The sequence below is a fragment of the Candidatus Merdisoma sp. JLR.KK006 genome, assembly GCF_036941035.1.
Classification (GTDB): Bacteria; Bacillota; Clostridia; order Lachnospirales; family Lachnospiraceae; genus Laedolimicola.
In genome coordinates this window covers 115,344-173,014 of record NZ_JAYMNS010000006.1, presented here as the reverse complement: position 1 = coordinate 173,014, position 57,671 = coordinate 115,344, and the positions used below count along the sequence as shown (strand labels likewise).

Sequence of the window (57,671 nt, the reverse complement as noted above, 5' to 3'; positions counted from 1 at the left end):
GGATTAAAAACAAAAATATATAGGCAATATTTGATAATAGCCTGTGAAAACTCTCACTGCTGTTTGATTGCCCCAATATGACAATGAATAAGTCTTTTATTATTACATAGCAGAAAAGCAAAAGAAAATCCCTATTTTGCTTATTTGCAATGAACCTAAAGCCTTGATTCCTCAAAAGAAAAAGAGAGGCAAAAATCATAATTATCAGATCTAAGCCAATCCCTTTAAAGGAATATCCGTAAAGCATAGGGAAAAAAGCAAATATATATTCGAACATACTAATTTACCCCCTTCCCTTTCATCAAAGCCTTCACATCATCAAGGGCCATTGATGACTTCTGTTTCATTCCAATTATCAATGCATTTTGGTATTTTTCTCCCATTTTAATATTTGTAAACTTCAATGCACGTTTTTTTATAGCTTCTTTATTCCAATCAAAAATAACGCTTTGTTCCATCCCTTCAGCGAGACACTCATCATCTCTTTTATTTACAACAACTGTCGAATCCGCAAAAGAAATATCCTCTATGGCATCCAAGTCACTATAGATAACGGAGGGAACCCCATAAGAATAACCTTCAATCACCGGCAAACCAAAACCTTCATCCACACTGGCCACAATTGTACAGTTTGAAATGCTATAATAATATGACATCATACTATGTTCAATATTTCCAAGAAGAACAACCTTATCCGCCAAACCATGATTCTGTACATAATCATTCAACTCATCAACTTGTGGTCCGTCACCTGCAAAAAGCAATTTAATGTTTTCAATTTTATTAATAAGCAAACGGAAAGCTCTGGCAACCTGAAGCTGGTTTTTCCTGTTTGATATTGAACCAACACATATAAACACGAAATCAGCTTGTTTTATGTTGAGTTTTTTTCTCAACCCATTAGTTTTCTTTTCATCAATATCATTAGCAGCCGGTATAACTCCATTGGGAACTACAATAATATTGTCTCCCTTTATGTTGTAATGATTTACTATTCTTCTCTTAATCCCACTGCTTACTGTTGTCACAATCGTATGATTCTTTGTTGCTGCCTTAAAAAAATAACCCTCCATTTTTTTTAATCTAGGTTCAACTTCAGATAAAAATGTTGCTAAGCCATGATTCGAAACGATAAACGGAATCCCCGACTTACTTGCAGCCATCATAAATGGAACCGTATAATCCCCGATAGATTGTATCTGGATAATATCTGGGTTTATCAAACTTATTATTTTCTCTGTATATCCCCGATTTACGTAGTAATAAATCGTCTTCAACTTTTCTACAAAAGTACCGGATAATCCGTGCGCTGCAATTATTCCATAAACAAAATCTCTTAGCCGCAAATGAAGAATTATATCAATCCATCTCTTCTTTATAATTACCGTATTGTTACATTGGAATCCATTTGTAATCCCAGATTGAGTTAGGAGATAAACTTCATTTCCACACATAGCCAATGACTCACATATATCGGAAACGGCATAAGCAAAGCCACTTGTATTCTTTTCAAAGCCCTTGTGATCTTTATAATATGCGTATGCTGCCAACTCTAGTATTTTCACTGCTATTCCTCATTCATAATGCTAATCTATACATCCATAGCATTCTCTAAGCCCTAAATGTCTATGAATACTAAATCCGTTCTTGTTGACTCCATCAACATCATGATACTTTCCAACATAAATCCTATCTCCATTATGGTCTGTATCACTGCACCACACAAAATCATGGTGCCAAATCTTTACTCCAAGAGCCAGCCATACTAAGAAAAACGCATATGTGCATCTGACTGCAGACGGAAATGTATACTGTTTCATTAAATCTGTTGGCTGTACGGCTCTGCTATTTTCATATACTGTCTTTCTGATAAGAAACCATTCATTCTTCATCGGCAGATCGATAAAAGATTCCTTGTCATACCAATCCTGATTATAAAAACAAGGCTCTTTTTGGTTCGGATCCATACCAAAAATCTCTTTTAAATGTCGAATTGTAACTGCCTTTCCATTAGCAAATTTGGATACTCCGAGAATCAGAAAATAATCATTCTTTTTAGTTTCCAGATCATCTACGAAATATGGTATTTCAGGATGATCGTTAACCTCAAACAACCCTACCCTTTTCAATTCATAAGATCCAATCAAATTGTCTCCCATGATCACCTTTGCTTTTTCAAGTGTTGCTTTTTCCATCATCTAATAAGGATTCCTTCCACTTTTGGTATTCAATGACCTCTCCCGCATTCGCAAGATGCCCTATAGCAGAATACTTTTCTATACGCTCAAATTCAGCAGAAAGTCTATCAAATCGAGTTCCCCAGCCACTATCAATAAACCAATTGAGATTACGCACTGGGGCATTATAGAGTATTATTCCGCTATCTGTATCCAAAACAACTCTAAGAAATGTAAGATAGGCTCTGTATTGATGCTCGTGTGAAGCTACCAGCGCCAGCTTTTTCCAGCCACTCTTCATAGCAATTTTAACAACTTCAACTGCTTGCTGCTGAGTATTTAAAGATTTGTCTTCATGTATTAAATCTTCTTCCGGAATGTCGTGTTGGAGAATGAATGGCCTGACTTCTTCAAATGGATAACTCCCATATTCTTTCTTCACTGTGTTGCCACTAAAAACTATCTTTCTCACTACACCATGCCGGTATAACTCTACTGCTTTTTGTAATCGAAAAAAACCGTCTCCTTCCAGCAATATTGCCACGTCCGACTTTGATAGGCAATCATTATCCACAATTGCCATGATGGTTTCCCTTTCCGTAATCATCTTTATCACCCACAATTATAATCTCTGTGTACCCCAATATGCTTTTTCAAGATTTTTTGTAGAGTCGTAGAAATATACTGCTTTACGCTCATCGCAGATCTTCCCAAAAAATTGGATCTCTTGCTGTAATATCCCTGTTCACAACCTTACCAACAATTGTGCCCTTATACTTCGGAGGAATTCCGAGCGCAGGACGAAGTACATCAATATCTGCTTCTGTAATAATTTGGCCAGTCTTCAAGCTCCTCTTAGCATACAGACAGCGGCGCTGTACAATTACAGTTTCTCCTTCTTCTGCCACCAACTCTTTTCTAGTGCTTCCCAATGCACGTTCAACCTCACGGATAGAATCGACCATGAACTTGAATTCATCAGGTTCCATAGAGTGCGGATGATCCGGTCCTTTATCTTCTTTGTTCAAAGTAAAGTGCTTCTCAATTACACGTCCTCCAAGAACAACAGAAGCGAGAGCGACAACATGCCCGGGAGAATGATCAGAATAACCGGTCAGACAATCAAAAGCACTCTGATATGTCTTAAGCACATTAACATTTGCACTATCAATCTTGGAAGGATAGTTTGTAATACACTGCATAAGAACGAGATCTTTGTTGCCGGTCTTTTCAATCACACGTACAGCCTCATCAATCTCAGACATCGTCGCATCACCTGTAGCAAGCATGATAGGCAATCCCTTACGAGCAATGTAATCCAGCATTTCCAACCAAGTAATCTCCCCTGAACCAATTTTGATAAAAGGAAGATTCATATCAGCGCAAAGATCAACAGCTTCCTTGAAATACGGAGATGTGGAGAAATCAATTCCTACACTTTTGCAGTAATCCGCTATTTCATAATGCCATTCCATCGGAAACTCGGCATCCTTGAATACTTCAGAAACGGTCCTTCCCCAAGAGCCATGTACGCCGTGGAGTTCCATCTTAGAAAATCCACCCTCCGATACAATAGTTTCCGCAGTGAACGTCTGGAACTTTGCACAGTCCGCCCCGGCTTCTTTCGCTGCATCGATTAATTTCTTCGCCTTATCCATACTTCCATCAAAATTTCCGCCAATATCCGCAATAAAGTATGTTGGATAATCCTCTCCAATTATACGATTGCCAATTTTGATATTTTTGTTGAAAGCTAACATCTCTTTATCCTCCTCGTTTTATTTTGTTTCCTGATACTCTTTTATTGTCTTCTTAAGAATATCTGCCTGTTTCCTTGCTTCATCAATGTTCCAATAATTTGTCTTTAACTGAATCATACGTTTCTGTAAATATTCAGCGTTTGGACAACAAGTTTCATCATATTTCTGCCAAACACCAATCATAGGCTGAAGAATATCCTGATAAGCAGGCTCATTGTAAGAAAGTTTCCATGCGGCATAGTATCCGTCACCACCATTCTTCTGGAACATGTCACGGAAACGATACCAGTCCGCATCAGGGTTATCTGTATCAAGGACTAAGCAATAAGTCCAATATGAATTCTTATATCCTTCTGGCTCTACTTGTTTCTTAACTACATTCTGGTTCTTAATCGCCTCATCAAACAATGCAGCTACGTCGATTCTCCTCTGTACCAGTTCTTCTGCCCTCTCTAACTGCCCCAATGCACAAGCAGCCTGCAGTTCAGACATACGATAATTGTATCCAAAAGAAACATGACGACTATAATTTGGAGCCTGAATGTCATTGCGTGTGATTTTTCCCTGTTTTGCACTTACGCCAGCATAGCCGAGGCAATTCAGTCTGCGCGCTTTATCAGCAAGCTCCTCATTATTTGTAATTAGCATGCCTCCTTCCCCAGCAGTTAAATGCTTACTCGCTTGAAAACTGAAGCTCGCAAAATCGCCAAATTCACCCACAAGCCTTCCTTTATATTCTCCAAGAAAACTTTCCGCATTATCCTCGATAAGCACTAGGTTATACTTCTTGCAGAGTGCAGTAATCCTGTCATAATCTGGAGCCAAACCGTATAGGGACACGGTAATAATTGCCTTTGTCTTTTCCGTGATGCACTTCTCAACACTATCAGCAGAGATTTCAAATGTGTCAATATCGCTGTCCGCAAAGACGGGGATTGCTCCGCAGAGCACTACAGGAATAGAAGTAGATGACATTGTTAAAGCAGGCACGATAACCTCATCTCCTGGACCTATTCCACAAGCCATCAAAGCTACATGCAGAGTCGCTGTACCATTACAATGTCCTATCGCATACTTTGAATGGAATTTATCTGCAAAAGACAACTCCAACCTGTTGTTGAAAATAGAATTCTTGGATGTTGCAAACTCATTCCCCAACGCTTCCAACACATATCTTTTTTCAAGTTCAGATATTCTGTTCATAATATCAATTCCTCCAATTTATTCTTGATACATTGTGCTACGCTTGACATGTGAATTGATCTGGGCTATCTCGGGATTCGCTTTAAGTATTTCTAGGATTTCATCCATCAGCAGCAATCCCTTTGACTCATGACTTCTCGCAGCATAAATAGCCTTGACCATATCATAATCTTCTTGATTGTCAATAGTCCATCTATATGTAGAAAGTTGCTGCTCAGCAACAACATTTCCTATTTTGAACTTGTCTGGATTGTGGTAGATATACTGAGTGACATGCTCACGCTCAAATGTATCATGTGCGCTTTTCTCCATAGTCTCAAGAACCTTGAAGGTGAATGCCTCGCAATCAAGCCCTTCCGGGTATGAAGGCGGGAAATTGTTTGTCACTAAATCCATATCTTCCTCACACAGCTTCTGTATGACTAGGTCTATAACAGAAGGTTCCTTGAATGGATCATCTGCCGTGACTCGCACAATGATGTCTGATGGAAATGTGACGGAAGCGCTATAATATCGATTCAAAACATCATCTTCACTGCCTCGAAAGCACTTAATCTTTTCCTTTTGACACCATTCCTCAATCTCACCGTCTCTTAAATTTTTTGTTGTGGCTACAATGATATCATCTATCCTCTTTGCAAGCTTCAGCCTATCAACCACATGCCACAGAAGAGGTTTCCCATCTATTTCAGCAAATACTTTAGCAGGAAATCTAGTAGAGCCACATCTGGCTTGAATTATTGCATTGACACTCATGAATGCTCCTTTCTGCTGGTAGTGCTTTTAATGTTCAATTCATATATTAAAATTCAAATTTCTTTTAACTCTTCCGGTGTAATATAATCCGTATAAAACCCAGTTACACCAAGCTTTCCCAACTTCTCTACGAGTTCCTTGTTATTAACTGTGTGAACATACACTTTAATTCCATATTGCTTTGCTATCTCCATAACTTCTGATGTCGCCAGATAATCCCACATTGTAATAAATTTGATATCATTATAAATGCAAAATCTACATATATCCGGAAAGCTTTCTATATTCCCATTCCTATACTCATATAATGTAAAAATGAAACATGGAAACTCATAAACATTACATATCTTCTCGTACATCTCTTTATTGTAAATTTGTACTGCTATTCTCTCCAACACAGGCTCCAGTCCCAATTCTCTAGCTGCATCTACAATATCGGAAAACTCCAATTTAACTAAGCTTTCTGCACTTTGTTTAGAATCAGTAATAATCCATACATCTTCATGCTCTGACATAAAGGTTAAAAGTTCTTGTATGGATATAGGTGTATATTTTTCATAAATGCAACTGCTCTCAAATTCCTCTTTAGAAAGGACCTTCGCTTCCTCCCGACCCTATATATGCCACATGTTCCCAATCATGTGCACAAACTAACTTTTCATCCGATGTAATGGAAAAATCCACTTCAAAAGCTCGATGCCCCAAATTATAATTGTATAACAATGCTTCCTTACTGTTTGTATATGCTTTATCATCAATACCTCCAAGTACATGTGCTACCAAAATACTTTCAAATTGTTTCCCGCATGTTCTTATTTACTAAAATATCTCTCATGGGTATAGAGCCCAAAAACATAAAAAAACTTACACATATTAATAATACAAAATGAAATCCATTTTTTGCATCTAGCAGAAAAAGACGCAGAGAACTTTCTTTAACACAATATAAAAATATCCCTGTCAATCCAATCCATATAGTCCACAAAAGTACTATTTTTCATGACTGCCCCATTTTAAATATTACATGTCAGCAATGAAATGCTGAAAATAATAATTAGAATAATAACCAAGTTCAATATTAAATTCATCAATACCCATTTCTTCCGGAATCGTTCTTTTATTTGAAAATAAATTTACGCCAAGGCCCAACCTTTGTCCTTCCATTTTTATTCGCTGCCAAGATACTAGGAAACAAAACCAGAGTTGTAAAAGTTCTGTTTGTTGTCCTTTCCGGAAGCACCCCTTCTGGAAGATTAATAAAGCAATTATAAATTTTCCTTTCCTATTCTCCAATATCATCCCAAAAATCCGCTTTCATACTCAGGTGATCCCCTGTAATAACAATTGTAATATTTTCATACCACTCCTGTCCTTGTATCCATTTTATAAAGTCAAACACTTGGTTGCTTGAACAAGAAAGAACATTCGCATATTGTTCCTCATACTGTTCACCGCAAAAATCACATATATAACCATCCTGATGATGTGTATCTCCTAAAGTGATAATACCAAGCAAAAACTTTTCATACTTGTCAGCTGTATTTTCTTTGATACTAAGCTTATATGGAACACCGGCAGAGCTTGCCAACAGCGCTGCCATGGTCCATCCTGTCCCATTTGCAACACTTGCACCACCCAAATTTTCGTCATTTGAAAAAGACACATTATCAGATGCCAATTTTACCAATTCAGGAATATAGTCTTCTGGCTTTCCGCCCCCTTCAATGGAGAAAAAATCTGGTATACAATAGTTGAAAAAGCAATACTAGAATCCCATGTCTCTAGAAACCATTTTTCCGAAAGAAATATAAGATATAGAATTAATACCGCTAGCACAATTAATATGTTTCTAATCCTTTTGATCATTTTCATATAGTTCCTCTGATCTAGATTCCACCCGAAAACTAATATGGATATGTTTGCCCATCATTTCCACCGTGATGGTAATCACTCATGATAATCAAGATCTGTCAGCAACTTTGCCTTAATATCTTCAATGCTTAACCATTCCTTGTTAGTCCCTGAACTATAAATAAATCCGGGTTCTACCAGCTTTCCTCCTGGGATTATGTTTTCATCATGCCACCAATCGTAATTTGGATAGATAATATAGTTCTTTTCATATTCATATGCATGTGCCGAATCTTCTGCAGGAACCATCACTTCATGGAGTTTTTCTCCTTCACGGATTCCTACTTCGGGCATCTCACATCCAGGAAGCATAGCCTGCGCAAGATCCGTAATTTTAAAACTCGGAATTTTGGATATAAAGGTCTCTCCTCCATGGCTATCCTCCAGTGCCTTGATTACTAGCTTGACTCCCTCTTCCAGACTGATCCAAAATCGAGTCATTCGATAATCGGTGATAGGAAGCTTTGTTTCACCCCGGCCGATAATATTTTGAAAAAACGGTATGACTGAGCCACGACTTCCAGCCACATTGCCGTAACGAACTACTGTAAACTTAGTGCCGTCAACTCCTGAATAAGAATTCGCAGCTGCAAAGAGCTTGTCGGATACCATCTTAGTAGAACCATACAAATTAATTGGCGAAACGGACTTGTCCGTAGACAAAGCCACAACCTTCTCCACTCCCCTATCTAAGCACGTATCAATGACATTAATAGCGCCATTTACATTGGTCTTAATTGCTTCAATGGGATTATACTCACAAGCCGGAACCTGCTTTAACGCAGCAGCATGAATAACATAGTCTACCCCGTTCAATGCACGAGCAAGTCTTTCCTTGTCGCGTACATCGCCGATAAAAAAACGAAGTACATCAAGATACTCCTTGTAATCGTTTTGCATATTAAACTGTTTAAATTCATCTCGAGAATAGATAATTATCTTCTTGGGCCGGTAGCGCTGCAACACATAATCCACAAAATGATGTCCGAAAGAGCCTGTCCCACCAGTTACAAGAATCGTTTTGTTGTTAAGCATTAATTTTCTTCCTCCTGCTGCCTATATTATTTTATATAATAATTTGTTTGTTTTTTATCTGATGGATAAGCATCAATCAAACTTCCCTCTGTGGCATTTTCTATACGTATGCCACGTTTTCTTGCATAATTAAATAGTTGATAATGGGTATCTGCACAAAAAGAGTAACAAAACAATTCATACGATAATGAAAGCGTTTTGTCAGAATCATCTTGATAGCAATGCAATTCTTTTCTAGAAGTGAACGAATTAAAATCACATCCAAGTAATATAATTCGTTTATATCCCATAAACATTGCCAGATATATGGCATAACAAACGATATTTCCCATTATTGGAGCTATTCTACATATATCAATTTGCTTATCCGATTTAAAATAACCGCCCCATGCAAATAAGTATCCAGACTTAACTTTACATTGAATTTTTTTTTCTGCTTCTTTCTTATATTTTCCATTCAATACAAAAAAAGCATCTGGATACATCCGTGTTGCATCTTTAATGATTGTGCTGTCATCTGACAAATAATCAATATCATCCATTATGCAATAAACCTTGGGTTTGATTATGTCCTGTTTTATCCTGCAAAAGGAATTGACGGTAATAACATCACCATCGATTTTTCGTAAATCGACATTCTTCAAAGAAGGACCAAGTCCTAAAATATAACATGTACTACTAGTCTTCTCTTTTTTTATCTCTATGTTCCGTTTAATTACATCCTTATTTAAAATATAGTATGGCAGCCTTTTTACTTGTATGGCTAGCCCGGCCAGATCAAATAGTTTTGTGTCTAACCAAAACAATTTATCAAACTTTCCCATACTATTTCACCCACTCTCTTCTCCGTCAATTTTTATAAGCAGTAAACTTGGAGTATTAAAATTATCAGCAATCACAGCAATATCTTCTTTAGATAATTTCCACCACTTCATTTCTAGTAATTTTGATATTGTCTCATCATCAAAACGTTTCCGAATAAAATGGGCTGGATTTCCCGCCCAAATTTCATATGCCCCCACATCTTTTAGCAATACGGATCCCATTCCTATGACTGCGCCATCACCAATGGTTACACCACCTTTAATACAACATTTTGCTCCTATCCAAACATCATTACCAATGAATGTTTCTTTGTATGGCTTATAAGGTATATTTGCAAAATGGGTTTTTAGTGCATTCCGACCCTCTAAAAAAACAGGAGATGTTGAAACGTATTCGATTGGATGGGACGCACCGCCTATCAAACAGTAAGACGCTATGGAACAAAACTTCCCGATTTTCGCATAATATATGTTTGTGTGGTCACTAACATATGTGTAATCATCAATTTCTGAATCAATAATCAGGCAATCGTTCCACACTGCAGACTTATTGCTTATTTTTGAAGAGCGTACTATCGGTTGTGATAACACCTTTTGAAAAGCTTTTTGAATATAATACTTTATGTCCATTTACTATCTACTCTCAACTCATAATTGCTTTAGCGACCTCAATGCCTACGCATTCTATAAGATACAAAGGGCTGTATCCATTAACCCTATAACTCATGTAGCGATCCTGAATTCGTTTTAGGCTCTTCTTGAAACTTTTACTGTTACTCGTTCCGCCAGTCGTGAAGTTTGCAAGAACTACATTTTTGATTACTATACTCTTTCCGACTTTTTTCACACGCAATAAAAACTCAAAGTCATCGTGAATACCCACACATCGGAACAATCCCAGCTCATCATAGGCCTTTTGGGTAACAAAACTCGTCGGATGATTCCAGTGTCTACTTGTGACAATCTTGTCTGGTCTTGAATGTTTGACTATGATGTTTCCATCCCTCTTAATAAGATTTATGTCTGCATAGAACATATCGAAAGGAGTTGCTTTATAGGTTTCAGCAACCGTACTCAATGCTATTGGCTCATACCAATCACCAGAATTGATAATACCCACAATATCTCCTGTAGATTTTCCGATTCCCTTGTTCATCGCATCATAGATGCCTTTGTCTGGTTCCGATAAGATAATGTATTCATATCCTTTTGACTTAAACTTTCCCATATACCCCTTAGCTATCTCTACTGTCCTATCTTTTGACGCTCCATCAATAATCAGGTATTCAACATCACCCATGTAATCTTGCTCTAAGACGGATTCTATTGTTTTCCTGATTACAGCTTCTGAATTAAAGCATACAGTGATTATCGAAAACTTCATCTATCTTTCCGTCCTCTTAATGGATGTCCTTAAATCAGCAACACAATACTCAAACGAATATTTACTGATGTTCTGATCATATGTGAGGTTTCCAAAAGCCTTATTCGCTAATCCTCTCAGTTTTCCCGGAAACAAGAATGCCAAACTAACCATCCAGTTCCACACCTTAGATACAGCTATCTTATGACCACTTACTTCAGCAATTATCTTGACCATTTCTGATGTTCTTGTGTAGGTCTCATTCTGTGGCCAATACACGCCACCTTCTTCTCTGAGCATCACCTGGCATAAAAATTCACAGAGATTTTCTATATAAAGCATTGATCTTTCATTTTCCACATCTGGAAAGATCGGAAACTTTTTTGCCATTCTTGCCAAGGTAGGATAATTTCCCTTACTGTTCTTCCCATATATCATCGGAGGGCGAAGAACCGTCACGATAAAATCCCCCTCTGCCAATTCCCTGACACCCTTATCCGCCTGCCATTTACTGTCACCATAAAAATTCGCAGGCTGTGGTTCAGTTTCCGCAGTAATCCTTTTCGTCTTTCCATATGGTGCCGAATCACCATATACAATTGCTGAAGACATGAATATGAACTGTCTAACCCCTTCTTCTTTTGCTTTTTTTGCTGTCTCTATGGCAAGATCTGTATTGATAGCGTAATACTTTGCCTTTACCTCATCGCTAACATTTCCAACATCTGCATGGGCAATGCCCGCAACATGATAAAGAACATCATATATAGAAAAATCCTTTTTTCTCCAACTGCCATCTATCATATCTACAGTTTCAATCGACAACTCCGAGCCATAATGCTCTTTAGCATAATTATCAAAAGATAAACCTATATAGCTATTAGCTCCGGTAATCAGAACTCTCTTCACTGGTTACGCTCCTTCTTGTGTATCTCCCCGGTTCCACCTTCTACAACTCCATCCCTTTTTACAACCGAGAAGATGGTACAAATAAAACACTTCGCATCAAGCAAAAAACTAATCTTCCTAACATAATCCCCATCCAACTTAGCTTTCTCGGATATTTCAAGCTCGTCTCTCCCATTAATCTGCGCCCACCCGGTAAGTCCCGGCAAAATATCATTGGCCCCATATTTATCACGTTCTGCAATCAAATCATATTGATTCCAAAGCGCTGGTCTGGGGCCAATAATACTCATATCTCCCTTTAAAATGTTGATAATTTGCGGCAGCTCATCCAGAGAGGTCTTTCTCAGGAATCTTCCCACTTTTGTAATGTATTGCTCAGGATTTGCCAGTAAATGTGTAGGTGTATCCTTGGGTGTATCCATACGCATGGTTCGAAATTTTAGAATATTAAAATATTTTTTATGAATCCCAATCCGCTTTTGCTGAAAAAATACAGGGCCGGGAGAATCCACCTTAATCGCCAAAATTAATATTATAAATACAGGAAACATAACTACCAAACCGGAAAATGATAAAATCATATCTAATATTCTTTTCCATTGTTGATAGTTTTTTTTAAACATTATGATTACCCCTTTTCCATATACACAAAAGTCTTATATTACCCTAAATTTTGATCCCTATCCAACCGTATTCCCAACAAAATCTCCCGTTCCCTTCCAAACAAATGCACCCGAATCATCACATACCGCAGCCTTATCCGCTTCTTTACCACATACCCCAAATAATACCGCAAGGGTCCGTCGCAATCTATAATCGTACCGTCCTTGTCCACTTTCACGGTAGAAAGCCGCACAATATTTTCCCGGTCCTTATTTAACAGCCTTTTCAGAAAAATCTCTTCTTCCTTGGAGACCGGATAAAATCCCCCATCTTCTTTTCCAAGAAACCTGGTATATTGAGGAACTGTCTTCAGCTGACTATAAAATTTCTCCGGATACTGGGTCTGGACAAACAAATATCCCGGAAAAAGATTCTCTGTGTGGATCCGGCAGGCTCCCTGAATTCGCCAGACAGCTTCTCTTTTTAATAGGAAACAACGCTCACAGACATGACTCTCTACGACCTTCTCAATCTCGTCCATGGCTTTCTCTTCCTTTCCGGTAATTGTCTGAACGGCATACCACATATACGCTTTCCTTTCCCCTTACTCTTCCTGCTTCCTTATTAATCAGCTATCATTTATCTTGAAAATGGGCATGCTTCGCCATTTTGCAGCATATGCCCCAAATTTTTACTTCCGTATGTGGTACTCCTGTCTGCCCCGCAGTCTATACTGTAGAGTGTCCATCATACTTTGTCATAAATCTCCAATCCTACATTCACACCTCGGGAGCTTCCTGGCATCTCTAGCCTTGCCAGTCTCTTGTGCCTGTCAATCTTCCGGATCAGTCTTTCTTTTCCCTGTAAAGGTCCTTCTGTTACATAAGTGTGTCCATCCCGAATATACCCTCTGGACATTCCGGAATGATGAGTTCCACCGCAAAGTCCCAGAAGGAATTGCTCCTCATCCCTATGCACAGGGGTCAATACATCCCCTCCGCCCAGAACCGTGAGAACCTTCCGATACTGCTCTAACTCTTTTGCCAGTCTCTCCCCGTCCTCACTTTCCAGAAATACATAGTCCGGAAACATGGACTGCCGCTCCACATGCCAGCTTCCCTCATACCGCCGCATCCGGTCATAAGTAAAGCAGAATGCATCCGTCAGAGCCTTATCCGTCAAATGCTGCCTGCAGGAGCGTATAATATCCTGCTCTTTCTGATTCGGACAATAAAGTACATACCAGATAGCAAGTCCCCCTTTCCGCTTGGAGCAGTCTTACCTGCATCACCAGGCATTTTAAACAATGATTTTTCGTAGAGCATGTTACTCTACGAAAAATCAACCCCGATTTTGTTTTATTAGGGGAAAAATAAGTGAATATTTATGAGAATAAATAGACAAAATTAAAATAAAAACAGAAAAAATCTCTTGAAAAATGTACAAAAAACGAGAAACAAAGAAAAAATATTTACGTTTTCATGGATCTGTGCTATGATATTCAAGAAAAAAGCAGGAGATCTGCTCTCCTGCCATCGTAGAGTAACATGCTCTACGAATAAAATATATTATGCATTTCTAGTTTATTCCAATTTCAGGATATTTATTGGATTTCCCCTTTATCATCCTCCCCTTCAATCAAAATCTCTCTTCCGCAAAAGCCAAATCCATATTTTCGCATTCACTCCCTGGGAATCCCTTTCACAACGAAATCAACAAAAGGCCGCCTCCTTCTCGCTCCGAAAAGGAAACAGCCTTTTTCTATACACGAATCAAATTTTTAAACCTATCGCCTACTCACACTTACACCGGAATGTAGCGCACTCCGTATCCCGGCACTCACAGGCGCCGCCGCCGGCGATTCCGATATGCTTTGCATGGCACATGCAGTCCTCGTTAAAGGTACATTCCTCAGCCTTGCAGGATACTCTGGTTTCTTTGGTGGGATAATCCACGGAGCTCTGATAGTTGCCCTCGCCTCTCTCCCGGAAGCTGCTGCAGCAGGTATCTCGAGAATGCTTTGCATTATTTCCTTCCACCTGAATATTATCCTTACAGCAGCTCTTTTCCTTGTTATACATACAGCTTGTTACGGTACAGTCCAATCTTGTCATATTCTTCTACCTCCATAAAAATATAGAAGTAGTATGTGTATTTTTCACCTGCTTATACTTCATAAATCCGAAATTTCCAAGTCCTCAGCTTCCTTAACAAGCTGTTAAAACTGCCGGAATGTTGTAAAAGGCCAGGATAAATCGCTTATGGAAATATTTGCAAATTTTATTTAAAATATTCCACACCCGACTCAAAGATCTTCATATCCTGCTCCCCATAAATGTTCATAGCCACAGCTTCATCTCTCCGCTCTGAATGAGCCATCTTGCCCAGCACTCTTCCGTCCGGGCTGGTGATTCCCTCAATAGCCCCATAGGAGCCATTCACATTCCAGTACTCGTCCATGGTAGGCTCACCCTCCAGATTCACATACTGCGTTGCCACCTGGCCGTTTGCAAAGAGCCTGTCGATCCATTCCCTGCCAGCCACAAAACGCCCCTCTCCATGGGAGGCCGGATTTACATAAGTCTTCCCAACCTCCGCCAGCTTAAGCCAGGGGGACTTATTGGAAGCTACCCGTGTGTAAACCATCTTTGACACATGGCGGTTAATGGTATTGAAGGTCAAGGTAGGCGAATCTGCCGTCTGCCCTACAATCTCCCCATGAGGCACCAGTCCCAGCTTAATTAAGGCCTGAAAACCGTTGCAGATACCCAAGGCCAGACCGTCCCGCTCATAGAGAAGCTTCATCACAGCTTCCTTAAGCTTCTCATTCTGGAAGGCTGTAGCAAAAAACTTGGCCGATCCGTCCGGCTCATCTCCTGCGGAAAAGCCGCCCGGGAACATAATAATCTGTGCCTGATTAATGGCCTGCTCAAAGATCTCCACCGACTCCCGAATATCCGCCGCCGTCAGATTCCGGAACACGCATGTTTCTACATCCGCTCCTGCCCGTTCAAAGGCTTTGGCGCTGTCATACTCACAGTTCGTTCCCGGGAATACCGGAATAAATACCGTGGGCTTTGCTACCCTATGCTTACATACGTACACCTGCTCTGTCCGATATAAGGGCGTTTCTACCTTCTCTTTTCCGGGAACCGCAACGGTGGGGAACACCTTTTCCAGGGGAGCCGTCCAGGTGCCAAGGGCCTCCTCCGTATCAATATACATATCGCCGTAAGCCAGACCGCCTGCTGTTACCTCTCCGACTACCGTATAAGTAACCGCAAGCTCGCCTACACGTCCCTCCAAAACCTCTGCAACAATATTTCCGAAGCCTGCCGTAAACAGATCTCTCTTATCCACATTGTGCTCAATCTTAACTCCCAGCTTATTGCCGAATGCCATCTTGCTGACGGCCGCCGCCAGACCTTTTCCGTCCAGAGCATAGGCCGAAACGATTCTGCCTGCCTTAACATCCTGGAGGAACCGTCCGTACAAATCCTTAATCTGCTCATAATCCGGCAGATCATAGGAATCCCGATCTATGGAAATGAGCACCAGCTTGTTCCCGGCTTTCTTAAGTTCCGGTGTAATGATATCCTTATGGCTTGCAATATCCACCGCAAAGGATACCAGTGTAGGCGGAACATCAATATCATTGAAAGAACCCGACATACTGTCCTTGCCGCCAATCGAAGGCAGCCCAAAGCCAACCTGAGCGCTGTAGGCGCCCAAAAGAGCCGCAAAGGGTTGGCTCCAGCGGTGGGGATCCTCTGTCATCCGGCGGAAATACTCCTGGAAGGTAAAACGAATCTTACGGAAATCGCCGCCGGAGGCCACGATCCTTGCCACAGACTCCAGCACTGCATAAACCGCCCCGTGATAAGGACTCCAGCTGGAGAGATAGGGATCAAAGCCATAGCTCATCATAGTTACCGTATCCGTCTTTCCCTTTCGTACAGGAAGCCTGGCAATCATAGTCTGCGTCTCGGTAAGCTGATATTTGCCGCCGTAAGGCATCAATACGCTGCCTGCCCCGATGGAGCCGTCAAACATCTCCACCAGTCCCTTCTGAGAGCAGACATTCAGATCGCTCAGCGTATCCAGCCACTTGGCCCTTACATCCTCCACTTCATTTCTTACAAAATACTTCTGTCCCTCATCCGGCATATCCACAGCCACCGCTGTTTCCTGGTGAGCTCCGTTTGTATCCAGAAAGGCTCTGGAGATATTCACAATCTCTTTTCCTCTCCAAAGAAGAACCAGCCTGGGATCCTCGGTCACCGCCGCCACAGTGACAGCCTCCAGATTTTCCTCCTTCGCAAAGGAGAGAAATGCTTCCTCGTCCTTTTTGTCTATCACAACCGCCATACGCTCCTGAGATTCGGATATGGCAATCTCCGTTCCGTCAAGGCCGGCATACTTCTTCGGCACCAGATCCAGATTGACACGCAGTCCGGCCGCCAGCTCTCCGATGGCCACAGACACGCCCCCCGCTCCGAAATCGTTGCATTTCTTAATGAGCTGCGTTACCTCTGGCCTGCGGAACAATCTTTGAATCTTCCGCTCCGTCGGAGCATTTCCCTTCTGAACCTCTGCGCCGCAGGTCTTAATGGAAGCCTCTGTATGCACCTTGGAAGAGCCGGTAGCTCCGCCGCATCCGTCACGGCCTGTCCGGCCGCCCAGCAGTACAATCAAGTCTCCCGGGTCCGAAGTCTCTCTGATAACATCCCTGCGGGGAGCCGCCCCCATAACCGCACCGATCTCCATACGCTTCGCCACATAAGCCGGATGGTAGATCTCCTTTACATATCCGGTAGCCAGCCCAATCTGGTTTCCGTAGGAGCTGTAGCCGCTGGCCGCTCCCCGCACCAGCTTCTTCTGAGGCAGCTTCCCCTTTAAGGTATCCTTTACGGACACGGTAGGATCCGCCGCTCCGGTCACACGCATAGCCTGATATACATAGGTACGCCCGGATAAGGGATCACGTATGGCGCCGCCCAGACAGGTTGCAGCGCCGCCGAAGGGCTCAATCTCCGTGGGGTGGTTGTGGGTTTCATTCTTAAAGTTCACCAGCCATTCCTCGATCTCGCCGTCCACCTCTACCGGAACCACAATAGAGCAGGCATTGATCTCCTCGGATTCCTCCTGATCCTCCAAATTTCCCTCTGCCTTCAGCTTCCGCATAGCCATAAGCGCCAAATCCATGAGACACACAAACTTATCCCTGCGTCCCTTAAAAATCTCTTCCCTGTCAGAAAGATATTGCCGATAGGTATCCTCTATAGGCTTTCGGTAATAGCCCTCCCCAAATGTCACATCCTTAAGCTCTGTAGAAAATGTGGTATGGCGGCAATGATCCGACCAATAGGTGTCCAGCACCCGAATCTCAGTCATTGAGGGATCGCGCTTTTCCTCTTCCCTGAAATATTTTTGTATATGCAGAAAATCCTTGAATGTCATAGCCAGTCCAAAAGAAGCATAGAGTTCTCTAAAGGCAGCTTCCTCCATTTGGCAGAAGCCCTCCAGAATCTTCACGTCCGCAGGTTCCTCAAAGTCCGTCACCAGAGTTTCCGGCTTTACCATCCCAGTCTCTCTGGAATCCACCGGATTAATACAGAAGCTCTTGATAGAGGCAAATTCCTCATCGGAAATATCTCCGGTAATCACATAGGTAGTTGCCGTCTGAATCTCCGGTTCTTCATCCTCCTTTAAAAACTTCACGCACTGTACCGCAGAATCCGCTCTCTGATCAAACTGTCCCGGAAGATATTCCACACTGAAAATGCGGGAATTCTCTGCCGTATCAAACTGCTCTTCATAGAGCATATCCACCGGAGGCTCGGAAAACACAGTCCTGCAGGCTGCCTTGAATATCTCATCCGAAATATTCTCCACATCATAGCGAATCAGCACCCGTACCTCTGATACACCGTCAATTCCCAGATAGCTTTTAATCTCCTCCAGCAGCTCCTTTGCCCTTACTGCAAAAGGCTTCTTCTTTTCCACAAAGATTCTTCTTACATTGCTCATACATGACCTCCTTGTTTTTTCCTGCTTTGCCATGGCTATGCTCCCGGCATAATCCGTATCTTAGATATGAACCATCATAACATAAATTCTATAATAAGTATAATTAATAGATTTAATTTTATTTATTAATTTGCCTAATAGCATTTCTCCTATATCTATGGTATAATCCTGAAAAAGACTATATTGTGCCGAAAAGGAAGCTTTTATGGACATTAATTATGAATTATACAAGGTATTTTATCATGTAGCTGTTTCCTTAAGCTTTTCCGAAGCCTCCAAGCAGCTCTTTATCTCCCAGTCCGCCGTAAGCCAGTCTATTAAGGTACTGGAAAAGAAATTAAATCAAAACCTCTTTATCCGAAGTACCAAGCGTGTCCAGTTGACTCCGGAAGGCGAGATTCTTCTGCGCCATATTGAGCCTGCCATCCATCTGATCCGCCGGGGGGAAAGTCAGATTTTGGAGACTCATTCCTTAAACGGCGGCCAACTCCGCATCGGCGCCAGCGATACTATCTGCCGCTATGTACTGCTTCCCTATTTAAGCCGGTTCCACAAGGCCTTTCCCGGTGTCCACATCAAAGTCACCAACCGTACTTCCATCGGCTGTGTGGATCTGCTGGAAAACGGACAGGTAGATTTGATTTTCATCAATTACCCCAATTCCCGTCTGGAGCATTCCGGTCATTTAAAAAGGGTCCTGGAATTTCAGGACGTCTTTCTGGCCAACCGCAACTGCTTTCATCTGGAGAACCGGCAGCTTTCCTTCCAGGATCTGTTGGACTATCCGATTCTGATGCTTGCCCGCAAAAGCACTACCAGTGAATTTCTTCACAATCTCTTTCAGCAGCATCAGCTGGATCTCGTTCCTGAGATTGAACTAAGCAGCAATGATCTGCTTCTAGATATGGCAGCTATCGGTCTGGGGATCGCCTTTGTACCGGACTATTGCCAAAAAAGCGCCCATCCGGATCTGTTTCCTCTGACCTTGACGGAGGCGCTCCCCCGCCGGCAAATTGTACTCATCCACAATGAACAGCTTCCCTTAAGCCCTGCGGCCATGGAATTCGTACATCTCTTTTCCCCGTATACCAAGAACTAGTACAACGAAAATTAAGTTTTGGATAGTTTGACGCAGAATATTTTTCTGAGAGTGCTGCTTCTCAAACGCAGTCGTAGCGGTGGCTACGGCGAGGCTTGGGGAGTAGTGCTATCAGGAAAATAGGCAAGTCAAACTGCCAATAACTTAATATTCGTTGTACTAGTAGTCTGTACCGGAAATATAGACAAGCGAAAGGGGCAATTATTTAGTTTATGATGTACTGCTCTGGCAGCTCCAAAATTCTTCCATAGCACTCTCTGCCTGCTCCAGGGTACATATCTGAAGCCCTTCCCATTCTAAGGGAAACAGCCTTCTATATTCATTATTTAAAAACCGCTGATCCAAAAGCAGCACAATTCCCCGATCCTCGTCAGTGCGAATCACACGTCCTGCTGCCTGCAGGACCTTATTCATACCCGGGTAACGATAAGCATAGGCAAAGCCGTCCATCCCTCTCTCATCATAATATCCCTTTAAAATCTCACGTTCATTGCAAACCAGCGGCAGTCCTGTACCCACCACTGCCGCCCCGATCAGGTTATCTCCCCTTAAATCGATTCCTTCCGAAAAAATTCCTCCCAGCACACAGAATCCCAGACAGCTTTTCTCCCCGCCTGCCTCCTGAAAATGTCCCAAAAATTCTTCCCGCATCTCTTCATTCATTCCGGGGCTTTGAAGCAAACATTCAACTGCCTCTGCCCCATACAGCTCCTGAAACACCTCATGTACATCCGACAGCATTTTATAGGAAGGAAAAAACAGCATATAGTTTCCCGGCCTCCCCTTTGCCAATGCAGCCAGATAACCGGCAATCCGTTCATATTCTCTGCGGGAACGTCTGGAATACCGGCTGCTTACATCGCATCCAATCAGCAACAGTCTCTGCTCCCGGCCAAAGGGAGAATGCGCATAGACCGCATAATCCTCCTCCGCCCCGAGCAAATGCTTATAATAGGACATAGGAAGCAGTGTTGCAGAAAAGAACACCGTGCTGTTTCCTTTATTCAGACATTCTCTTAGGTTTACCGCCGTCTCTACACAGTATAGCTTCAACTGAAAATGTCCGTTTTCCATAAGCTCGCTGTAAATCACATAGTTCTCATCCAGCCTCTCAAAAATACCCAGAAAATCACGAAGCCCAAACCAGAATTCCTGTACCTCTTTCTGAAGATCCGGCTCCATCCCTTCCTCAAGCATTGCTTCCAGCTCCCCCATCAGGGACATTACCATCAAAGAGAACGCCCCCACATCCTCGTGAAGCTGATAGGTAACGCACTCCCGTTTCAATTCCAGCAGATAGCGGTTGCACCGTTCCAGTCCCCGCTCCGCCTTTCGGTAACGCCCCTTTACCTTCCGCTTTAATTCCAGGAAATCCTCTTTGCAGAGAGAAGCGCTGAACATTTCCCTTCCGCGCTCCACCAGGTTGTGGGCCTCATCAATGAGAAAAAGATATCCTCCCTTTACACCTTCGGAAAAAAAGCGCTTCAGGCGCACATTAGGATCGAATACATAATTATAATCACAGATCACTGCATCCGTCCATGTAGATGCATCCAGGCTCATTTCAAAGGGACATACCCTGTGCTTATGGGCCTGGCTAAGCAATACCTCCCGGTTCAGATCATCCGGCCCTTCTGTCAGCAGCTCATAGACCGCATCGTTCACCCTGTCATAATGCCCTGCCGCATAGGGGCAGTTTTCCGGATTGCAGTCGGTCTCCTGACAGATACAGAGCTTCTCCTTCGCAGTCAAAGTAACACTCTTTAAGCGCAGTCCGTTCTCCCGGAGAATATGAAATGCATCCTCAGCCACTGTTCTTGTAATCGTCTTTGCCGTAAGGTAAAAAATCTTATCTCCCAATCCCTCACCTACAGCCTTTACCGCCGGAAACACAGCGGACATGGTTTTTCCCACCCCTGTAGGAGCCTGAATAAAGAGACGCTTTTTCCGGGCAATGGTCCGGTAAACCCCATGGGCCAGCTCCTGCTGTCCCTCCCTATATGGAAACGGAAATTCCAACGGTTGAATACTGTCCTTACAGATTTTCCGCCAATCAGCCTGAAACCGGGCCCATTTCTCATACTCCTTCATCAGCTTCCCAAACCAGCGCTCTAAGTCTGTTCTTTCATAAGAAAAATGGAAATACTTAAGCTCCTCTGTCTCCAGATTGCAGTAGGTCATCCGTACCCGAATCTGCAAAAGCTCCTGCTGAACCGCATAGATAAAAGCATAGCACATAGCCTGTGCAAGATGGACGCCTGCCGGTTCTTCAATTAGCGTCACATCCCGGCAGACTCCCTTAATCTCATCCACCGTCACAAGACCGTCCTCTGTAAGGATCCCATCTGCCCGTCCCTCAATCACACAGTCAAAACCATCCATAGGCATCCGATACTTTAAGGAAACCTCCGCCTGATACCCTGCACCCATACGCCTCTGGAGCTTCCGATGGAGTCTGCTGCCTGCCTGCATAGCCTCACGCTCAGCCCTCTTGCCTCTTCGATTATCCAAATCTCCGCTGCGCAAAATAAATTCCACCAGATTGCGCACGGATATCCTGATCTCTGTTTTGTTTTTCTCCATAAAAATATTCTATCAAAACCCCAGGCATGCCGCAAGCCTTATCTAAATTCAAAAGGAACTGTGACAGGGCAAATCCACAGACTCACCTTATCACAGTTCCTTTCCTTTTCCATTCTTTTTCTCACTTAAGCCGCAGCAAACTTTGCCAAAACCTGATTAAAGCTTCCGTTCTCTCCATGACACCGAACAGTCAGTACCCGGCTCAAATCCAAACTTAAAACTCCCAATATCGACTTAGCATCAATCAGAACCCGGTTATAGGAAACATCCACGTCAAAGTCGCATTGGCTTGCTCCGTTTACAAACTCTTTTACATCCTCAGTTGCATTCAACCTAATCTTCTTTTCATGCATTTTTTCATCACTCCTCAAATTCAAAACTAAACAATAGTTTCAATGGAGGTATTATGACAGCCAAAACTTCATTTGTCAATCCTGCCCGTCCTTCACTCCTCTTACCCCTATTTTCTCCCTTTTTATGAAAATTATACAATTACCTCCGTTTTTATGGAACATCTTTTGCAAATTCAAAAAAGTTCTGCTTTTTCCTTTTTTACCCGCCTCAAAATATTTTTAAAAATTCCAAAAGGCATCTCCCTATTTTCTACCATAAAAACCAGATTTTTTCTCAATCCAGCGACTCAATCAGGACTAATATCCCTGATTTCATATGAATTACAGCTTCTTCCTCCATAACTTCATTGCTGACCCCCAATCCTGCACTTCCTGTACTGGTAAAGGTATGATTATGCAACGGATACTTAAATCCAATCAGATCTACCCCCTCCACAGTGGATGTCAAAGGAATCAGGGATACAAAGCGTCCATACTGCTGATTCTTTTTTATAATCGTATCCTCTGAAATCAGGCGGATTCGATTGTACTCATCCAACAGGATGCAGTCAACTCCCGCATCCCTGGCCAGCATCATGCTCTGAATATTGCCCAGCACATGATCAAGACGGCTTCCTGTTCCTCCTAAGATTACAATGGAAGCGCTGTTAAGCTCTAATGCCAATTCAATGGCTATCTGAGTGTCCGTAGAATCCTTTACCGGATTAAACCAACGGACTTCTATCTCTTTTTGTTTCCGATAATATGACTCAAGCTTCGGATCTGCCGAATCAAAATCCCCCACAACATAAGTAGGCAGAATATTATTTTCATAAAGAAACTCAAGTCCTCTGTCCACTCCTATAATCTGATCAAATCTCTCATTTCTGCAATAAGAAAGAGCAAAATCCGAATTGATCCTGCCCCCGCTTACAATCAAAGTTTTCATGCATTCAAAACCTCTAAAAAGTCCTTTACATTCTGCTCCACATCTCCGCCAAAGACAGCTGAACCTGCCACAATCACATTGGCTCCGGCATCCAACACCTTCTGAACATTGTTTAGCTTAATTCCGCCGTCTACCTCAATATCAATATCCAGTCCTCTTTCTGTAATCATTTTACGCAGATCCTGAATCTTCCTGGTACAGCTCTCAATATACTTCTGTCCTCCAAATCCAGGATTCACGGTCATGAGCAGCACCATGTCCAAATCCTCCAGAATATACTCCAGTTCTGTCAGTGGTGTGGCCGGATTCAGAACCACGCCTGCCTTAACCCCCTGCTCCTTAATCGCTGCAATGGTGCGATTAAGATGAGGACAAGCCTCTGCATGGACAGTAATGATGTCTGCTCCGGCTGCAGCAAATTCTGCAATGTAGCGATCCGGATCACAGATCATCAGATGCACATCAAAGACCATATCCGTCAGCTTCCGGATAGATTGAATCACCGGAAAGCCCAGAGACAGACTGGGCACAAAGGCTCCATCCATCACATCAATATGCAGATACTGGGCACCTGCCTGTTCTGCTTTTTTCACGTCCTCTCCCAGAGCTGCAAAGTCTGCCGAGAGAATTGACGGTGCCAGCTTGTTCATAACTAATACCTCCTTTTATCCTTTAGTTCCTGATACAGGCACTTATAATTATCGTACCGTATCTGACTGATTTTTTTCTGTGCAAGTGCTTCTTTTACTCTGCAATCCGGCTCATGGATATGTACACAGCCCTGAAACCGGCAATAGGGTTCATAATCCAGGAATTCCGGAAAGTATTCCCTCAAATCTTCTTTTTCAAAATCCGGCAGATAAACGGAACTGAATCCGGGAGTATCGCAGATATAACTGTCTTTGTCCAGGGCAAACAGTTCCGAGTGGCGGGTCGTATGCTTTCCCCGCTGGATTTTTCGGCTGATATCTCCTGTTTCCATAGCTGCCTCTGGCTGGAGAAGATTAATAAGAGAAGATTTACCTACCCCAGAAGGTCCTGCCACTGCTGTGGTCTTTCCTTTCAATAGCGCACGAAGCTCCTCTACTCCCTTCTGCTCCAACGCACTGGCAAAAAAAATCTGATACCCGCCCCCAGCATAGGTTTCTTTCAAAAGCCTTAGCTCCTCCTGAGATACCATATCCTGTTTGTTAAAGCAGATAATCACAGATACGCCCTGATATTTCATAAGAATCAGAAACCGATCCAGAAGATTAAAATTGGGTTTGGGCTTTGCCGCCGCAAAAATCACCAGCGCCTGATCCATATTAGCCACTGTCGGCCGTGTAAGAGCATTCTTTCTGGGCAGAAGTTCTTCTATATTTCCTGTCTTCTCTTCTTCACTGAGAACCGTCAGACGGACATTATCCCCCACCAGGGGCTTAATCTTCTGATTTCGAAAAATTCCCTTTGCTTTACATTCGTAAGTGCCGGATTCTGCTGTGTGAACATAGTAGAATCCGGCGATTCCTTTTATGATTTTTCCCTTCATAGATCTTTTAGGTTATTGTCAAGTCCCATCAGGGGTTGTCGAAGGATCCGGAGTTGTCGGCTGCGGATCTGCCGGAGGATTTACAATCGGCGGTGTCAAGCCTGTTTTCCCGCAAGTTGTACATTTCCCGCTTGCATCTACATTGGAATGAGCACAAGGGCCGTTGCTAAGCACTACATTTATTGTAGTTCCCACATTTTGTATTCCGGAAGGACTGCAGGAAATAATTTTTCCCTGTGCAATAGCATCACTATACTCATAAGTTCTGCTCCCTACAACAAATCCCCTGGCAGTTATCTCATTTAAATCTGATCCGGCTCCCGGAACTGTTGCTGTCTTCACCGGTTCCGGCCCAAGGCTGACAACAACCTTTACTGTACTTCCGGGGCTAACGAGACTGCCATTTCCAGGTGAATAGGAAATCACATTTCCTTTGGGAACACTGTCGCTGTATTGTTCCTCTCTTGACACCTGTAACCCCAGCCCTGTCAGATATGCCGTCACAGCACTTTCACTGCTGCCTTTCTTCTCCGCATTTCCGATATAAACTTCCTTAACCTCTTTTCCTTTGCTTACCTCATAGCTTACAGCCGTATCTTTAGGCACCTTTGTGCCTGAATTGATGCTCTGGGAAATAATGCGGCCTTCCTCTACTGTATCACTGTAGGATGAGCGTGCTGTACCGGACTTAAGCCCTGCATTCGTAAGCATTGACTTTGCTTCCGCCTCTGTACGGCCTTTAATGTCAGGAACCGAAACCTCTTCCTCCTTCTTTTCTTTTCCCTTGCTCACAACCAACCGTACCACACTGCCCCGTGTTCCTTTACTCTCTGCTGACGGCGTAGTGGAAATAACATTTCCTGCTGCTTCATTTTCATCATAAGCCTCTGCCACATCCACGGTAAAACCCATATCCTCCAGCGTTTTCACTGCCCGTTCCCGGGTCTGACCAATGACATTCGGAACAATAATCTCTTCTCCGTCTCCACAGATATCTACAATGATGGTCGTATTTGCCTCTACCTTTGTTCCGGCCTCTATACTCTGCTCAATAATCTGGCCCGGCTCATAGTCAGAAGAAGCTCTTGTCTCACCTAACCGAATTCCAAGTCCCAGAGTATTCAATGCTTCCTTTGCCTCGGAATAGCTTTTGCCCAGAAGATTCGGAACCTCTGGTTCTTCCTCTTCTCCATCCAGCACATCCTCAATCTGAGGCTCATTGTCCTCCTTGGGTTTCCTTCCTGTTTTTCCAAAAATAAAAATCTTTCCTATAATAAAGAAAATAATAATAACAATAATGACTGCTGCCGCAATGCCGCCGATGGTCATTATCTTTTCCAGTTTTGGATCTAAGATACCGTCGTCGTCATCCTCATCATCTTCATAATCTTCATTGTCATAATCGTCATCTTCATAATCTTCATTGTCATAATCGTCGTCATCGTAATCTTCATCATCATAATCTTCATCAAAGATATCTTCATCATCCTCCCCAAAATTCTCCGGGTAAGCCTGCCGTGAGTTCCGTCCCAACGGAATCCTTCCAGTCTCCTGCTTAATTTTGGAGATATCGTCCTTGGTAATCGCAACGGTTTTGGCGCCGTCCGGAAGAATCTCTTTTACAAAATTCACATCCGGCGTAACCAGGGACTGCTTCAGATCTGCCGTTAACTCTGCCACGCTGGCATACCGCCGATCCGGGCTCTTTTCTGTACATTTTAAAATAATATGTTCTAAGCTCACAGGGATATCAGATGCATAGACTCTGGGGGACACAATGTCCTCCTGGAGATGCTTCACTGCAACCACCACTGTAGTCTCACCGTCAAATGGCACACGTCCAGTCACCATCTCATACATTACAATGCCCAGGGAATAGATGTCACTCTTGGCATCACTGTAGCCGCCTCTGGCCTGCTCCGGAGATGTATAGTGCACAGATCCCATAGCATCTGAGGTATTGGTATTGGAAGAAACAGACTTTGCAATGCCGAAATCCGTTACCTTCACCTTGCCTTCCCTGGAAATAATGATGTTCTGGGGCTTAATGTCCCGATGTACAATCTGGTTGTTATGTGCAAGCTCCAAACCGGCTCCCATCTGAATGGCAATACTGGTTGCCTCCTTCACCGTCAGCCTGCCTTTTTTCTCAATGTAGGTCTTTAGCGTAATACCTTCTACCAGCTCCATAACAATATACTTGACATTCTGCTCATCACCTACATCATAAACATTTACAATATTGGGATGTGCCAGTCCTGCCGCTGCCTGAGCTTCCTCCTTGAACTTGCGGACAAAATTCTTGTCTTCCACAAATTCATCCTTCAGAACCTTCACTGCCACAAAACGGTTCAGCTTATGATCCTTGCCTTTAAAGACCTCTGCCATGCCGCCGGAACCGACTTTCTCCAGAATCTCATAACGGTCTCCCAAAAACATACCTAATCTAATCATCTTATCACCTCATCCCGTTCTACCAGCACGACTGCAATATTATCTCTTCCGCCGTTTTGGTTGGCTGTGTACACCAGCTCCTGCACGCCAGACTGAAGATCTCTTCTTCTTTTGAGAATCTCCAGAATCTGAGCATCTTCTATCATATTACTCAAACCGTCAGAGCACAGAAGCAGACACTCTCCCGGCCCCAGATACGTATCAAAATAATCCGGTTCTACCTGCCCCGATACGCCAATGGCTCTTGTTATAATATTCTTTTCCGGATGATTTCTGGCCTGTTCCCTTGAAATCTCTCCCATGCGCACCATCTCTTCTACCAGAGAGTGGTCCGTTGTTATCTGTTCAATGTTATCTCCCAACTTGTAAAGCCGGCTGTCACCCACATTGGCAACATAAACCCGATTCTCTATAACCGTAGCCGCAACCAAAGTAGTCCCCATACCCTCATAAGCTCTGGATTCCCGGGCTTTTTCCAGCAATCTTTGGTTAGCATACTGAAATGCACTTTTAAAAATCTGTAGAGGGATATTCCGCATACTTTTTTCGACTGCCTCCCGAACCCGGGAGACTGTATACTCGGAGGCCAGATCGCCTGCTTTATGACCGCCCATTCCATCTGCCACAAGGAAGAGATTGGGTAAATTACCGACCGGTTTTTCTGAAATAAAAATGTAATCCTGATTAACATCCCGACATCGGCCGACATCCTTCATTCCATATGCTCTAAGCATATCATTCTCCTCCTTTCTATTTAAAATTCCGCAGGATACACACTACGCATCTTCATGCATCCACCTGCTGTTTTATTTAGGTTCCGCAGGATTTCTCAGATATTTTCTGCGGAGCTGTCCGCAGGCGCCGTCTATATCACGGCCCATCTCTCTCCTAAGTGTAGCATTAATCCCGTATTTTTCAAGATTTTTTTTAAAATTGTCTATAATTTTTTCCCCAGGCTGCACAAAATTCCGCTCTGTTACGGGGTTTACCGGTATCAGATTTACATGTGCATGGAGCGGACCTGCAAGGGCCGCAAGGGCCTTCGCATCCTCTCTGCTGTCGTTGACTCCTGCCACCAGACTGTATTCAAAAGTCAACCTTCTGCCTGTCTTATGGAAATAATAACCACAGGCATCCAAAACTTCCCCCAACTCATAGCGGTTGGCTATGGGCATCAATTCCCTGCGCTTCTCCTGAGAGACTGCATGAAGAGACAAAGCCAGGGTAACGGCAAGTTCCTCATCTGCCAGCTTTCGTATCCCCGGAACAATGCCGCAGGTAGATACGGTAATGCTTCGCTGACTGATATGAAGCCCTTTTTCATTGGACAGCAGCCGAATAAAACGTACCAGATTGTCATAATTATCCAGCGGCTCACCGGTTCCCATCACTACCACATTGGACACCCGTTCCCCGGAATCACACTGGATTCGATAAATCTGCTCCAGCATTTCCGAGGGTTTCAGATTCCGTTCCAGGCCGCCGATTGTAGAGGCACAGAAGCGGCAGCCCATCCGGCAGCCAGCTTGTGAGGAAATGCACACGGAATTTCCGTGATGATACCGCATAAGTACACTCTCAATCACATGGCCGTCCGGCAGACGAAAAAGGTACTTGCAGGTTCCGTCCAATTTCGATCTCTGTACTTCTACGATCTCCAAAGCAATGTATTCATATTCCTTTTCCAGCCATTCCCGAAAAGCTTTTGGCAGATTGGTCATTGAGAAAACATTTTCCGCCAGCTTTTTATGCATCCACTGATAGAGCTGGTCTGCACGGAAGGCTTTTTCACCCTGGCTTATGAGTTCGGCTCTAAGCTCCGCAAGAGTCATAGACTTTATGTCTGTCTGTTCCATTATGATTCTATGTTCCTTCTGAATTTTGCAATAAAAAATCCGTCACAGCCATGAATGCCGGGCAAGAGCTGAATCCGTCCTTTAAGAGCTTCCTCATTGATCACTTCTTTTGGAAGGCAGTCTTTTAGCGGCACTGCTTCAAAGGGAAAATGCTTCAAAAACCAATCTGCATTTTCTTCATTCTCTTGCGGATTGATGGTACAGGTACTATATATCAGGGTTCCGCCGGGCTTTACATAAGCCTGAACGACGCCAAGAATCTGTCTTTGAAGCAAAGCCAGTTCTTCCTGCTGCTCTCTGGTCATCCGATACTTCAAGTCTGTCTTCTTTCCCAGGACCCCAAGACCGGAACAGGGCAGATCTGCTAATACCACATCTGCCGCCCCCAGGGATTCCTCATGACAGATGCAGGCATCCCACTGGCGGATCCAAAGATTCTTCACGCCGGAACGCTCTCCATTCTTCCGAATCAAGTCTGCCTTATATTCAGTCAGGTCTCTTGCCTCCACCCTGCCTGTGCCGTGAAGCTTTTCCGCCAGATGAAGGCTCTTCCCTCCGGGAGCCGCACACACATCGATGCATACATCTCCCTCCTTAGGAGCTGCCGCTTCTACTGCAAGCATAGAACTTACATCCTGTACCTGAAACAGGCCCATCCGAAATTCAGGAATAGCTCCCAGATAATTGTAATGTTCGATTCGCAGAGCATAATCCGGCCAGAGAGCTTTTGAAGCCTTAATGCCCTGCTGTTCCAAGCGGCTCTGCAATTCTTCCGGACTTATTTTCTCCAGATTGGGCCGGATGGATAAGGGCTCCTTTTCCAGAAATGCCCTCAGCACCCGCTCTGTAGTTTCTGCCCCATATACAGTCAGCCAATCTTCCACAATCCATTCCGGCATGGAATACATCACAGAAAGATAAGAAGATGTATCTGTCTGATTCGGATAAGAAATCTGCGGCAGGTTCCTCGCAATATTGCGGAGAACACCGTTCACAAACCCCTTAAGATTTTTGAACCCCTTCCTGCCTGCCAGCTTTACCGCCTCATTACAGACTGCAGAGGCCGGCACACTGTCCATAAACTTTAATTGATATACGGACATTCGCAGAAGATTGCGGATCACTGGCTTCATTTTATTTATTTTTACACCGGAAAACTGATTGATGATATAATCCAGATGAATCATCCATTCCAGAGTCCCCTCTGTAAGACGTGTCAGAAAGGCCCTCTCCTGTTTTCCCAGATACTGATATTTCTCCAACACATTGCGAATGGCAATGTGGCTGTATTCCTCCTGTCTGGTTACTTCCATCAGAATACCAAGGGCAAGCTCCCGACAGTCCGGCGCCTCAGTCACGGTTTCTTCCTCCAAACAGAATCAGAAGCCTAAGAAGGGACAGTATGGAAGCCGCTGCTGCTGCCACATAGGTCATAGCCGCTGCGCTTAACACCTTTCTGGTCTGCCTTACTTCCTCGTCATACAAAATCCCCGAGTCCCCCAGAATCCGGATCGCCCGTGCCGAAGCATCAAACTCTACCGGCAGAGTCACAATCTGAAACAGCACGCCCAGAGAAAACAGCAGAATTCCCAGATTTACTAAAAAGTACGAACTTCCAAAAACAATTCCTATCAAAATAATAGGCCAAGCTGCCTGTGTTCCGATATTCGCAGCAGGAACCAGGGCATTGCGGATGCGCAGGGGGGCATAAGACCGATTATCCTGAATGGCGTGGCCGCACTCATGGGCCGCTACTCCGATAGCTGCCACAGAAGCGGATCCATAGACGGAATCCGACAGGCGGAGAACCTTTGTTCTCGGATCATAATGATCTGTCAGGCTGCCGCTGATATGCTCAATCCGCACCTCGTACAAGCCTGCAGACTGCAGAATCCGTTGTGCCGCCTGTGCACCTGTCATGCCGGAACGACTGCGCACCTTGCTGTACTTAGCATAAGTACCCTTTACCTTTGCAGATGCAATAAGAGAAATAACTACTCCAATCAGCACCAATATATACGTTGGGTCAAAATAGTATCCATATCCATAATAAGGCATATTGTATCTCCTTTCTGTTACCGCCTGCTCTGCCGACCATAATATGCAGCAGACATTTAAGATTTTGCAGCATCAGGGCTTCAGCCAAGGATGCTTCCTTTCTCCAAATGATATCCCCTTAAAAAAGCTGCTGTATCCATACGCTTCTTTCCCTGCAATTGAAGCTCATTTATCTTCAGGAGCCCCTGACCGCAGGCCACATAGACAGCATCCTTTGTCACTCTCACAATCTCCCCGCAGGCTCTTTTGGCCTGTTCCTCCTCACATACATCTGCATCCCAGATCTTCAATGTCTTGCCGGAAAGCTGCGTATAGGCACTTGGCCACGGATTCAGGCCCCGTATGAGCCGTTCCAGCTCTATAGCCGGCCTGGACCAATCAATCTCTCCCATGTCCTTTGTCAGCATCCTGGCATAGGCAGTGGGGGATTCTCCCTGCTTTTGTGGTATCAAGGTTCCGGCCTCCAATTTTTCCAGCGCCTCCACACAGAGAGAGGCCCCCCGTGCGCTCAGCTTTTCAAAGAGACTTCCTCCGGTCTCTTTGGGCTCTAAGGGAACCGCCGCTTTAAGCAGCATATCACCTGTGTCCAGCCCTGCGTCCATCTGCATGATGGTTATACCACTCTCTGGCTCTCCGTCAATAACTGCCCACTGGATGGGAGCCGCTCCCCGATACTTGGGAAGAAGAGAGCCATGGACATTGATACAGCCATAAGATTTCATATTTAAAATAGACTGAGAAATCAACTGGCCGAAAGCAACTACTACAATTACATCCGCCTCTGTATTCCGGATCACTTCCTCTGCGGCTTCTTCCCGAAGCTTCACTGGCTGATAAACCTGCAGATTATGCGATAATGCCGCCGCCTTCACCGGTGTGGGAACCAGTTCATGGCCCCGGCCCTTTGGCTTGTCTGGCTGGGAAACTACAAGAGTAATCTCATGGCCTGCTTCAATCAGCGCTTCCAGAGTTCCAACTGCAAAATCCGGTGTCCCCATAAAAATAATTTTCATACGGCTTACTCCTCTTAGTCTTCATCCTCCGGTTCCACATCATAGAGTTCACCGTCTACCTTATCCACATACACAATGCCCTCCAGGTGATCCACTTCATGGCAAATAGCTCTTGCCAGATACCCATCCGCCTCCACTACATAATGCTCCATGTTCTCATCCCAAGCTTCTGCCTTCACAAAGGCCGGACGTATCACGACCCCAGCTTTTCCCGGAACGCTTAAGCACCCTTCGCTTCCGTCCTGCGTATCCTTGGATACCTCCAGAATTTTAGGGTTTACCATGGTATAGGGGGTCCCGTCCACATCAATCACAACAATCCGTTTCAGGATTCCCACCTGGGGAGCTGCAAGACCCACACCCTCTGCCTCATACATGGTTTCATACATGTCCTCCACAAGCTCTTTCAGCTTCGGTGTCATCTCCGGGACCTCCCGGCATTTCTTCCGCAGAATACCGTCTCCCAACTGTCTGATTTTCCTAATCGCCATTCCCTCAATCCTCCATCTTAATTCCGAAATATTCGGTAATGTTTAAAACCCGTTCATGGGGTTCATGTCGAACTGTATGTTCAACTGCTGCAATTCCATGTTTTCCTGCCAGAAAAACTCTATCTGTTCTTTAAGCTCTATCAGCTGCTCTGTCTTTCTTCCTTTCAGATAGACCAGCTTCCGATAGATGTCATTTACCTTTGCCACATAAGCATCTGCAGGGCCGATAATCTGAACCTTCCGGCTGCCAATCTTTGCAAAAAGCATTTCCTTTAACTTTCCGGCTCCTTCCTCCAGCTTTTCTTTCTCTTTGCCTGAAAGATAAATGGCCAGAAGATAGGAGGCCGGCGGATACTCCATCAATTGGCGGTACGCCAGTTCTTTCTGAAAAAACATGTCATAATCCTGAGCTGCTGCCGCCTCAATACTATAATGCTCCGGACTATAAGTCTGAATTACTGCGATTCCCTCTTCCCTGCCCCGTCCGGCCCGGCCTGCTGCCTGAGTCAAAAGCTGAAAGGTCCGCTCGGATGCCCGATAGTCATTGGTATAGAGAGACAGATCTGCTGCCAGAACTCCCACTAAAGTCACTGCCGGAAAATCATGGCCTTTTACAATCATCTGAGTTCCCACCAGAATATCTGCCCTGCCTTCAGAAAATGCTTCCAGGATCTTTTCGTGCCCATCCTTATTCTTAGTTGTGTCCATATCCATCCGCAAAACTCTTGCTTTCGGAAACTCTCGCTGTACAATCTCTGCCACCTGCTGAGTTCCTGCACGAAAAGCTCCAATATAAGGAGAGCCGCAGGAAGGACACTCCTTCTTTGCCTGCTCCTCATAACCGCAGTAATGGCAGACCATGCGCCCTCCTGTATGGAGGGACAAAGATACATCACAATGGGGACATTTTAACACATGTCCGCAGGCTCTGCAAGAAACAAAACCTGCATAGCCTCTCCGATTTAAAAACAGCATCATTTGCTGTCTCTTATTTAAGCGGTCTTCCATCAATTCCCTAAGCCTTCGGCTTAAAATGGAACGATTGCCTGCCTTCAATTCCTGACGCAGATCCACGACCTCCGCCGCAGGCAAGCTCTGTCCAAAAATCCGCTGTTCCAATCTATATAAACAGTATGTTCCGTTATTAGCATTTTCATAAGACTCTACCGACGGCGTGGCCGATCCTAAAACTACAAATGCATCTGTCATCCGGGCTCGTTCAATAGCCGTCTCCCTGGCATGATACCGGGGCGCAGTCTCACTCTTATAGCTGGCCTCATGTTCCTCGTCGATTACAATAATTCCCAGATTCTGAAATGGCGTAAACAGAGCGGATCGAGGCCCAATCATCACCCTTACCTCTCCCCTTTTTGCCCGTTCAAACTGATCATAGCGCTCCCCCTGAGACAATCTGGAATTGATAATAGACACCCTATCTCCGAATCGCTTGTAAAAGCGAAGGGCCGTCTGAAAAGTCAGAGCAATCTCCGGAATCAAAACAATGGCATCCTTTCCCTGTTCCAACACATTTTCTATCAATTCAAGATAAATGGCTGTCTTTCCGCTTCCCGTAATACCATAGATCAGGGAAGGCCGTCTGTCCCCTGCCCTTGTGCGCCTTCGGATATCATCCACAATCTCCTGCTGCCGTACAGTTAAGTCAAAGGAATGGGGCTCCAGCTCATAAGTTCGAACCGGATTGCGCAGCAGCGTCGCTGTCTCTACTTTCAGGATTCCCATTTCCTCCAGCTTTTTTACTGTGGAGGCTGTCAGGTGAAGCTGCTCCGATACCAATCGGCAGTCCACCTCCGGCGTGTCCATCAATGCCGTCAGCAGACGAAGCCTGGCGGTTTGATGCTTTCGTTCAAACATCTCCAAATAGTCTTTTGCCTGCTCCAGAGAAATGGTTCGCACCAGCTTCTTTCTCGTCTTTTCCTGAACCTTTTTCCGGACTGGGAGCACTGTTTTCAATGCCTGATTCATGGTTGCCCCATAAGTGAGGCGCATCCACTGGGCCAGAGAAATCAATTGCCCCTCCAAAGGAATCCCTTTTTCCGCAATCTTTTGAATCTCTTTCATCCGAGAAGGGTCAAACTCACAGGTATCTGTCAGTTCTACCACATAACCTGTCAGAGTACGTGTGCCATTTCCAAAGGGAACCACTACCTGCATCCCCACTGTCAGGGCGTCCTTTAACTCCTCCGGAATCCGGTATTGAAAGGTTTTATCCAGTTTTTCCATAGAAATATCTACAATTATGTTGGCATACCGGGCCACAATCCACCTCTTTCTGCCATATGGCAAGTGCATTTCGCAGGCCGCCTGCCAGACCTATTTTCCCTGCCGCTCCTTCAGGACTTCCTGAATCAGCACCCGTTCATCCATGGGATACTTCACACCCCGGATTTCCTGATAGTCTTCATGGCCTTTTCCGGCCAGCACGATCACGTCTCCCGGCTGCCCATGCTCAATCACGTAGCGGATGGCTTCCTTCCGATCAATAATTTCAACATAGGCTCCGTCAGTTTTTTTCATTCCAACCTTTATATCATCAATAATTGCCTGCGGCTCCTCAAATCTGGGATTATCCGAAGTGATCACGGTCAAATCTGCCAGATGTCCGGATACCTCTCCCATCTCAAAGCGCCGCAGCTTGGAACGGTTGCCGCCGCAGCCGAACAGACATACCAGACGCTTTGGATGATATTCTCTTAATGTTGTAAGAAGACTTTCCAAACTCATGGCATTGTGAGCATAGTCAATCATCAGAGTAAACTCATCGGATACTTTGATTTTCTCAATTCTTCCCTTTGTTTTTGCTGCCTTAAGTGCTTCCAGCATATCCTCTTTTGAAATATCAAAATGCCGGCAGACCGCAATGGCAACCAGGGAATTGTACACACTGAATTTGCCGGGAAGATCAATTTCCACCGGGAAATTCACCAGACCTGACGCCTGATAAGCCACCCCCAAATATCCCGGACGGCTAATCAGCTCCATCTTCGAAGCTCTCAAATCCGCATCCCCGGAAAATCCATATGTCTCCAGTTCACAGGTATGACCATCCAGAATCTTTCTGCAATACTCATCATCAATATTTGCAATTCCTACCTTGCACTGTCGGAACAGGCGGCTTTTGCATTCCAGATATTCCTCAAAGTTCTCATGCTCTCCAGGCCCAATGTGATCCGGTGCAAGATTGGTAAAAATACCTATGTCAAACAGGATCCCGGCTGTTCGATGAAGTTTGAGTCCCTGGGAGGAAACCTCCATCACCACTACTTTGCAGCCTGCCGCTGCCATCTGAGCAAAATCTTCCTGAATGGCATAGGATTCCGGTGTGGTATTGTCCGCAGGAATATGACGCTCTCCAATGATGGTTTCTATGGTGCCGATAAGACCTGTAGATATTCCTGCATGCTCTAAAATGGAACGGATCATAAAAGCTGTGGTTGTCTTTCCCTTAGTACCCGTAATTCCTATGACCTTCAGCTTTTTCGCCGGGTAATCAAAATATGCCGCTGAAATAAGCGCCAGAGCATACCGGGTGTCTTTTACCAAAACCACCGTAATTCCCTCCGGCACCTCTACCGGACGCTCTGCCACAATGACGATTGCGCCATCCTTGGCCGCCTTGGCCGCTGCATCATGACTGTCAAAGGCCATACCCTTGATGCATACAAACAAACATTCCTTTGTGACTTTTGCCGTATTGTAGACAAGCTCATTTACATTGATGTCCACACTCCCGCTTAAAACCTCATATTCCAGCTCCTTCAGCAGTTCCCTTGCTGCACGCATATAGCTCCTCCTATTCCAGTTGTGCAGAACTTCTCACCGCACAATACTCAAATGCTTTTGCTTTCTGTGCATAAATATTCCTATGTACTGCCTACTCTCCTATGAGCAGATCATAGGCTGTCCGAAAGCTTTCCCCCGGTTCTAAGCTCTGCACATCAAATTTATCCTTCAGTTCTCCTGTAAAACCGCTGTTATCGCATCTCCCAATCCATGGCTCCAGACAGATAAAGGGTGCCTGCTTTCCTACAGGAGACCAGATTCCTACACTCAAAGCATCGGGGCAGCGCAGTGTCACAAGACGGGTGCCGTCTGCTTTTTCCAAGCTTACCTGCTTCACCTGTCCATGGTCAAAGATCAGCGCATCCTTATCAAAGGTATCCGGCTCTACCTGATATACTCCCTGTTGTAACGCAATAACCTCCGGATGTTCCACATCAACCCCTTCCGTTTTGGGGTCAATGGCTACTCTGCTCAAGGTCTCCTGCTCTTCAAAGACCAGGCGGCTTCCCGCATTCTCATCTACGCAAAATCCCGGGTGTCCGCCGATGGAGAAATACATTTTCTTTTTTCCCGGATTGAATACCTTCCATTCTACTGTTACACAATTTCCTTTCAATTTATGCACAATTTCCAATTCAAAATCAAAGGGATACACTTTGCGGCTCTCTTCGTCCGCTGCCAGACGATGCCGAATGAATGTGTCGCCGGAATCTACGAAAAGGAACTCCCTGTCTCTTGCAAAGCCATGCTGTCCCATGGGATACTTCTGACCTTCATAAGTGTAGCACCCGCCTGTTACCTTTCCCACAAAGGGAAACAGTACCGGCGCATGGCGGTTCCAGTAGGCCGGGTCTGCTGTCCAGATTACTTCACGCTCTGTCTTCTTATTATAAATACTGCAAAGCTCTGCGCCATGATCGCTGACGCAAACCTTTAATTGCTCATTTTCTATTGTGCGCATATGTACCATCTTCTTTATCCTCCCTCTGTTTATCCCTGTAAATAATGAGCCAAACAAGGGGACTGCCCACACGTCTGACTCGCCCTCTGTCAGTATACCACACTATACCCTTTTTTTCCAATCCTTCTGCCGGATTTTCGTTTCTCTTAAGTACTTTTTAATTTTTGTGCAATATTTTTAGCTTTCTTTTAGAAAATGGACATACTTTGAACACATTTGGATATTATAATAATCACAGATAGTTGATTTGAATATCACTATCTCCCCCCTCATAAGAAAGAAAAAGACGCCCGGTCCCCCCGGGCGTCTTTTTCTTTGTTTTCTTTTTTGATTTTTAGGCTTGATTTCTGGATTTCTTATGCTATAATAAGAACATGTGCAGATATAGTTCATTGGTAGAACACCAGCTTCCCAAGCTGGGGAGGCGGGTTCGATTCCCGTTATCTGCTTAAAAGAAGCCATGAGATGCTTATTCATTGCATTTCATGGCTTTTTGGTTACTGAATTCAGCAAAATTGATGCGGCGTAATCTTCCCCATATTCTTCCGTTTCTGCTCCATGGAAGAATGCACATACCGGTTTAATGTAATGTTTACATTGGAATGGCCTAATATTTCACTTAATGATTTTGCATCAAAGCCCTCCTCCATACACCTGGTTGCAAATGTATGACGGAGGGCATGATAGTTTATATATTCCATTCTGCAGTCCTGCAGGTAACGCTTTAAGGTATATTCCAAGGTCCGGGGCTCAATAAAGCGGTCCGTTCTCCCCGTCAAAAGATACGCATCCTCCGGCAGCCGCCGAAAATCCTCCATCCTCTCCATCAAAAACGAGGGGATCGGAATATCCCGCACAGAGCTGCTGCTCTTCGGATCTGTAACAATCACCTTTGTTTTCCTCTTCCCCTCTCCATCCACGTTTTGAATTCTCTGCATAGTGCTGCGTATGCACAGAATTTCTTCCTTATATAATATATGCTGCCGTTTTAGGGCGCACACCTCCCCTAATCGGAGACCCATATACAGACTCAAAAGAATCCCCGTCTTTCTCGGGTGATTATCACGCAGCAAAAAACGTACCAGCTCCATATAATTCTGACCGTTCAGGACCTGCACCTCTAAGTCCCTGCGCCTGATTTTGATCAGTTCAAACCGACAGGGCACCTCCATATCCAGGCCTACTGCATAGAGGCATATTTCTTTTAGAATCGCAAGAATATCCTTCACGGTTTTTTCTGACAGGCCGCCGTTTCCATCCCGTTTTCCGCAGGTAAGCTTTTTCTGTACAAATCTCTCTACCGCTTCTGTGGTCAGCTGCTCCATCTGCCAGGAACCCATATCCGGCAGTATATGGTTCTGTACCATATTATAATACTTTACGTACGAGGACTCCTTGATTCTCAGTTTTACGTTTTTCAGCCATTGAGCGGAGAGAGTGTCAAAGCTGACCGCCATTTTGTGTTTTGTGGCCCTAAACATCTTAGAAGCGGGGAATTGCTGTGCTGCATTTGAGTTTCTTTTTTCTTTTGTTTCCATGTATAATCTCCTTTGTTTTCTTTGATTATATAGGAAAACGATATTGTAACCTTCAATAATGCTCGTTCCTTTCGCCCCATCCGCTTTCTTTGTTTTTGATGGATAAACGTCCTCAGCTTAAGTGCAACAAAAAAGAACCGACTTCAAAGCAGTTTTATCTTTTGTATAGAGTGATTCTCTTTTTCTGCTTTGAACCCGATTCTCTTTTAATGGATTATATCATACTATTTTACTAATTTGAGCACTTATTCCTTAATTGTTTATATTTGACCGTAAATTAACTCGTTGTGCTACTTATATAATTAATAACACATACTTTGCTTAAACACTGAAAAAGCGCAAAAAGTCCCTATGATTTTTCGAAATATTTTTTTAGAATATCAGTTGTTTGATTTTTCCTATGTTACAGGAGTCCAGGAATATGCTGTTGAATGCCATGCACAGGTTATGTCCTAAGACTTTGTTCTGGAGCCGGGTACATAATCCCCGGAAACTTTTTGCCAGCACTCTTTCGGCATTCAGTTGTTCGCTAAGCTGTGAGAATACCGTTTCTACTCTCCTCCTGAAGCGGAAAATCAACCGCCGTATTTCTGTGGGCCAGTTCTTTTTATAATTGGAAGGCTTTAAGGACATTAAGCAGATCCCTTTGTTTTGCATGTCGGCAGACAAGGCTTCTCCCGTGTATCCTTTATCCCCAAGGATTACCAGATTAAGGTGATTCTCCGCAAAGTCCCGGAGGCCTTCCCTGTCATCCACGGATGCCGGAGTGATCTCAAATGCTGAAATATAACCCCCCAGCGTAATCAAGGCATGGACTTTGAAACCAAAATATGTTTCCTTTTTGGAAGGACACCTTCCATAATTAGCGCTTTCTGTACGGAAAGACCAGCAGTAACGTGCACGCCCGAACTTACAGACCGGGAGAGGAAAGCTGTCAATCACGAAATAACGGCTGGCTGGTATGGGAAAGGACTGTATTAGCTGCTGGCGAAGCAATTCTGTTGCCTGCAAAAGAGCCCTCCTGGTTCGGTTGAAGCGGGTACGGCTGCAAAGTCTGGGGAACAGATGCCGGTAATTGTGTTTCACAAAAGAATACCATGCTTTTTCAGAATCTGTGCCAGTCAGTTCACCGCAGATATTTAAGGTAATAATTTCGGAATCAGACATTTTAGCCGTGTTCACGTTCCGCCTTTGTGAAACAGACACTGGAACAACCTGTCGGTATAAATCATCAACAATTGTATAAACAAGTAAAATAAAATCTTCAAAAGTTGCTATGAGAGTGGTATAATCATCTTGAAACTTCAGCATCATGTGCCTCCTTTCATAGTCTGTAGTCGTGTACAACTATAGGATAGCATATGGTGTTGAAGTTTTTCTATATCAACAATCAACTAGCACAACAAGTTAAGTTAATGTGTTTGGTCATACATTAATTTTACACCAACTGCCGAATTCTTTCGAGGTCTGGCAGTTATTTTTTGCATAGAAAAGGAGCTGCGCACTAATTACTTAGTGTGACAACCCCTTTTTCCATAAAAAATGGTACAATGGAAACAGACGAAGGGGGATTAAACATGCTAAAAGATAATTCGCAGATGTGCCTGTCGCTATCACCATATCAGGGGCTTTATGATGCCATTATTCCTCAAAAGCATCTCCTAAGGAGAATCAAAGAAAATATAGATTTCAGTTTTGTAAACCCCATGCTGCACAAACAGTATTGTGAACATTTCGGACGCCCTGCAAAAGAACCTGAAATGATGTTCAAACTCATGTTTTTAAAAAAACTTTATGATCATTCCGATGAGCGTCTGATCAGCAGTGCCCAGACAGATATGGCATACAAATATTTTCTGGATCTTGAGCCCGAATCTCCCATGGTTGACCCAAGCCTGCTGACGAAGTTCAGAAAAACTCGTATTACAGAGGACATTCTGGAAGAGATGCTGAAAGAAACCATTCGGCAGGCCCTGGATAAAGGGCTGATTAAATCGGGGACAATCATTGTTGATTCTACCCATACCAATGCGACTGTCCGCACAAAATCCCCAACACAGATCCTGCGGCATTTGAGCAAACAATTACGAAAGGAAATCTATAAAAGCGCATATGACCTGTCTGAAAGCTTTCCGGAGAAGCCATCCCTGGAAGCTGGCCTGGATGATGAGATTGCCGCCTGCGGGAACAAAAAGATACAGGACTTGGCGGAAGGATACGGGGATTATTAGATACAGATAAGATCCGGGAAATCAGGTCAAAAGATGACGAAGATGCCCGGTTTGGACACAAGACACCGACGAGTACATTTTATGGGTACAAGAACCATCTGGCAATGACGGAGGAAGGGCTGATCGCGGGGATAAACGTAACGCCAGGAGGGGAACCTGGCGGCCGGCAGTTATCCGGATTAATTGAAAAGGCCCAGAAAAACGGGATTGAAGTAACGGAAGTGATCGGGGACATGGCGTACATCAGCGAGGACAACGTGGATGCCTGCGGGGAAAGAATCCGTTTAACAGCGAAAACAAATCCTGCGGTTGCGGCTGCTGCGGAAGCGAAGCTTGAGGAAGGATTGGATTCAGTTATAACAAAGATGCAAAAATGCTGCAATGTCCGGCAGGTGAACTGGCCATGCGGGTTGAGAAGCGGGAGGCAAAGAACGGGAACCAGTACCGGAATTATGTATTCAGCAAGAAAAAATGTGATAAGTGCCCTCTAAAAGGGCAGTGCAAGGTAGGGAAGGGGAAAACCCACAGCTATAGTATTACCCAGGCAAGCGAAAAGAACCGGAGCAGACTGGAATTTGAAGCAAGCGAAAAATTTCAGGAACGCCTGAAGATACGGCACCGGATTGAAGAAAAGAATGGGGAATTGAAGGAAGCCCACGGATTAGGCAGAGCAGATTCCGTGGGATTGTTTGCTATGGAATTGCAAATGTATTTTACGGCATTCGTAGCAAATATTAAGAGAATAACGAAGTTGATTGCACTGGCTGGATGATAAAACAGCCCATATTTTTTATGAATCATAATCTCTGGCATTATATTTATAGAAGAAAGGTAAGCGATGGAATCCTGTCTGTTATTCATCGCTTACTTTTTATCAACCACCCTTCTTGGAATTCCTTATATTTGAATTATACAGGAAGCTCCTAATTCATTTACTTTTAATTATAATATTTACTATCCTCTCACTGGCGTGTCCATCCCCATACGGATTTACCGCTTTCGCCATCACCAGATACTTTTCCGGATCACTCAGTAAGTCGCTGGCCAGTGTAAAGATATCCTCTTCCTCCACGCCGGCCACCTTCACCGTCCCGGCCTCCACAGCCTCTGGCCGTTCCGTTTCTGTCCGCATAACCAAAACCGGCTTTCCAAAAGACGGCGCTTCCTCCTGCAGTCCTCCGGAATCCGTCATTACCATAAAACTCCGGGCAATCAGATTATGCATGTCCAGTACATCCAGCGGTTCCAACAGTTCCACTTGGGAATTGTCACTTAAAATCTGGTACACTGTTTCTCGTACAGCCGGATTCAAATGTACGGGATAAACTACCTTTATATCCGGATACTTCTCCGTCAGCCCTTTGATAGCCTGGCAAATCTGTTTCAGCGGCTCACCGAGATTCTCCCTTCTATGGGCCGTAACCAGAATTACCCTATGCTTTGCATAATCCATTTCCTGCAAAACCGGATTGTTGAATTTGTAATCATCCTTTACAGTGGTTTTAAATGCATCAATTACTGTATTGCCTGTAATAAATATATTTTTACTGACATTCTCTTTTAGCAGATTCTCTTCATTCCGCTTTGTCGGTGCAAAATGATAGGAAGCGATTCTGCCTGTCAGCAATCGGTTCATTTCTTCCGGGAATGGGGAATAGATATTCCCTGTGCGGAGGCCGGCCTCTACATGGCCTACCGGTATTTGTTGATAAAAAGCCGCAAGAGCTGCGGCAAAAGAAGTTGTCGTATCTCCGTGTACTAAAACAATATCCGGCTTTGCTTCACGCAAAACCGGATCCATTTTTTCGAGTACGCTTGTTGTAATTGTAGTGAGCGTCTGCCGTTCACGCATAATATCCAGGTTGTAATCCTCCTGGATTCCGAAAGCTTCCATGACCTGGCGAAGCATTTCTCTGTGCTGGCCGGTCAGGCAGACCTTGCAGTTTATTTCTTTATGTTTTTTCATTTCTAAGACCAGGGGGCACATTTTGATGGCTTCTGGTCTGGTGCCGAATACGATTAATATTCTCATTCTATTTTTCACCTCATACTACAAAAACACAAACCGCCAGTTCAACCGATGATTTGTATTAATCCTCTCCAAAAATTTTATGTTACGGTTCGCTTTTTACGACAGTGTCGCAGGCATCATTTACTGCTCTTCTGACAAATTTTGTAATTCCGAATATCTGTCATAAACCAATAAATCATTAACACACCCTTTCCTTTTATATATCTTACAAAATTTAATATACTTAATTGAAATGGTATTACTACCCAAAGATGTACATGCTCCCTACAAAACACTCCTACTATAATCTCCATATTTTTATATTTGCATAAAATGTCGATTATCTCCCTAATGTCCTCTTTTACTTTTCAATATAGCACTTATACTCTTCTCCTCAGCTTAGCTGAGGACTTATATTTTCAATTGATTATATTATAATCCTCTATAGTTCCATAAACAGCCACTTCCGAATCTCTACCTTCATATAATCTGGTAAGTTTATCCTATATCACAATATAATTCAAGACAAGATCCTTGTTGAATCATGTCCTGAAACATCTTAATATACACCACTTCACTCCCATGAAATCCATCAATAAAGAAACTATCTGCGCCGCAACCTAAATTCGCAACATCCGAATAATCATAAAATTCAAATTGATACTTTTCAAAAACATCGAAAATTCTAGATGAAATTTCATTCATATACTGATACTTCTCTCCTTTTGCTTCTATTCTCTCAACCACAGAAGCTGTAAAAGGCGGTTCAAAGGCAATAACTTTAATTCCATTCACTTTGCAATAAGCAAGAAAAGCTTCCATTTGCTCAACAGCCTCTTGGATAACATTCTCTCCATATTCAAATCTTGCATTTCACAATAATTCCGATGTCGGAATTATGTGGAAATACAACAATTGGAAAGAAAACCAAAAATTGTAATGAATTAAAAAGCATACCTTCACCTCATAATAAATTGCCAGACTTTTTATAAATCTGCTCTTCTATATTCTTCAAATATCTTTGCTGTTATTAGACAATGACAGAAAAAGTCTGTTTTAATATATCTATTATTTTTGATATTTATTCTATTGTAATAAGTAAATGTTGCACCAATAAGATCATTGCTTCATATTTAGGAAACTCTCCGCCACCGCAAAATCAAACTCATCATCAATATCCACCGACTCCCTCCGGCCCATCAGATATGCGAAACACCTGTCCGAATAGATACCCGCATTTCTTCTGAAGGTCTCCACTTTCACTAAATAGATAGCCCCATTAAACCGGTAAAACGTCTCCATCTCTTGCCTGCGCTTTCCCTTTGCAGACGGCCGGATAAACTTCTCCAGCGATAAATCCTCCGGAAGAACATTGCACTGTTGTGGCGAATGTTCCATCTCGCATAAGGAAACAACTGCATTTGCTTCTTTTGCTTCCATTTCCTCATAAGCTTCCCTGATATTCTGTGCTGTTCTAAGAGGTGATGTGGGCTGCAGAAGCATCAATGTATCAAAGGCCTTTCCTGCTTCCTGATATTTATCAAGCACCTCCCTGACAACATCCCAGGAGGACGCCGTATCCGATGAAGCTTCTCTGCTTCGGAAAAAAGGTACCTCTGCGCCATATTCCCTGGCGATTTGGGCATACCGGACGGAATCCGTTGATACCATTACTGTATCAAACACTTCTGATTTCAATGCCGCTTCAATCGTATAGGCAATGAGGGGCCTGCCTGCAAGTTCCTTGATATTTTTATCCGCAAGCCCCTTGGAGCCGCTCCTGGCCGGTATAATTGCTATATTCCTCATTCCCCCACCTCAAAATCCACATCGTAGAATTCCTTCTTCATCTTTATAGGCGCTGACAGCACCTTTTTAAGTATGGACACCATTTGTTCCGATGTTGTTCCATCCCCAAAAGGACTTTTTGCCTTTTTTGCTGCAGCCTGAAACTCTGCGCTTCCCGCCCTTTCCATTGCCTCCGCTATCTCTTTTTCCGCCGGTTCACAGTGCAGAATACTTTTTGCAAACACCCTCCCTTTCTGCCTGTCTCCAATATCAATAACCGGGATCTTCATTGCAGGTCCTTCTGTGGTTCCGCTTGAAGAATTTCCTATCATCATTGCAGAGTGCTTCAGTGCTGTCAGATACCTTTTCATGCCAAGAGAGGAAACCACAAAAAAGTTATCTCTCCCTGTGCCTTCCTCTTTCCATATTCTATTTATTTTATCTCCCCCGGAATCCGTATTGGATAATGTAATCAGATACAGATACTGAGGAAACATATCAAAGGCATGGATAAGTTCATATAACTCTTTTTCCGAATCATCCTGTTCCAGCGTAACCGGATGAAATGTGACTACGCAGTACGGCTTTTCCAAAGGCATTCCTAACTGGGTTCTCAATTCCTTTTCCGTAAGCAGCTCCATATTCAGGCAATTTTCTATTGCCAGGGAGCCCACGTTATAAACAAAGTCCGGATTTTCTCCCAGCTGAATCACCCTCCTACGGTAAACATCGCAGGTAGTAAAGTGAAGTATGCTCATCTTCGTTATGGAATGCCTGTAGACTTCATCAACGGCGCCGCTTGTAACGCTGCCTCCGCAGATGTGCGCCATTGGAATAATGAACGCCGAGGCTGCAATTGCAGCTCCGTACATTTCATATCTGTCCCCAATCACAATCAGCATGTCCGGCCTGTGACTGTCAAAATAATCTGCAAATGCCGCAATCACTTCGCTAATCTGAAACGCAATCCCTTTTCTGCTGTTATCGGCAATGCTTTTAATCGGAATGCGGGCTGTAATGTCAATCGGATATTCTTCAATCTCCGTAATGGTATTTCCGTTATCCTCTGACAAATGGGACCCGGTCACTACAAAATCCAGTTTAAAAAACGGATCCTTGTTTAATTTTAAAAGCAGCGGCGTCAGCTGCCCAAACTCCGCCCTGCTCCCGCTGATTACACAAATCCTTACTCCCTGCATATCAATTCATCCTCGCCGAAATCACGGACCGCCCGAGTTCCAAGCACCTTAAACCATTCCATCGGGGAGATGCCGTTTCCCGGTCTCTTTGTCGTAATGTTCTCTTCCGTAAAAAATTCACCCTCCACAATGTTCCGCTTTGCAACAATGCTTTTTCGTGCAACAATTCGGTTTTTCTTCTCTAAAGGAGAGCACATTTTCCTCCCGTCTCCCAGTGCCGCTTCTATATTGCGGATGCTTTTAACCATTTGGCACAGCTCTTCCGGTTCGATGCTTGCCTTGTGATCCGGTCCGTACATATTTCTGTTCAATGTAAAATGTTTCTCAATCACGGATGCCCCCAAGGCTGCCGCTGCAATCGAAACCTCAATTCCAATACTGTGATCCGAAAGTCCCACCGGAACCCGGAAAGCTTCTGAAAGCGTATTCATAGCTCGAAGATTCACATTTTCCATCTTTGTAGGATAATCCGTATGACACTGTAACAATGTAATTTCTCCGCTTCCATTATCACGTAAAATTTTTATGGCCGTCTCTATTTCGTCCATATCTGCCATCCCCGTTGACATTACAACAGGCTTGGCCGTTTTGGCAATTTCCAGCAAATAAGGAAGATTGGTAATCTCCCCCGACGGAATCTTCCAGAATGGAAGGTACAGGGAATCCAGAAAATGAACGCTTTCAATATCAAATGCCGTTGACAGATATGAGATTCCGGCCCCTTTGCAGTACTGATAAAGCTCATAATGCTGTTCCAAGGTCAGTCTAAGCTTCAAAGCCATCTGCAGCTGAGTCTCATCAGCGCCGGTCTCACGCTTTTGATACTCTGCTTTTGGCGCATATTTAGATGTAGGATTTACGGCTGTCTGAAATTTGACAAAATCAGCTCCCGCAGCTTTCGCCTCGTCAATTAATCTTTTTGCAAGCTTCATATCTCCATTGTGGTTGACGCCTGCTTCGGCAATAATAATGGTCTTCATAGTTTTTTGTTCCTTTTTTACCTGTTCCTTAACTCCGCAAAACGATCCAATCGCATCTCCTCTTTATAATTCTCAAAAAGTCTGACCACGTCGTAAACGGGCTCATATCCCAATTCATCCTTTGCATTTTGAACATCCATAAGAAGTCCGCCTCCTGCAATCTTGTCTCTTCGCACAACGATTTCCGATTTATGCCCCTCCGGGCAAAACGCTTGAATGATTGCTTCCATCTGCTGCTGCAGTGTCACCGGAATTCCCGTCCCGCAATTATAAAATCCTTTATTCAGGTTTTGCACTTCAATCGCCTTGCAGAACATCTGAGCAAGATCATAAACATGCAGCATATCCTTGGCATAATTCGGATCGCCCCAGATTTCTAGGGGTTTTCCTTCCATTGCATTGAAAATGCATTTATACAGCGGCCTTAATGTTTTAACGCCGTTGGGATAGATATAGTGGTTCGGGCTGTAGGAATAAACCGTCGGCAGGCGGAAAATGAAGGTTTTCAGTCCATATTCCTGGTGGTAGTGTTCAATCAGCTCAATGGATGTATTTTTTGAAATAATATACACCGCATGATCTCCGGTATAGCTGAAATTGCGGGGCATATCAGGCTTAATCACTGTTCCGGAGGGATATTCCCACACATCAAAACAGCTGGTGGAATACAAAAGGCGATCCGCATGGACCCTCCTACAGTATTCCAGGACATGAAACGTTCCCTTGATAATGGAATCCAGATACTGCTCCGGATGATATCCGTCCATATAGGCCGGAATAACGGCCGCAAGCAGTACCACCGCATATACGTCATCAGAGGGCAGCCTTTCAAATTCCTCCTGCTTTGTGATATCAACAGGAATATACTCCACTCCCATTTCTTTGAAAACCTCCGCCTTTGGACGCTTTCCGGATGCAATTACCTGATAATCCTTTTCCCCAAAATATTCCTGTGCATATTTTGTAAAATAGGATCCGACATTTCCAGTAGCTCCAAATACAATTACCTTCTTCATAATAAGCATTCTCCTTTTTCGTTTTTGATTTCCTATCCAATAAAACCTGTTCCGGCAACCCCCATTTATGGGCTGCGGTATTGAATCATATAATGATTGTCTTCATTAAAACCAGCATCCAGTTCCTTCCTTATCTGCAGCAGCTCCTGATAAACACTCTCATTAAAGACGGTCCTTCCGATATAAAACGGCAGTCTGCCGTTTTTGTTAAACTGCTTTTTAAATCCGAAGAGGCTGTCATCCGCAGACATGCCTCCCCCGAGATGTAGCATTTTTATTCCTTTTTCACATGCCCGGCAGGCTGCCTCATAAAGCAGCAGATTGCCTGGTGAATATTTTCTGTATTCCGTATGGGTCCCAGATAAATGATAATGCATAAACTGATTATTAAAATACATAATGGCGCCGCTTATAGGTTTTTCCTCATATACCGCATAGAAAATACATGCATGATCCTCCATGAACTTTAAAAACTCAAAGTAGTCTTCATGGAAGGTATAGTAGCCGCCTGCGTTGTTTCTTTTCATGGTTTCCACATACATGTCCATAAATGCCGCATATTCCGTAACAGGCTTCTGCACAATTGTTACTCCGCTTTTCACTGCTTTGCGCACCATATTCCGGTTTTTGCTGTCCATGTTGGAGAAAATCAGTTCTGGCGATGCAGTATCCATATAAATCGTGTCATGCATATACCTTTTTTCAATGATCAGATCCAGCTTGTCATAGTTGGAAAGAAGGGGATGGAACCGTATAAACTGGGAAATGATATGATTTTCCAGGCAGTAGCTTCCAAGCTCCTTTCCGAACCTTTTCTGGCTGTCCTTTGGAACAGTCCCGTCACAGAGGATTCCCCCGTAACCGTAAGGCGTCTCAAAATCAAAATATAAGCCCCGTGGAAGCTTCTCTCCAAACAGGGCGCTTTCTGCTATATCTTTCTTCATAACCACGTAACAGAATCTTGTTTTATCATCCTCATAATAAATCAGCAGCGGCACTCCGTCCCCGTGAAGCTCAAAGGACTCCGCATATTCGCACAGGTAATAAATATCCCACTGCCGAAAGCTCTTTACGCATAAATTCCACTTCTCCCTGTCCCCGGGACTAATTACTGCCAGCATACTTAAGCACCTCTATACTCTGATATTACTTTTACCATATATCTCATTTCATCCTCGCCGTATCTCTGATCAATCGGCAGCGATAGTAACAAAGCCGCATTCTCTGCGGCAAAGGTTCTTGTCTCTTCCATCATACCGTCAAAGGGCCAGTGAACCGCACAGTAGATTCTGTGATCCGTCAGATATTTCCGGAACATGTCCCTCTGCCGGATGCGGATCGGAAATACAAGGGGACAGTCATCCGGCTTAAGCCGGATGACTGGCAAAATATCATGGCACGCCATCTGTTCTTCCAGAAACTGATAGTTCCTCTTTCTTCTTAAAATGATTTCCCCGATATCCGTACAGGATATCATAAATCCCGAAAGGTCTGAGATCCTGTATATCTCTTCCTGCTTATCCAGGGCGTTTTCACAATCCGCAAATATTTTTCTGTACTCAGAATTACAGTCCAGCAAATCCTTTAAAAACAAATCCTTTAATATCATCGCAGCTGCACGCTCATTCTCCGTACTGACGGGAAGCCCTGGTTTCTCCATTTCAATTCCCAGCACATTATCCGCCGTATACAGGACTCCGCCCTTCGGAAGGGGCATCCACTTGCGGATGCTTGAAATAACATAATCCCCGATGGTCCGTTTTTTGGAGAAAATACTATGTGTGGCGTCTTCGATAATGATTATCCCTTGTTCCTGGGCAGTCCTTTTTAATGCATCCAGCTTGTCCGCCGGCTGCACCATTCCAAAATAGTGCATCAAAAAAATCACCTTTACATCCGGTGTCACCTGCACCCTTATGCTCTCCATGTCAATCGTAAAATCCGATTCTATCTTATAAAAACGGATCCTCCTTCTGTCAAAACAGTCAATCACGGATTCACAGATAAACTCCGGCAGTAATGTAATGCCATCCTTTGGAAGGCTTCGGGCAATATATTTTAATGCGCTGCGTCCGCTGTCAAAATATATCTTATTTTGAAATTCATTTAAATAAGAAAACAGATTATGATCCGTAAGCTTAAGCCCGGATAAGGAAAGGTTAAATTCACTGCCAAGCTCCATATGTTTTTCACAACCTCTTTTCCAATGCCTTCTGCATCCTTTTCAGCTCATCCACCTGGCCCATGTCCAGCCAGTGTTCCTCCGGAATGGGATAAACCCCTACGTTTTTTCCCTTGTCAATACAATTCTGTATGACATCCGTGATATGAATAAATGTCTGTCCCGGTATCTCATCCAGAAACTCCGGCTCCAGCACATACAGCCCGGTATTGGTTATAAATGAAATCTGCGGCTTTTCCCTAAGCCGCAGGGCCTTCCCTTCATCCGTGACCTCAACCGTTCCATAGGGAATTTCTATCTGCTTTAAGGCACAGACCATTGTGATCACATTTTTCTGCTCCCGGTGGAACCTCAGGATCTCCCCGTAATCCTCTTCAATCAGAATGTCGCAGTTGCTCATAAAAAAAGTGGAGGGATATCTTCCCTCCAAAAGCTTAAGCCCTCCGCCGGTTCCTAGGAACTCGGTTTCCTCTATGAAGTTGATGTCTATCGGATTGTCATTATCCAGAAAATAAGATTTGATAAAGTTCTTCTTATAATTTACAATCATATCAAACCGGCTGCATCCGTATTCCATAAAGCGTTCTATGATGTGCTCCGTAATGGTCTTATCGCCTATGGGGATCAGCGGCTTGGGAAGTATCTGCGTATAAGGATATAAACGTGTTCCCTTTCCTCCGGCCATAATCGCTACCGGAACATCCAGCGCTTCTTTCTTTTGACAGACACGTTCTTCCTCAAAGCAGATCTCTTTTATCCTTCTGTCTTTGTCCAGAATGGGAATGGAGGAAATCTTATAACGCTTCATCGCTTCCCCCGCCCTGCTTTTTTCTTTTTCAGACAGCGTCCTGGTGCCCCTGTTGGCCGCCTTTATAACCGGGTCTTTCAGCTCTCCGTTTTTTAAAATATAGCGCCGGATGTCCCCGTCGGTCACCGTTCCGATAAGCCTTTCCTCTTCGCAGACATATACGATCCCCTTGGCATTTCGGTTAATCTGCCTCATGGCCTCAAGCACCGAACAGTCCGGAACAACCAGAAAATCCTTTATCTCCATGCCTGCTCCTTTAAAAACAAATGAATCCTTTCCGCCACCTGCTTCACGTTTTCCTCTGCCAGGCCGCTGCTGCATGGAATATTCACCACCCGGTCATAGTACCAGGCCGCCTTCTCGATGCGGTATGCCTGACATCCCTCATAAGGCTTTAAGGTGTGAATCAGCTTCCATATGGGCCTGCTCTGGATTCCATGCTGCTCCAGGTAACGGATAAGCCCGTCCCGGTTATCCGTAAGGTAACTGTAGAACCAGTAATTGCTCCGGATATCCCTGCGGAAAGGAAGCAGCTTTATTCCTTCCCTCTGATAAAGCTCGTAATTCGCCTTCTTAATCCTGATAAATTCCTCCAGCTGCTCTAACTGTGCCAGACCCAGCGCTGCCTGGAGATTTGTCATGCGGTAATTATAGCCGATTTCCTCATGGATAAAATAAACCGCATCCTTTTTTGCCTGTGTGGAGAGGAACCGGCATCTCTCTGTCAGTTCCGGATCCTGTGAAACAATCATTCCCCCTCCGCCGGTGGTAATGATTTTGTTTCCGTTAAAAGAGAATACGCCTATATCCCCGATGGTTCCGGCACAGCGGCCCTCATAAGCCCCCTCCTTATAATAGCTTCCCAGGGCTTCCGTTGCGTCCTCGATTACCTTTAGACCGTAGGTCCGGGCAAGCGATAGGATCGCCTCCATATCAGCCAGATTTCCGAATACATGCACCACCACCAGAGCTGTCACTTTCCGGCGGGATATTTTGTTTCGCAGAACTGCTCCGTCAAACTCACACTCTTCCTCACAAAACCTTTTAAGCTTCTCTGGATCTAAGGTTAATGTGTCATCACAGTCCATAAAAACCGGCTCTGCCCCCGCATAATGCACCGGATTCACTGCTGCGATAAAGGTAAGCGTAGGAACCAGAACCTCTTCCCCCGGCTGTATTCCCAGTACCTTTAAGGCCAGGTGCAGGCCGGCTGTCCCGCTCTGGCATGCGCAGGCTGCCGGAACACGGACATAATCCGCTATGGCTTTTTCAAAGTCCGCAATGTACGGCCCTGCGGTTGACACCCACTCTGTCTTTACGGCTTCTGTAACATATGCCAGTTCGTTTCCCTTTAGGTTTGGCACTGATAATGGTATAAACTGCTTCTCCATAAACGTCTGCTCCTGTTTTGGCTGAAATTATAAGTTATAGATATCTGTCTTGTACCGCTCCAAGTTATTTTTCAAAAACTCAACGGTCTCCGCCAGTCCCTGCCGGAATGTATAACGGGGCCGCCAGTCCGTTAAACGGAGTATTTTTTCATTGCATCCTAAAAGCCGGCTGACCTCACTCTTTTCCGGCCGCAGCCTCTGCTCGTCGCATACAATCTCCGCTTTGGGATTGATCTGGCTTATCAGTTCCTCCGCCAGCTCCCCGATGGAAATCTCATGCTGTGTTGCAATATTAATCTCTTCCCCTATGGTCCGGCTGCTTTTATAGATTTCGATAAATCCCTGGACCGTGTCCTTTACATAGTTAAAATCCCTGGTGGGCGTTAATGCCCCCAGTTTGATTATCTCTTTTCCGCTTAAAAGCTGTGTAATGATTGTAGGAATGACCGCACGTGCCGACTGTCTCGGACCATATGTGTTAAAGGGGCGCACAATTGTAACGGGCATTTGAAAAGAGCGGTAAAAAGACTCTGCCAGCCTGTCCGCTCCTATCTTGGTTGCCGAATATGGGGACTGTCCCTGATACGGGTGTTTCTCATCAATGGGAACATACTGCGCCGTTCCGTATACCTCGGAGGTAGATGTGACCAGAACCCTCCCGGTTTCCAGGTCTCTGGCTGCCTGAAGGACATTCAGGGTTCCCTTGATGTTGGTGTCCACGTAGGTGTCCGGAGAATGATAGCTGAAGGGAATGGCTATCAGCGCCGCCAGATGAAATACCGCCCCGCAGCCTTTCACTGCCTCCTTCACTCCATGAGGATCCCGGATATCTCCCTGGAAGATCTCTACATGCTCCATGATTTCCTTGGGCAGCGTATCCAGCCATCCCCAGGTGTTAAAGGAATTATAGTATACGAATGCCTTTACTTCATATCCCTGCTTTACCAGTTCTTCTGTCAGATGGCTTCCGATAAAGCCGTCTGAGCCGGTTACTAATATCTTTTTCATTTTTCTCCCTTCTTTTTTAATACTATTTGATTTTTGTCTTTCTATAAAAAGCTAAGTTTCTTACATGCTTAAACCTATTAATTACTTTCATGTAAATAAACCATCATAATCATAAGACATATAAAACTCATATATCTTACTACAATATTCTTGATAATTTTCCTTTGTAAGAAGATGCTCTCTTTGGTGTGTCCATAATAATATTTGAGAATTTATGTCTTCGCTATAATGACGAATATCTCGATAATTATCTAAGTTGCAAATCATCTCAAAATCATCATAAAAAGAATATAAATAAATGTTATTATGCTCAAGCAGCAATTCAATTGCTACTTTTTCAGCTTCCAATTGTCTCTCCAGCATTCCTTCCTGTTTTAATTCATCCCAATAATAAATGCTGTAAGGTGTAAAAAATAAATAAAATTGAATTTGAGGATTTTCTTTTGCCAGAGCTATTACATTTTGTTCTAAATTTTTACGTAGAATTTCATAGTCCTGAACTGTAAATTCTAAAACTTTTTCTGATTTTTCTGGCCGAATATAGCTTTTATCCACAGCCTCTTTTCCAAAGACATAAGAACCCATCCAATTACTATATGCATCAAATGTAGTAGTTTCATTTCCTGCCTTTGTATATCTTATTGCATATTCTGTGTTCAGCAATGCTTCCTTATTAAATAAATAATTCACATCATTGTACCATATATCATCATATAAATATGCAGGGTAAGAATCCATATCATAATTTATACTGTCCTTTTCCTTCATAATGGCCGCATAGTCCAATCCCCTTAATACAATTTTAATTTTTGCATTTTTTTCCACAGCCCTTTGAAGATTCTCATTCACCTCCTTATAGCTTCCTCCCGAAAAAGGTACTTTAATAGAAGTAACCCCAAATAATTCATCAAACTCTGATGTTTTAAAATTCTGAGTCATAGAACTTCCGGTAATAATTGCATCATATTGAAAATGTTTCACAATTCCATCATTTTGATATCTTTCATTTCGCAAAGGATACTCCATTATAGCAAGCGGCGCATGGTAATGAAAAAATGGATCAATAATTGCTGTGACCCCTCCTAAACCTATTAGTAAAATGACTATTGTTGTTAATAATGTAATACTCCATTTCTTAGTTGAAATCATAAATATCCTCTATTCCCCTGTACCATAATTCATATCGTCACCTTGATGTAAACATAGAATCATAATCAAAATTTATATAAAACTCATATATTTTATTGCAATATTCCTGATAATTTTCTTTTGTAAGCAAATGTTCTTTTTGATTCATCCATATTAAAATTTGAGAATTTACATCTTCGCTATAATGAAGAATATCCATATAATTATCCATATTACAAATCATCTCAAACTCATCAAAAAACGAATATAAATGAATATTTTCATATTCTAAAATAATTTCAATTGCCATCTTCTCAGCTTCTAATTGTTTCTCTAAATTTCCATTTTGCATCAAACTATCCCAATAGTAAATGCTATAAGGAGTTAAAAATAAATAAAATTGAATTTGAGGATTTTCCTCAGCCAACTTTATTACATTTTGTTCCAAATTTTCTTGTAATGTCTCTGCATCTTGCGCTATAAATTTATGCACTTCATTCGACTTTTCTGGTCTAATATATCTTTCATTAACTGCTTCACGGCCAAAAGTATGGTAACTCATTCAATTACTATATTCATCAAATGTTGTAGTTTTATTTCCAAATGCTGTATATCTTATCACATGCTCCGTATCTAATAATGCATTTTTATTAAAGAAATATTTCACATCATTGTACCACTTATCATCATACAAATAAGCAGGATAGGAATCCAACGAGTAAGTCATATTATCCTTTTCTTGTATCATTTTAGCACAGTCCAATCCTCTTAATATTATTTTAATCTCTGGATTGGCTTCCACAGCCCTTTGTAGATTCTCATTTACTTCCTTATAACTTCCTCCAGAAAAGGAAACCTTGATAGAATTAACTCCAAATAATTCATCAAACTCTGATGTTTTAAAATTCTGAGTCATAGAACTTCCAGTGATAATCGCATCATATTTAAAGTGTTTCACAATTCCATCATTTTGATATCTTTCATTATTTAAAGGGTATTCCATTCTTGTAAGAGGTGCATGATAATGAAAATACGGATCAATTATTACTATTAACATCCCTAAGCCTATTAATAAAACAGCTATCATTATCAACAAAAGAATACCCCATCTTTTATTTGTAATCATATATACCTCTCTAAAAATTAAAATACAAAAATGTACTAACTCCTGAGAACGAAAATATACACCATACAATCAAAAAAGCTGTAGTAACTATATTAAATATTCTAGGGACAAATCTTTCCATTTTTTCATATGCATTTCTTGAATATAATAATATTACAATTACGGCTATAAAGAATGACACCAAAAAAAACTGAGGATAATATGTTAATATAGGAACAATCGCTCTTCCTAAAAAAATAAATTCTGGCAAATTAAAGCAACTTGTCATCTCAGAACTTATTCCTCCAAAATCAAAACTTATAATACAGTTAAGCAGTGTAAATGCATCCTGAATTGTATTAGCCCTAAAAATAACCCATGTCATATTCAAAAATAAAAATGTAAACATCCAGCTCAATGCCGGATGCATACATTTAAACAAATTTTTGAATTTTCTAGTAATAATCTCAAAAGCACCATGACATATCCCCCATAAAATAAAGTTCCAGGAAGCACCATGCCATATTCCGCTTAACAAAAAAACAATCATTATATTAATGTAAGTTTTGCCCCCCCCCCACACGATTTCCGCCTAGAGGTATATATACATATTTTGTAAAGAACTTAGTTAATGTTATATGCCATCGGTTCCAAAACTCTGTAATTGTCAATGCTTTATATGGGGAATTAAAATTTAACGGCAAATTAATATTCATCATTTTCCCAATTCCAACTGCCATATCACAATATCCGCTAAAATCAAAATAAATCTGGACAGTATAAGAAAGCATCGTTAAAATCGCATTAGTACTATTCAAAGACGCAATATTATCAAATCCCCAATTTGCCGCATTTCCAAATGTATCTGCCAGCAAAACTTTTTTTCCCAGGCCAAGAGAAAAAATATATATTCCTTTCGCAAAATTATCCCAACAAAATCTTTTTTTAGTGTCATCCAGAAATTGTGGTATTAATTCATCATGAGTCACAATCGGTCCTGCAATCAATTGCGGAAAATATGTTACAAAAGAAGCATATTCCACAAAATGATAATTAGGAATCTCTCCCTTATATGCGTCGGCTATAAAAGAAATTTGTTGAAACGTAAAAAAACTGATTCCAAGAGGCAAAAGAATACTTTTTAATACAAAATTCTGTTTAAATACAAAATTAATATTTTCCAGAAAAAAATTATAATATTTGAAATAAAATAATAACCCTATATTAAAAAACAGTGCTGCATAGAAAAAACACTTTCTTCCACCCTTTGTAAAATTAAGAAACCTGTAAAAAAAATAATTTATAACAACACTGCTAATAATAAGAAGAATATAGCTTATATTAAAATAGCCATAAAACCACAAAGACATTCCAAGCAAAAAAATTTGTGCTGTCTTTTTATATTTAAAATGATTTAATATAAAATACCCACTTATACAGATAGGAAGAAAAAATAATATAAAAATATAGGAGTTAAAGAGCAATGTATATCATCCTTTCTTTGCAAACATCACCTTTAAATACTGTCTGCATTTCAAAATTAAAAAGCTGCACTCTGCTCTAAAAAGAAAATATGTCAGCACGTCC

Annotated in this window: 59 protein-coding genes and 1 tRNA gene (2 of these 60 cut by a window edge); 5 read left to right on the top strand and 55 right to left on the bottom strand. The window is 43.1% G+C overall.

The genetic code is table 11. The annotated features are described in order from the left end of the window. The 20 genes from VSQ61_RS07505 to VSQ61_RS07410 form a co-directional block, all read right to left on the bottom strand. Positions 1-277, bottom strand: the 5' end (the start) of a protein-coding gene (locus VSQ61_RS07505; protein WP_334343825.1) for a hypothetical protein. Its footprint begins 938 nt before the window's first position; 277 of the gene's 1,215 nt are visible here — the first part of the coding sequence; the start codon lies at positions 275-277; its stop codon lies beyond the left edge, outside the window. A gap of 1 nt (position 278) precedes the next feature. Continuing rightward, entirely contained in the window at positions 279-1,565 is a 1,287-nt protein-coding gene (locus VSQ61_RS07500) for a glycosyltransferase family 4 protein (protein ID WP_334343824.1), read from the bottom strand. Positions 1,566-1,586: 21 nt separating this feature from the next. Further along, positions 1,587-2,198, bottom strand: a complete 612-nt coding sequence (locus VSQ61_RS07495; RefSeq protein ID WP_334343823.1) for a hypothetical protein — start codon at positions 2,196-2,198, stop codon at positions 1,587-1,589. Continuing rightward, on the bottom strand, positions 2,176-2,760 hold the full coding sequence (locus VSQ61_RS07490; RefSeq protein ID WP_334343822.1) for a YdcF family protein: 585 nt from the start codon (positions 2,758-2,760) through the stop codon (positions 2,176-2,178). Before VSQ61_RS07490 ends, VSQ61_RS07495 begins: the two co-directional genes overlap by 23 nt. A 112-nt stretch (positions 2,761-2,872) precedes the next feature. Next, entirely contained in the window at positions 2,873-3,937 is a 1,065-nt protein-coding gene (locus VSQ61_RS07485; protein WP_334343821.1) for an N-acetylneuraminate synthase family protein, read from the bottom strand. Between the two features lie 18 nt (positions 3,938-3,955). Next, positions 3,956-5,140, bottom strand: coding sequence for a DegT/DnrJ/EryC1/StrS family aminotransferase (locus VSQ61_RS07480; protein ID WP_334343820.1), 1,185 nt, complete (start codon positions 5,138-5,140; stop codon positions 3,956-3,958). An 18-nt stretch (positions 5,141-5,158) separates the two neighbouring features. Beyond that, positions 5,159-5,896: a cytidylyltransferase domain-containing protein gene (locus tag VSQ61_RS07475; RefSeq protein ID WP_334343819.1), complete on the bottom strand. Its 738-nt coding sequence runs from the start codon at positions 5,894-5,896 to the stop codon at positions 5,159-5,161. Between the two features lie 53 nt (positions 5,897-5,949). Then, positions 5,950-6,411 carry a glycerophosphodiester phosphodiesterase family protein gene (locus tag VSQ61_RS07470; protein WP_334343818.1) on the bottom strand — a complete coding sequence of 154 codons (462 nt, stop codon included), beginning with the start codon at positions 6,409-6,411 and terminating at the stop codon, positions 5,950-5,952. Between the two features lie 505 nt (positions 6,412-6,916). Continuing rightward, positions 6,917-7,060 (bottom strand): hypothetical protein, encoded by a 144-nt coding sequence (locus VSQ61_RS07465; RefSeq protein WP_334343817.1) that lies wholly within the window; start codon positions 7,058-7,060, stop codon positions 6,917-6,919. Between the two features lie 118 nt (positions 7,061-7,178). Continuing rightward, the gene (locus tag VSQ61_RS07460; protein WP_334343816.1) at positions 7,179-7,583 is read right to left on the bottom strand and encodes an alkaline phosphatase family protein; all 405 of its coding nucleotides are present in this window, start codon (positions 7,581-7,583) and stop codon (positions 7,179-7,181) included. 260 nt (positions 7,584-7,843) lie between these two features. Continuing rightward, a complete protein-coding gene (gene pseB, locus VSQ61_RS07455; RefSeq protein WP_334343815.1) occupies positions 7,844-8,842 on the bottom strand; it encodes a UDP-N-acetylglucosamine 4,6-dehydratase (inverting) in 999 nt (332 codons plus the stop codon). 26 nt (positions 8,843-8,868) lie between these two features. Next, positions 8,869-9,666, bottom strand: a complete 798-nt coding sequence (locus VSQ61_RS07450) for a motility associated factor glycosyltransferase family protein (RefSeq protein WP_334343814.1) — start codon at positions 9,664-9,666, stop codon at positions 8,869-8,871. Positions 9,667-9,672: 6 nt separating this feature from the next. Then, positions 9,673-10,296 (bottom strand): CatB-related O-acetyltransferase, encoded by a 624-nt coding sequence (locus VSQ61_RS07445; RefSeq protein ID WP_334343813.1) that lies wholly within the window; start codon positions 10,294-10,296, stop codon positions 9,673-9,675. A 13-nt stretch (positions 10,297-10,309) separates the two neighbouring features. After that, positions 10,310-11,050 (bottom strand): glycosyltransferase family 2 protein, encoded by a 741-nt coding sequence (locus tag VSQ61_RS07440; protein WP_334343812.1) that lies wholly within the window; start codon positions 11,048-11,050, stop codon positions 10,310-10,312. Continuing rightward, complete coding sequence (locus tag VSQ61_RS07435; protein WP_334343811.1) at positions 11,051-11,938, bottom strand: NAD-dependent epimerase/dehydratase family protein; 888 nt, start codon at positions 11,936-11,938, stop codon at positions 11,051-11,053. Further along, on the bottom strand, positions 11,935-12,561 hold the full coding sequence (locus VSQ61_RS07430; protein WP_334343810.1) for a sugar transferase: 627 nt from the start codon (positions 12,559-12,561) through the stop codon (positions 11,935-11,937). The genes VSQ61_RS07435 and VSQ61_RS07430 overlap by 4 nt, the downstream gene beginning before the upstream one ends. Positions 12,562-12,599: 38 nt before the next feature. Beyond that, positions 12,600-13,127 carry a transcription termination/antitermination NusG family protein gene (locus VSQ61_RS07425; protein ID WP_334343809.1) on the bottom strand — a complete coding sequence of 176 codons (528 nt, stop codon included), beginning with the start codon at positions 13,125-13,127 and terminating at the stop codon, positions 12,600-12,602. A gap of 161 nt (positions 13,128-13,288) precedes the next feature. Continuing rightward, positions 13,289-13,789 (bottom strand): antiterminator LoaP, encoded by a 501-nt coding sequence (gene loaP / locus VSQ61_RS07420; protein WP_334343839.1) that lies wholly within the window; start codon positions 13,787-13,789, stop codon positions 13,289-13,291. Positions 13,790-14,334: 545 nt separating this feature from the next. Beyond that, entirely contained in the window at positions 14,335-14,655 is a 321-nt protein-coding gene (locus tag VSQ61_RS07415; protein WP_334343808.1) for a DUF1540 domain-containing protein, read from the bottom strand. Positions 14,656-14,821: 166 nt separating this feature from the next. Continuing rightward, entirely contained in the window at positions 14,822-18,571 is a 3,750-nt protein-coding gene (locus VSQ61_RS07410; RefSeq protein ID WP_334343807.1) for a phosphoribosylformylglycinamidine synthase, read from the bottom strand. Between the two features lie 205 nt (positions 18,572-18,776). Between VSQ61_RS07410 and VSQ61_RS07405 the strand changes: the two genes are divergently transcribed. Further along, positions 18,777-19,670 (top strand): LysR family transcriptional regulator, encoded by an 894-nt coding sequence (locus VSQ61_RS07405; protein WP_334343806.1) that lies wholly within the window; start codon positions 18,777-18,779, stop codon positions 19,668-19,670. A gap of 210 nt (positions 19,671-19,880) precedes the next feature. Here VSQ61_RS07405 and VSQ61_RS07400 read toward each other — a convergent pair whose 3' ends face one another. From VSQ61_RS07400 to VSQ61_RS07330, 15 genes are all read right to left on the bottom strand, one after another. Then, positions 19,881-22,253: an ATP-dependent DNA helicase gene (locus VSQ61_RS07400; protein WP_334343805.1), complete on the bottom strand. Its 2,373-nt coding sequence runs from the start codon at positions 22,251-22,253 to the stop codon at positions 19,881-19,883. Positions 22,254-22,378: 125 nt separating this feature from the next. Beyond that, the gene (locus tag VSQ61_RS07395; RefSeq protein WP_334343804.1) at positions 22,379-22,606 is read right to left on the bottom strand and encodes an HPr family phosphocarrier protein; all 228 of its coding nucleotides are present in this window, start codon (positions 22,604-22,606) and stop codon (positions 22,379-22,381) included. A 274-nt stretch (positions 22,607-22,880) separates the two neighbouring features. Then, positions 22,881-23,534: a thiamine diphosphokinase gene (locus tag VSQ61_RS07390; RefSeq protein WP_334343803.1), complete on the bottom strand. Its 654-nt coding sequence runs from the start codon at positions 23,532-23,534 to the stop codon at positions 22,881-22,883. Beyond that, positions 23,531-24,184: a ribulose-phosphate 3-epimerase gene (rpe, locus tag VSQ61_RS07385; protein WP_334343802.1), complete on the bottom strand. Its 654-nt coding sequence runs from the start codon at positions 24,182-24,184 to the stop codon at positions 23,531-23,533. Before rpe ends, VSQ61_RS07390 begins: the two co-directional genes overlap by 4 nt. A 2-nt stretch (positions 24,185-24,186) precedes the next feature. Continuing rightward, positions 24,187-25,065, bottom strand: a complete 879-nt coding sequence (rsgA, locus tag VSQ61_RS07380; protein ID WP_334343801.1) for a ribosome small subunit-dependent GTPase A — start codon at positions 25,063-25,065, stop codon at positions 24,187-24,189. An 18-nt stretch (positions 25,066-25,083) separates the two neighbouring features. Continuing rightward, complete coding sequence (pknB, locus tag VSQ61_RS07375; protein WP_334343800.1) at positions 25,084-27,519, bottom strand: Stk1 family PASTA domain-containing Ser/Thr kinase; 2,436 nt, start codon at positions 27,517-27,519, stop codon at positions 25,084-25,086. Further along, complete coding sequence (locus VSQ61_RS07370) at positions 27,516-28,253, bottom strand: Stp1/IreP family PP2C-type Ser/Thr phosphatase (RefSeq protein ID WP_334343799.1); 738 nt, start codon at positions 28,251-28,253, stop codon at positions 27,516-27,518. Before VSQ61_RS07370 ends, pknB begins: the two co-directional genes overlap by 4 nt. Before the next feature lie 72 nt (positions 28,254-28,325). Next, positions 28,326-29,375, bottom strand: a complete 1,050-nt coding sequence (rlmN, locus tag VSQ61_RS07365) for a dual-specificity RNA methyltransferase RlmN (protein ID WP_334343798.1) — start codon at positions 29,373-29,375, stop codon at positions 28,326-28,328. After that, complete coding sequence (rsmB, locus tag VSQ61_RS07360) at positions 29,375-30,733, bottom strand: 16S rRNA (cytosine(967)-C(5))-methyltransferase RsmB (protein WP_334343797.1); 1,359 nt, start codon at positions 30,731-30,733, stop codon at positions 29,375-29,377. The genes rlmN and rsmB overlap by 1 nt, the downstream gene beginning before the upstream one ends. After that, the gene (locus VSQ61_RS07355; RefSeq protein WP_334343796.1) at positions 30,726-31,433 is read right to left on the bottom strand and encodes a zinc metallopeptidase; all 708 of its coding nucleotides are present in this window, start codon (positions 31,431-31,433) and stop codon (positions 30,726-30,728) included. Before VSQ61_RS07355 ends, rsmB begins: the two co-directional genes overlap by 8 nt. Before the next feature lie 80 nt (positions 31,434-31,513). Then, positions 31,514-32,446, bottom strand: a complete 933-nt coding sequence (fmt, locus tag VSQ61_RS07350; protein WP_334343795.1) for a methionyl-tRNA formyltransferase — start codon at positions 32,444-32,446, stop codon at positions 31,514-31,516. Positions 32,447-32,460: 14 nt separating this feature from the next. After that, a complete protein-coding gene (gene def / locus VSQ61_RS07345) occupies positions 32,461-32,937 on the bottom strand; it encodes a peptide deformylase (protein WP_334343794.1) in 477 nt (158 codons plus the stop codon). Positions 32,938-32,979: 42 nt separating this feature from the next. Next, the gene (gene priA, locus VSQ61_RS07340; RefSeq protein ID WP_334343793.1) at positions 32,980-35,247 is read right to left on the bottom strand and encodes a replication restart helicase PriA; all 2,268 of its coding nucleotides are present in this window, start codon (positions 35,245-35,247) and stop codon (positions 32,980-32,982) included. A gap of 21 nt (positions 35,248-35,268) precedes the next feature. Then, positions 35,269-36,738 carry a UDP-N-acetylmuramoyl-L-alanyl-D-glutamate--2,6-diaminopimelate ligase gene (locus VSQ61_RS07335; RefSeq protein ID WP_334343792.1) on the bottom strand — a complete coding sequence of 490 codons (1,470 nt, stop codon included), beginning with the start codon at positions 36,736-36,738 and terminating at the stop codon, positions 35,269-35,271. 91 nt (positions 36,739-36,829) lie between these two features. After that, positions 36,830-37,708: an aldose 1-epimerase family protein gene (locus VSQ61_RS07330; RefSeq protein ID WP_334343791.1), complete on the bottom strand. Its 879-nt coding sequence runs from the start codon at positions 37,706-37,708 to the stop codon at positions 36,830-36,832. 369 nt (positions 37,709-38,077) lie between these two features. Here VSQ61_RS07330 and VSQ61_RS07325 point away from each other — a divergent pair. After that, positions 38,078-38,148, top strand: a tRNA-Gly gene (locus VSQ61_RS07325). Between the two features lie 57 nt (positions 38,149-38,205). Here VSQ61_RS07325 and VSQ61_RS07320 read toward each other — a convergent pair. Next, positions 38,206-39,237: a tyrosine-type recombinase/integrase gene (locus VSQ61_RS07320; RefSeq protein WP_334343790.1), complete on the bottom strand. Its 1,032-nt coding sequence runs from the start codon at positions 39,235-39,237 to the stop codon at positions 38,206-38,208. 372 nt (positions 39,238-39,609) lie between these two features. Then, positions 39,610-40,548 carry an IS982 family transposase gene (locus tag VSQ61_RS07315; protein ID WP_334343789.1) on the bottom strand — a complete coding sequence of 313 codons (939 nt, stop codon included), beginning with the start codon at positions 40,546-40,548 and terminating at the stop codon, positions 39,610-39,612. A gap of 266 nt (positions 40,549-40,814) precedes the next feature. Here VSQ61_RS07315 and VSQ61_RS07310 point away from each other — a divergent pair, with 266 nt between their 5' ends. The 3 genes from VSQ61_RS07310 to VSQ61_RS07305 are packed head-to-tail and all read left to right on the top strand — an operon-like array spanning position 40,815 to position 42,240. Continuing rightward, a complete protein-coding gene (locus VSQ61_RS07310) occupies positions 40,815-41,468 on the top strand; it encodes a transposase (RefSeq protein WP_334343788.1) in 654 nt (217 codons plus the stop codon). Beyond that, positions 41,417-41,959: a transposase gene (locus VSQ61_RS22830; RefSeq protein ID WP_350340145.1), complete on the top strand. Its 543-nt coding sequence runs from the start codon at positions 41,417-41,419 to the stop codon at positions 41,957-41,959. Before VSQ61_RS07310 ends, VSQ61_RS22830 begins: the two co-directional genes overlap by 52 nt. After that, positions 41,872-42,240, top strand: coding sequence for a transposase (locus VSQ61_RS07305; protein WP_334343787.1), 369 nt, complete (start codon positions 41,872-41,874; stop codon positions 42,238-42,240). Before VSQ61_RS22830 ends, VSQ61_RS07305 begins: the two co-directional genes overlap by 88 nt. Positions 42,241-42,396: 156 nt before the next feature. Here VSQ61_RS07305 and wecB read toward each other — a convergent pair whose 3' ends face one another. The 18 genes from wecB to VSQ61_RS07215 form a co-directional block, all read right to left on the bottom strand. Next, positions 42,397-43,500, bottom strand: a complete 1,104-nt coding sequence (gene wecB, locus VSQ61_RS07300) for a non-hydrolyzing UDP-N-acetylglucosamine 2-epimerase (RefSeq protein WP_334343786.1) — start codon at positions 43,498-43,500, stop codon at positions 42,397-42,399. A gap of 116 nt (positions 43,501-43,616) precedes the next feature. Further along, positions 43,617-43,832 (bottom strand): transposase, encoded by a 216-nt coding sequence (locus VSQ61_RS07295; protein WP_502877022.1) that lies wholly within the window; start codon positions 43,830-43,832, stop codon positions 43,617-43,619. Positions 43,833-43,977: 145 nt separating this feature from the next. Further along, positions 43,978-44,301 (bottom strand): hypothetical protein, encoded by a 324-nt coding sequence (locus VSQ61_RS07290; RefSeq protein WP_334343784.1) that lies wholly within the window; start codon positions 44,299-44,301, stop codon positions 43,978-43,980. Positions 44,302-44,598: 297 nt separating this feature from the next. Next, positions 44,599-45,288, bottom strand: coding sequence for an acylneuraminate cytidylyltransferase family protein (locus VSQ61_RS07285; protein ID WP_334343783.1), 690 nt, complete (start codon positions 45,286-45,288; stop codon positions 44,599-44,601). Continuing rightward, on the bottom strand, positions 45,285-46,466 hold the full coding sequence (gene neuC, locus VSQ61_RS07280) for a UDP-N-acetylglucosamine 2-epimerase (RefSeq protein ID WP_334343782.1): 1,182 nt from the start codon (positions 46,464-46,466) through the stop codon (positions 45,285-45,287). The genes VSQ61_RS07285 and neuC overlap by 4 nt, the downstream gene beginning before the upstream one ends. Next, a complete protein-coding gene (neuB, locus tag VSQ61_RS07275) occupies positions 46,454-47,446 on the bottom strand; it encodes an N-acetylneuraminate synthase (protein ID WP_334343781.1) in 993 nt (330 codons plus the stop codon). The genes neuC and neuB overlap by 13 nt, the downstream gene beginning before the upstream one ends. A 17-nt stretch (positions 47,447-47,463) precedes the next feature. After that, positions 47,464-48,462, bottom strand: a complete 999-nt coding sequence (locus tag VSQ61_RS07270; protein ID WP_334343780.1) for an NAD-dependent epimerase/dehydratase family protein — start codon at positions 48,460-48,462, stop codon at positions 47,464-47,466. Positions 48,463-48,527: 65 nt separating this feature from the next. Further along, positions 48,528-49,583, bottom strand: coding sequence for a lipid II:glycine glycyltransferase FemX (locus tag VSQ61_RS07265; protein ID WP_334343779.1), 1,056 nt, complete (start codon positions 49,581-49,583; stop codon positions 48,528-48,530). A gap of 2 nt (positions 49,584-49,585) precedes the next feature. After that, on the bottom strand, positions 49,586-50,644 hold the full coding sequence (locus tag VSQ61_RS07260; RefSeq protein ID WP_334343778.1) for a DegT/DnrJ/EryC1/StrS family aminotransferase: 1,059 nt from the start codon (positions 50,642-50,644) through the stop codon (positions 49,586-49,588). Positions 50,645-50,651: 7 nt separating this feature from the next. Beyond that, on the bottom strand, positions 50,652-51,698 hold the full coding sequence (locus tag VSQ61_RS07255) for a sugar phosphate nucleotidyltransferase (RefSeq protein WP_334343777.1): 1,047 nt from the start codon (positions 51,696-51,698) through the stop codon (positions 50,652-50,654). After that, on the bottom strand, positions 51,689-52,843 hold the full coding sequence (locus VSQ61_RS07250; protein ID WP_334343775.1) for a LegC family aminotransferase: 1,155 nt from the start codon (positions 52,841-52,843) through the stop codon (positions 51,689-51,691). The genes VSQ61_RS07255 and VSQ61_RS07250 overlap by 10 nt, the downstream gene beginning before the upstream one ends. 27 nt (positions 52,844-52,870) lie before the next feature. Then, positions 52,871-53,851 carry an NAD-dependent 4,6-dehydratase LegB gene (locus VSQ61_RS07245; RefSeq protein WP_334343774.1) on the bottom strand — a complete coding sequence of 327 codons (981 nt, stop codon included), beginning with the start codon at positions 53,849-53,851 and terminating at the stop codon, positions 52,871-52,873. A gap of 87 nt (positions 53,852-53,938) precedes the next feature. Next, positions 53,939-55,000, bottom strand: coding sequence for a hypothetical protein (locus VSQ61_RS07240; RefSeq protein ID WP_334343773.1), 1,062 nt, complete (start codon positions 54,998-55,000; stop codon positions 53,939-53,941). A 37-nt stretch (positions 55,001-55,037) separates the two neighbouring features. Beyond that, positions 55,038-55,541, bottom strand: coding sequence for a hypothetical protein (locus tag VSQ61_RS07235; RefSeq protein WP_334343772.1), 504 nt, complete (start codon positions 55,539-55,541; stop codon positions 55,038-55,040). Then, a complete protein-coding gene (locus tag VSQ61_RS07230; RefSeq protein WP_334343771.1) occupies positions 55,542-56,105 on the bottom strand; it encodes a hypothetical protein in 564 nt (187 codons plus the stop codon). Between the two features lie 10 nt (positions 56,106-56,115). Then, on the bottom strand, positions 56,116-56,667 hold the full coding sequence (locus VSQ61_RS07225) for an MBOAT family O-acyltransferase (protein WP_334343770.1): 552 nt from the start codon (positions 56,665-56,667) through the stop codon (positions 56,116-56,118). Continuing rightward, positions 56,639-57,568: an MBOAT family O-acyltransferase gene (locus tag VSQ61_RS07220; RefSeq protein WP_334343769.1), complete on the bottom strand. Its 930-nt coding sequence runs from the start codon at positions 57,566-57,568 to the stop codon at positions 56,639-56,641. Before VSQ61_RS07220 ends, VSQ61_RS07225 begins: the two co-directional genes overlap by 29 nt. Positions 57,569-57,574: 6 nt before the next feature. Then, positions 57,575-57,671, bottom strand: the 3' portion of a protein-coding gene (locus tag VSQ61_RS07215) for an oligosaccharide flippase family protein (protein ID WP_334343768.1). The gene runs 1,370 nt beyond the window's last position; 97 of the gene's 1,467 nt are visible here — the last part of the coding sequence; its start codon lies beyond the right edge, outside the window; its stop codon occupies positions 57,575-57,577.

What these genes read in the sequence shown, in the direction of transcription:
- VSQ61_RS07495 (WP_334343823.1), bottom strand. Translation starts at nt 2,198, where the DNA reads ATGATGGAAAAAGCAACACTTGAAAAAGCAAAGGTGATCATGGGAGAC.
- VSQ61_RS07490 (WP_334343822.1), bottom strand. Translation starts at nt 2,760, where the DNA reads ATGGCAATTGTGGATAATGATTGCCTATCAAAGTCGGACGTGGCAATA.
- VSQ61_RS07485 (WP_334343821.1), bottom strand. Translation starts at nt 3,937, where the DNA reads ATGTTAGCTTTCAACAAAAATATCAAAATTGGCAATCGTATAATTGGA.
- VSQ61_RS07480 (WP_334343820.1), bottom strand. Translation starts at nt 5,140, where the DNA reads ATGAACAGAATATCTGAACTTGAAAAAAGATATGTGTTGGAAGCGTTG.
- VSQ61_RS07475 (WP_334343819.1), bottom strand. Translation starts at nt 5,896, where the DNA reads ATGAGTGTCAATGCAATAATTCAAGCCAGATGTGGCTCTACTAGATTT.
- VSQ61_RS07470 (WP_334343818.1), bottom strand. Translation starts at nt 6,411, where the DNA reads ATGTCAGAGCATGAAGATGTATGGATTATTACTGATTCTAAACAAAGT.
- VSQ61_RS07465 (WP_334343817.1), bottom strand. Translation starts at nt 7,060, where the DNA reads ATGGAAGGACAAAGGTTGGGCCTTGGCGTAAATTTATTTTCAAATAAA.
- pseB (WP_334343815.1), bottom strand. Translation starts at nt 8,842, where the DNA reads ATGCTTAACAACAAAACGATTCTTGTAACTGGTGGGACAGGCTCTTTC.
- VSQ61_RS07450 (WP_334343814.1), bottom strand. Translation starts at nt 9,666, where the DNA reads ATGGGAAAGTTTGATAAATTGTTTTGGTTAGACACAAAACTATTTGAT.
- VSQ61_RS07445 (WP_334343813.1), bottom strand. Translation starts at nt 10,296, where the DNA reads ATGGACATAAAGTATTATATTCAAAAAGCTTTTCAAAAGGTGTTATCA.
- VSQ61_RS07440 (WP_334343812.1), bottom strand. Translation starts at nt 11,050, where the DNA reads ATGAAGTTTTCGATAATCACTGTATGCTTTAATTCAGAAGCTGTAATC.
- VSQ61_RS07430 (WP_334343810.1), bottom strand. Translation starts at nt 12,561, where the DNA reads ATGTTTAAAAAAAACTATCAACAATGGAAAAGAATATTAGATATGATT.
- VSQ61_RS07425 (WP_334343809.1), bottom strand. Translation starts at nt 13,127, where the DNA reads ATGTGGTATGCCGTTCAGACAATTACCGGAAAGGAAGAGAAAGCCATG.
- VSQ61_RS07415 (WP_334343808.1), bottom strand. Translation starts at nt 14,655, where the DNA reads ATGACAAGATTGGACTGTACCGTAACAAGCTGTATGTATAACAAGGAA.
- VSQ61_RS07410 (WP_334343807.1), bottom strand. Translation starts at nt 18,571, where the DNA reads ATGAGCAATGTAAGAAGAATCTTTGTGGAAAAGAAGAAGCCTTTTGCA.
- VSQ61_RS07405 (WP_334343806.1), top strand. Translation starts at nt 18,777, where the DNA reads ATGGACATTAATTATGAATTATACAAGGTATTTTATCATGTAGCTGTT.
- VSQ61_RS07400 (WP_334343805.1), bottom strand. Translation starts at nt 22,253, where the DNA reads ATGGAGAAAAACAAAACAGAGATCAGGATATCCGTGCGCAATCTGGTG.
- VSQ61_RS07395 (WP_334343804.1), bottom strand. Translation starts at nt 22,606, where the DNA reads ATGCATGAAAAGAAGATTAGGTTGAATGCAACTGAGGATGTAAAAGAG.
- VSQ61_RS07390 (WP_334343803.1), bottom strand. Translation starts at nt 23,534, where the DNA reads ATGAAAACTTTGATTGTAAGCGGGGGCAGGATCAATTCGGATTTTGCT.
- rpe (WP_334343802.1), bottom strand. Translation starts at nt 24,184, where the DNA reads ATGAACAAGCTGGCACCGTCAATTCTCTCGGCAGACTTTGCAGCTCTG.
- rsgA (WP_334343801.1), bottom strand. Translation starts at nt 25,065, where the DNA reads ATGAAGGGAAAAATCATAAAAGGAATCGCCGGATTCTACTATGTTCAC.
- pknB (WP_334343800.1), bottom strand. Translation starts at nt 27,519, where the DNA reads ATGATTAGATTAGGTATGTTTTTGGGAGACCGTTATGAGATTCTGGAG.
- VSQ61_RS07370 (WP_334343799.1), bottom strand. Translation starts at nt 28,253, where the DNA reads ATGCTTAGAGCATATGGAATGAAGGATGTCGGCCGATGTCGGGATGTT.
- rlmN (WP_334343798.1), bottom strand. Translation starts at nt 29,375, where the DNA reads ATGGAACAGACAGACATAAAGTCTATGACTCTTGCGGAGCTTAGAGCC.
- VSQ61_RS07355 (WP_334343796.1), bottom strand. Translation starts at nt 31,433, where the DNA reads ATGCCTTATTATGGATATGGATACTATTTTGACCCAACGTATATATTG.
- fmt (WP_334343795.1), bottom strand. Translation starts at nt 32,446, where the DNA reads ATGAAAATTATTTTTATGGGGACACCGGATTTTGCAGTTGGAACTCTG.
- def (WP_334343794.1), bottom strand. Translation starts at nt 32,937, where the DNA reads ATGGCGATTAGGAAAATCAGACAGTTGGGAGACGGTATTCTGCGGAAG.
- priA (WP_334343793.1), bottom strand. Translation starts at nt 35,247, where the DNA reads ATGCACTTGCCATATGGCAGAAAGAGGTGGATTGTGGCCCGGTATGCC.
- VSQ61_RS07335 (WP_334343792.1), bottom strand. Translation starts at nt 36,738, where the DNA reads ATGCGTGCAGCAAGGGAACTGCTGAAGGAGCTGGAATATGAGGTTTTA.
- VSQ61_RS07330 (WP_334343791.1), bottom strand. Translation starts at nt 37,708, where the DNA reads ATGGTACATATGCGCACAATAGAAAATGAGCAATTAAAGGTTTGCGTC.
- VSQ61_RS07320 (WP_334343790.1), bottom strand. Translation starts at nt 39,237, where the DNA reads ATGGAAACAAAAGAAAAAAGAAACTCAAATGCAGCACAGCAATTCCCC.
- VSQ61_RS07315 (WP_334343789.1), bottom strand. Translation starts at nt 40,548, where the DNA reads ATGCTGAAGTTTCAAGATGATTATACCACTCTCATAGCAACTTTTGAA.
- VSQ61_RS07310 (WP_334343788.1), top strand. Translation starts at nt 40,815, where the DNA reads ATGCTAAAAGATAATTCGCAGATGTGCCTGTCGCTATCACCATATCAG.
- VSQ61_RS07305 (WP_334343787.1), top strand. Translation starts at nt 41,872, where the DNA reads ATGCGGGTTGAGAAGCGGGAGGCAAAGAACGGGAACCAGTACCGGAAT.
- wecB (WP_334343786.1), bottom strand. Translation starts at nt 43,500, where the DNA reads ATGAGAATATTAATCGTATTCGGCACCAGACCAGAAGCCATCAAAATG.
- VSQ61_RS07290 (WP_334343784.1), bottom strand. Translation starts at nt 44,301, where the DNA reads ATGGAAGCTTTTCTTGCTTATTGCAAAGTGAATGGAATTAAAGTTATT.
- VSQ61_RS07285 (WP_334343783.1), bottom strand. Translation starts at nt 45,288, where the DNA reads ATGAGGAATATAGCAATTATACCGGCCAGGAGCGGCTCCAAGGGGCTT.
- neuC (WP_334343782.1), bottom strand. Translation starts at nt 46,466, where the DNA reads ATGCAGGGAGTAAGGATTTGTGTAATCAGCGGGAGCAGGGCGGAGTTT.
- neuB (WP_334343781.1), bottom strand. Translation starts at nt 47,446, where the DNA reads ATGAAGACCATTATTATTGCCGAAGCAGGCGTCAACCACAATGGAGAT.
- VSQ61_RS07270 (WP_334343780.1), bottom strand. Translation starts at nt 48,462, where the DNA reads ATGAAGAAGGTAATTGTATTTGGAGCTACTGGAAATGTCGGATCCTAT.
- VSQ61_RS07265 (WP_334343779.1), bottom strand. Translation starts at nt 49,583, where the DNA reads ATGCTGGCAGTAATTAGTCCCGGGGACAGGGAGAAGTGGAATTTATGC.
- VSQ61_RS07260 (WP_334343778.1), bottom strand. Translation starts at nt 50,644, where the DNA reads ATGGAGCTTGGCAGTGAATTTAACCTTTCCTTATCCGGGCTTAAGCTT.
- VSQ61_RS07255 (WP_334343777.1), bottom strand. Translation starts at nt 51,698, where the DNA reads ATGGAGATAAAGGATTTTCTGGTTGTTCCGGACTGTTCGGTGCTTGAG.
- VSQ61_RS07250 (WP_334343775.1), bottom strand. Translation starts at nt 52,843, where the DNA reads ATGGAGAAGCAGTTTATACCATTATCAGTGCCAAACCTAAAGGGAAAC.
- VSQ61_RS07245 (WP_334343774.1), bottom strand. Translation starts at nt 53,851, where the DNA reads ATGAAAAAGATATTAGTAACCGGCTCAGACGGCTTTATCGGAAGCCAT.
- VSQ61_RS07240 (WP_334343773.1), bottom strand. Translation starts at nt 55,000, where the DNA reads ATGATTTCAACTAAGAAATGGAGTATTACATTATTAACAACAATAGTC.
- VSQ61_RS07235 (WP_334343772.1), bottom strand. Translation starts at nt 55,541, where the DNA reads ATGAGTTACCATACTTTTGGCCGTGAAGCAGTTAATGAAAGATATATT.
- VSQ61_RS07230 (WP_334343771.1), bottom strand. Translation starts at nt 56,105, where the DNA reads ATGATTACAAATAAAAGATGGGGTATTCTTTTGTTGATAATGATAGCT.